Annotated in this window: 61 protein-coding genes (1 of these 61 cut by a window edge); 21 read left to right on the top strand and 40 right to left on the bottom strand. The window is 65.3% G+C overall.

From position 1 onward, the window contains the following. The 3 genes in view from MTX35_RS21275 to MTX35_RS21265 are tightly spaced (at most 8 nt apart) and all read left to right on the top strand, a layout consistent with a single transcriptional unit that may run on beyond the window. Positions 1 to 997, top strand: the 3' portion of a protein-coding gene (locus tag MTX35_RS21275; RefSeq protein WP_243596873.1) for an NAD(P)/FAD-dependent oxidoreductase. Its footprint begins 575 nt before the window's first position; only the last 997 of its 1,572 coding nucleotides appear in the window; the start codon falls outside the window, past its left edge; the stop codon is at positions 995 to 997. After that, the gene (locus MTX35_RS21270) at positions 994 to 1,827 is read left to right on the top strand and encodes an SDR family oxidoreductase (protein WP_068053168.1); all 834 of its coding nucleotides are present in this window, start codon (positions 994 to 996) and stop codon (positions 1,825 to 1,827) included. Before MTX35_RS21275 ends, MTX35_RS21270 begins: the two co-directional genes overlap by 4 nt. An 8-nt stretch (positions 1,828 to 1,835) precedes the next feature. Beyond that, complete coding sequence (locus tag MTX35_RS21265; RefSeq protein WP_243596872.1) at positions 1,836 to 2,792, top strand: alpha/beta hydrolase; 957 nt, start codon at positions 1,836 to 1,838, stop codon at positions 2,790 to 2,792. Here the strand turns inward: MTX35_RS21265 and MTX35_RS21260 are convergent. Beyond that, positions 2,748 to 3,641 carry a glycine betaine ABC transporter substrate-binding protein gene (locus MTX35_RS21260; protein ID WP_243596871.1) on the bottom strand — a complete coding sequence of 298 codons (894 nt, stop codon included), beginning with the start codon at positions 3,639 to 3,641 and terminating at the stop codon, positions 2,748 to 2,750. The genes MTX35_RS21265 and MTX35_RS21260 overlap by 45 nt on opposite strands. 207 nt (positions 3,642 to 3,848) lie before the next feature. On the opposite strand from MTX35_RS21260, the gene MTX35_RS21255 reads away from it, so the two are divergent. Genes MTX35_RS21255 through MTX35_RS21240 form a run of 4 tightly spaced genes read left to right on the top strand, consistent with a single transcriptional unit; the run spans position 3,849 to position 7,325 of the window. Then, the gene (locus MTX35_RS21255; RefSeq protein ID WP_243596870.1) at positions 3,849 to 4,823 is read left to right on the top strand and encodes an ABC transporter substrate-binding protein; all 975 of its coding nucleotides are present in this window, start codon (positions 3,849 to 3,851) and stop codon (positions 4,821 to 4,823) included. Continuing rightward, entirely contained in the window at positions 4,823 to 5,974 is a 1,152-nt protein-coding gene (locus MTX35_RS21250; protein ID WP_243596869.1) for an ABC transporter ATP-binding protein, read from the top strand. Before MTX35_RS21255 ends, MTX35_RS21250 begins: the two co-directional genes overlap by 1 nt. Further along, positions 5,971 to 6,636, top strand: coding sequence for an ABC transporter permease (locus MTX35_RS21245; RefSeq protein WP_243596868.1), 666 nt, complete (start codon positions 5,971 to 5,973; stop codon positions 6,634 to 6,636). The genes MTX35_RS21250 and MTX35_RS21245 overlap by 4 nt, the downstream gene beginning before the upstream one ends. Beyond that, entirely contained in the window at positions 6,633 to 7,325 is a 693-nt protein-coding gene (locus tag MTX35_RS21240) for an ABC transporter permease (protein ID WP_243596867.1), read from the top strand. Before MTX35_RS21245 ends, MTX35_RS21240 begins: the two co-directional genes overlap by 4 nt. A gap of 80 nt (positions 7,326 to 7,405) precedes the next feature. Here the strand turns inward: MTX35_RS21240 and MTX35_RS21235 are convergent, their stop codons facing one another. The 4 genes from MTX35_RS21235 to MTX35_RS21220 all read right to left on the bottom strand — a co-directional run bounded on the left by MTX35_RS21235 (position 7,406) and on the right by MTX35_RS21220 (position 10,577). Continuing rightward, positions 7,406 to 8,611: an NADP-dependent malic enzyme gene (locus MTX35_RS21235; RefSeq protein WP_243596866.1), complete on the bottom strand. Its 1,206-nt coding sequence runs from the start codon at positions 8,609 to 8,611 to the stop codon at positions 7,406 to 7,408. Positions 8,612 to 8,845: 234 nt separating this feature from the next. Beyond that, a complete protein-coding gene (locus MTX35_RS21230; RefSeq protein ID WP_243596865.1) occupies positions 8,846 to 9,133 on the bottom strand; it encodes a hypothetical protein in 288 nt (95 codons plus the stop codon). Continuing rightward, complete coding sequence (locus MTX35_RS21225; protein ID WP_243596864.1) at positions 9,130 to 9,744, bottom strand: MarC family protein; 615 nt, start codon at positions 9,742 to 9,744, stop codon at positions 9,130 to 9,132. Before MTX35_RS21225 ends, MTX35_RS21230 begins: the two co-directional genes overlap by 4 nt. Continuing rightward, the gene (locus MTX35_RS21220) at positions 9,741 to 10,577 is read right to left on the bottom strand and encodes a PHP domain-containing protein (RefSeq protein ID WP_243596863.1); all 837 of its coding nucleotides are present in this window, start codon (positions 10,575 to 10,577) and stop codon (positions 9,741 to 9,743) included. Before MTX35_RS21220 ends, MTX35_RS21225 begins: the two co-directional genes overlap by 4 nt. Before the next feature lie 57 nt (positions 10,578 to 10,634). Between MTX35_RS21220 and MTX35_RS21215 the strand changes: the two genes are divergently transcribed. After that, on the top strand, positions 10,635 to 11,723 hold the full coding sequence (locus MTX35_RS21215; protein WP_243596862.1) for a magnesium and cobalt transport protein CorA: 1,089 nt from the start codon (positions 10,635 to 10,637) through the stop codon (positions 11,721 to 11,723). Positions 11,724 to 11,861: 138 nt separating this feature from the next. Beyond that, positions 11,862 to 12,839 carry a lipase family protein gene (locus MTX35_RS21210; RefSeq protein ID WP_243596861.1) on the top strand — a complete coding sequence of 326 codons (978 nt, stop codon included), beginning with the start codon at positions 11,862 to 11,864 and terminating at the stop codon, positions 12,837 to 12,839. Between the two features lie 7 nt (positions 12,840 to 12,846). Here the strand turns inward: MTX35_RS21210 and MTX35_RS21205 are convergent, their stop codons facing one another. Continuing rightward, complete coding sequence (locus MTX35_RS21205) at positions 12,847 to 13,440, bottom strand: suppressor of fused domain protein (protein WP_243596860.1); 594 nt, start codon at positions 13,438 to 13,440, stop codon at positions 12,847 to 12,849. A 70-nt stretch (positions 13,441 to 13,510) separates the two neighbouring features. Between MTX35_RS21205 and MTX35_RS21200 the strand changes: the two genes are divergently transcribed. From MTX35_RS21200 to MTX35_RS21190, 3 genes are all read left to right on the top strand, one after another. Then, positions 13,511 to 14,227 (top strand): metallophosphoesterase, encoded by a 717-nt coding sequence (locus tag MTX35_RS21200; RefSeq protein ID WP_243596859.1) that lies wholly within the window; start codon positions 13,511 to 13,513, stop codon positions 14,225 to 14,227. Further along, positions 14,217 to 15,080 carry a chromosome partitioning protein ParB gene (locus tag MTX35_RS21195; protein ID WP_243596858.1) on the top strand — a complete coding sequence of 288 codons (864 nt, stop codon included), beginning with the start codon at positions 14,217 to 14,219 and terminating at the stop codon, positions 15,078 to 15,080. Before MTX35_RS21200 ends, MTX35_RS21195 begins: the two co-directional genes overlap by 11 nt. 132 nt (positions 15,081 to 15,212) lie before the next feature. Beyond that, positions 15,213 to 16,643, top strand: a complete 1,431-nt coding sequence (locus tag MTX35_RS21190) for an MFS transporter (RefSeq protein ID WP_243596857.1) — start codon at positions 15,213 to 15,215, stop codon at positions 16,641 to 16,643. A 38-nt stretch (positions 16,644 to 16,681) separates the two neighbouring features. Here MTX35_RS21190 and MTX35_RS21185 read toward each other — a convergent pair whose 3' ends face one another. From MTX35_RS21185 to MTX35_RS21160, 6 genes are all read right to left on the bottom strand, one after another. Then, positions 16,682 to 17,851 (bottom strand): ABC transporter ATP-binding protein, encoded by a 1,170-nt coding sequence (locus tag MTX35_RS21185; RefSeq protein WP_037191571.1) that lies wholly within the window; start codon positions 17,849 to 17,851, stop codon positions 16,682 to 16,684. Between the two features lie 5 nt (positions 17,852 to 17,856). Next, positions 17,857 to 18,690 carry a carbohydrate ABC transporter permease gene (locus tag MTX35_RS21180; protein ID WP_243596856.1) on the bottom strand — a complete coding sequence of 278 codons (834 nt, stop codon included), beginning with the start codon at positions 18,688 to 18,690 and terminating at the stop codon, positions 17,857 to 17,859. Then, positions 18,690 to 19,640 (bottom strand): carbohydrate ABC transporter permease, encoded by a 951-nt coding sequence (locus MTX35_RS21175; RefSeq protein ID WP_243596855.1) that lies wholly within the window; start codon positions 19,638 to 19,640, stop codon positions 18,690 to 18,692. The genes MTX35_RS21180 and MTX35_RS21175 overlap by 1 nt, the downstream gene beginning before the upstream one ends. Then, complete coding sequence (locus MTX35_RS21170; protein WP_308198157.1) at positions 19,637 to 20,959, bottom strand: extracellular solute-binding protein; 1,323 nt, start codon at positions 20,957 to 20,959, stop codon at positions 19,637 to 19,639. Before MTX35_RS21170 ends, MTX35_RS21175 begins: the two co-directional genes overlap by 4 nt. Positions 20,960 to 21,154: 195 nt before the next feature. Then, positions 21,155 to 21,643 carry a general stress protein gene (locus MTX35_RS21165; protein ID WP_008714301.1) on the bottom strand — a complete coding sequence of 163 codons (489 nt, stop codon included), beginning with the start codon at positions 21,641 to 21,643 and terminating at the stop codon, positions 21,155 to 21,157. Between the two features lie 69 nt (positions 21,644 to 21,712). Continuing rightward, complete coding sequence (locus tag MTX35_RS21160) at positions 21,713 to 22,654, bottom strand: CoA ester lyase (protein WP_243596930.1); 942 nt, start codon at positions 22,652 to 22,654, stop codon at positions 21,713 to 21,715. 74 nt (positions 22,655 to 22,728) lie between these two features. Here MTX35_RS21160 and MTX35_RS21155 point away from each other — a divergent pair, with 74 nt between their 5' ends. From MTX35_RS21155 to MTX35_RS21140, 4 genes are all read left to right on the top strand, one after another. Beyond that, positions 22,729 to 24,003 (top strand): magnesium transporter MgtE N-terminal domain-containing protein, encoded by a 1,275-nt coding sequence (locus tag MTX35_RS21155; protein ID WP_243596854.1) that lies wholly within the window; start codon positions 22,729 to 22,731, stop codon positions 24,001 to 24,003. Between the two features lie 20 nt (positions 24,004 to 24,023). Next, on the top strand, positions 24,024 to 24,554 hold the full coding sequence (locus MTX35_RS21150; RefSeq protein WP_243596929.1) for a DUF1003 domain-containing protein: 531 nt from the start codon (positions 24,024 to 24,026) through the stop codon (positions 24,552 to 24,554). 120 nt (positions 24,555 to 24,674) lie between these two features. Continuing rightward, positions 24,675 to 25,541 (top strand): lytic transglycosylase domain-containing protein, encoded by an 867-nt coding sequence (locus tag MTX35_RS21145; RefSeq protein WP_243596853.1) that lies wholly within the window; start codon positions 24,675 to 24,677, stop codon positions 25,539 to 25,541. A 59-nt stretch (positions 25,542 to 25,600) separates the two neighbouring features. Next, positions 25,601 to 26,737: an Mrp/NBP35 family ATP-binding protein gene (locus tag MTX35_RS21140; RefSeq protein WP_243596852.1), complete on the top strand. Its 1,137-nt coding sequence runs from the start codon at positions 25,601 to 25,603 to the stop codon at positions 26,735 to 26,737. A 180-nt stretch (positions 26,738 to 26,917) separates the two neighbouring features. Here the strand turns inward: MTX35_RS21140 and tatB are convergent, their stop codons facing one another. The 4 genes from tatB to sigE form a co-directional block, all read right to left on the bottom strand. Further along, the gene (gene tatB / locus MTX35_RS21135; RefSeq protein ID WP_243596851.1) at positions 26,918 to 27,382 is read right to left on the bottom strand and encodes a Sec-independent protein translocase protein TatB; all 465 of its coding nucleotides are present in this window, start codon (positions 27,380 to 27,382) and stop codon (positions 26,918 to 26,920) included. An 18-nt stretch (positions 27,383 to 27,400) separates the two neighbouring features. Then, the gene (locus tag MTX35_RS21130; protein WP_374230342.1) at positions 27,401 to 28,933 is read right to left on the bottom strand and encodes a S1C family serine protease; all 1,533 of its coding nucleotides are present in this window, start codon (positions 28,931 to 28,933) and stop codon (positions 27,401 to 27,403) included. Between the two features lie 84 nt (positions 28,934 to 29,017). After that, a complete protein-coding gene (locus MTX35_RS21125; RefSeq protein WP_243596850.1) occupies positions 29,018 to 29,344 on the bottom strand; it encodes an anti-sigma factor in 327 nt (108 codons plus the stop codon). Positions 29,345 to 29,360: 16 nt separating this feature from the next. Beyond that, positions 29,361 to 29,987 (bottom strand): RNA polymerase sigma factor SigE, encoded by a 627-nt coding sequence (gene sigE, locus MTX35_RS21120; RefSeq protein ID WP_243596927.1) that lies wholly within the window; start codon positions 29,985 to 29,987, stop codon positions 29,361 to 29,363. Positions 29,988 to 30,226: 239 nt separating this feature from the next. Between sigE and MTX35_RS21115 the strand changes: the two genes are divergently transcribed. Then, positions 30,227 to 30,838, top strand: coding sequence for an O-methyltransferase (locus MTX35_RS21115; RefSeq protein ID WP_032365496.1), 612 nt, complete (start codon positions 30,227 to 30,229; stop codon positions 30,836 to 30,838). 72 nt (positions 30,839 to 30,910) lie between these two features. Here MTX35_RS21115 and glgC read toward each other — a convergent pair whose 3' ends face one another. Then, entirely contained in the window at positions 30,911 to 32,125 is a 1,215-nt protein-coding gene (gene glgC, locus MTX35_RS21110; RefSeq protein WP_243596849.1) for a glucose-1-phosphate adenylyltransferase, read from the bottom strand. A gap of 76 nt (positions 32,126 to 32,201) precedes the next feature. Between glgC and glgA the strand changes: the two genes are divergently transcribed. Further along, positions 32,202 to 33,365 (top strand): glycogen synthase, encoded by a 1,164-nt coding sequence (glgA, locus tag MTX35_RS21105; RefSeq protein ID WP_243596848.1) that lies wholly within the window; start codon positions 32,202 to 32,204, stop codon positions 33,363 to 33,365. Here glgA and MTX35_RS21100 read toward each other — a convergent pair. The 12 genes from MTX35_RS21100 to MTX35_RS21045 form a co-directional block, all read right to left on the bottom strand. Further along, positions 33,335 to 34,213 carry a methyltransferase domain-containing protein gene (locus MTX35_RS21100; RefSeq protein ID WP_243596847.1) on the bottom strand — a complete coding sequence of 293 codons (879 nt, stop codon included), beginning with the start codon at positions 34,211 to 34,213 and terminating at the stop codon, positions 33,335 to 33,337. The two genes, glgA and MTX35_RS21100, sit on opposite strands and share 31 nt — an antisense overlap. Positions 34,214 to 34,319: 106 nt before the next feature. After that, complete coding sequence (locus MTX35_RS21095) at positions 34,320 to 34,487, bottom strand: DUF3117 domain-containing protein (RefSeq protein WP_008714277.1); 168 nt, start codon at positions 34,485 to 34,487, stop codon at positions 34,320 to 34,322. Positions 34,488 to 34,582: 95 nt separating this feature from the next. Beyond that, positions 34,583 to 35,191, bottom strand: a complete 609-nt coding sequence (locus MTX35_RS21090) for a DNA-3-methyladenine glycosylase I (protein ID WP_374230341.1) — start codon at positions 35,189 to 35,191, stop codon at positions 34,583 to 34,585. Continuing rightward, on the bottom strand, positions 35,188 to 35,523 hold the full coding sequence (locus MTX35_RS21085) for a DivIVA domain-containing protein (protein ID WP_243596846.1): 336 nt from the start codon (positions 35,521 to 35,523) through the stop codon (positions 35,188 to 35,190). The genes MTX35_RS21090 and MTX35_RS21085 overlap by 4 nt, the downstream gene beginning before the upstream one ends. A gap of 30 nt (positions 35,524 to 35,553) precedes the next feature. After that, positions 35,554 to 36,483, bottom strand: a complete 930-nt coding sequence (locus MTX35_RS21080; RefSeq protein WP_243596845.1) for a glucosyl-3-phosphoglycerate synthase — start codon at positions 36,481 to 36,483, stop codon at positions 35,554 to 35,556. Next, positions 36,480 to 37,340, bottom strand: coding sequence for a dihydropteroate synthase (gene folP, locus MTX35_RS21075; protein WP_243596844.1), 861 nt, complete (start codon positions 37,338 to 37,340; stop codon positions 36,480 to 36,482). Before folP ends, MTX35_RS21080 begins: the two co-directional genes overlap by 4 nt. Positions 37,341 to 37,361: 21 nt before the next feature. After that, the gene (locus MTX35_RS21070) at positions 37,362 to 39,137 is read right to left on the bottom strand and encodes a long-chain-acyl-CoA synthetase (protein ID WP_243596843.1); all 1,776 of its coding nucleotides are present in this window, start codon (positions 39,135 to 39,137) and stop codon (positions 37,362 to 37,364) included. A gap of 92 nt (positions 39,138 to 39,229) precedes the next feature. Continuing rightward, positions 39,230 to 39,793 carry a TIGR00730 family Rossman fold protein gene (locus MTX35_RS21065; protein ID WP_243596842.1) on the bottom strand — a complete coding sequence of 188 codons (564 nt, stop codon included), beginning with the start codon at positions 39,791 to 39,793 and terminating at the stop codon, positions 39,230 to 39,232. After that, positions 39,790 to 40,578, bottom strand: a complete 789-nt coding sequence (locus tag MTX35_RS21060) for a TIGR00730 family Rossman fold protein (protein WP_243596841.1) — start codon at positions 40,576 to 40,578, stop codon at positions 39,790 to 39,792. The genes MTX35_RS21065 and MTX35_RS21060 overlap by 4 nt, the downstream gene beginning before the upstream one ends. A 10-nt stretch (positions 40,579 to 40,588) precedes the next feature. Next, positions 40,589 to 41,674, bottom strand: a complete 1,086-nt coding sequence (gene dapE, locus MTX35_RS21055; RefSeq protein WP_243596840.1) for a succinyl-diaminopimelate desuccinylase — start codon at positions 41,672 to 41,674, stop codon at positions 40,589 to 40,591. A gap of 11 nt (positions 41,675 to 41,685) precedes the next feature. After that, on the bottom strand, positions 41,686 to 42,606 hold the full coding sequence (locus MTX35_RS21050; RefSeq protein WP_243596839.1) for an SMP-30/gluconolactonase/LRE family protein: 921 nt from the start codon (positions 42,604 to 42,606) through the stop codon (positions 41,686 to 41,688). 69 nt (positions 42,607 to 42,675) lie between these two features. Next, the gene (locus MTX35_RS21045; RefSeq protein ID WP_243596838.1) at positions 42,676 to 42,819 is read right to left on the bottom strand and encodes a hypothetical protein; all 144 of its coding nucleotides are present in this window, start codon (positions 42,817 to 42,819) and stop codon (positions 42,676 to 42,678) included. Between the two features lie 181 nt (positions 42,820 to 43,000). Between MTX35_RS21045 and dapD the strand changes: the two genes are divergently transcribed. Beyond that, complete coding sequence (gene dapD, locus MTX35_RS21040; RefSeq protein ID WP_243596837.1) at positions 43,001 to 43,954, top strand: 2,3,4,5-tetrahydropyridine-2,6-dicarboxylate N-succinyltransferase; 954 nt, start codon at positions 43,001 to 43,003, stop codon at positions 43,952 to 43,954. Positions 43,955 to 44,043: 89 nt separating this feature from the next. On the opposite strand, the gene MTX35_RS21035 is transcribed toward dapD, so the two are convergent. The 5 genes from MTX35_RS21035 to MTX35_RS21015 form a co-directional block, all read right to left on the bottom strand. Next, the gene (locus MTX35_RS21035) at positions 44,044 to 45,462 is read right to left on the bottom strand and encodes an HNH endonuclease signature motif containing protein (RefSeq protein ID WP_243596836.1); all 1,419 of its coding nucleotides are present in this window, start codon (positions 45,460 to 45,462) and stop codon (positions 44,044 to 44,046) included. A 214-nt stretch (positions 45,463 to 45,676) separates the two neighbouring features. Next, positions 45,677 to 46,132: a 6,7-dimethyl-8-ribityllumazine synthase gene (locus MTX35_RS21030; protein ID WP_243596835.1), complete on the bottom strand. Its 456-nt coding sequence runs from the start codon at positions 46,130 to 46,132 to the stop codon at positions 45,677 to 45,679. Positions 46,133 to 46,142: 10 nt separating this feature from the next. Beyond that, entirely contained in the window at positions 46,143 to 46,574 is a 432-nt protein-coding gene (locus MTX35_RS21025) for a DUF1810 domain-containing protein (RefSeq protein WP_243596834.1), read from the bottom strand. Positions 46,575 to 46,638: 64 nt separating this feature from the next. Beyond that, positions 46,639 to 47,439, bottom strand: a complete 801-nt coding sequence (locus tag MTX35_RS21020) for an alpha/beta fold hydrolase (RefSeq protein WP_243596833.1) — start codon at positions 47,437 to 47,439, stop codon at positions 46,639 to 46,641. Between the two features lie 335 nt (positions 47,440 to 47,774). Beyond that, the gene (locus tag MTX35_RS21015; RefSeq protein WP_243596832.1) at positions 47,775 to 48,359 is read right to left on the bottom strand and encodes a TetR/AcrR family transcriptional regulator; all 585 of its coding nucleotides are present in this window, start codon (positions 48,357 to 48,359) and stop codon (positions 47,775 to 47,777) included. Between the two features lie 61 nt (positions 48,360 to 48,420). Here MTX35_RS21015 and MTX35_RS21010 point away from each other — a divergent pair, with 61 nt between their 5' ends. After that, positions 48,421 to 49,182: an SDR family oxidoreductase gene (locus tag MTX35_RS21010; RefSeq protein ID WP_243596831.1), complete on the top strand. Its 762-nt coding sequence runs from the start codon at positions 48,421 to 48,423 to the stop codon at positions 49,180 to 49,182. Positions 49,183 to 49,186: 4 nt separating this feature from the next. Here MTX35_RS21010 and MTX35_RS21005 read toward each other — a convergent pair whose 3' ends face one another. From MTX35_RS21005 to MTX35_RS20980, 6 genes are all read right to left on the bottom strand, one after another. Next, positions 49,187 to 49,672 carry a CoA-binding protein gene (locus tag MTX35_RS21005; protein ID WP_243596830.1) on the bottom strand — a complete coding sequence of 162 codons (486 nt, stop codon included), beginning with the start codon at positions 49,670 to 49,672 and terminating at the stop codon, positions 49,187 to 49,189. Then, a complete protein-coding gene (locus MTX35_RS21000; protein WP_243596829.1) occupies positions 49,669 to 50,967 on the bottom strand; it encodes an O-acetylhomoserine aminocarboxypropyltransferase/cysteine synthase family protein in 1,299 nt (432 codons plus the stop codon). Before MTX35_RS21000 ends, MTX35_RS21005 begins: the two co-directional genes overlap by 4 nt. Before the next feature lie 4 nt (positions 50,968 to 50,971). Beyond that, positions 50,972 to 51,484, bottom strand: a complete 513-nt coding sequence (locus tag MTX35_RS20995) for an OsmC family protein (RefSeq protein WP_243596828.1) — start codon at positions 51,482 to 51,484, stop codon at positions 50,972 to 50,974. 190 nt (positions 51,485 to 51,674) lie between these two features. After that, on the bottom strand, positions 51,675 to 52,334 hold the full coding sequence (locus MTX35_RS20990; RefSeq protein ID WP_243596827.1) for an SDR family oxidoreductase: 660 nt from the start codon (positions 52,332 to 52,334) through the stop codon (positions 51,675 to 51,677). A 49-nt stretch (positions 52,335 to 52,383) separates the two neighbouring features. Further along, a complete protein-coding gene (locus tag MTX35_RS20985) occupies positions 52,384 to 53,430 on the bottom strand; it encodes an ABC transporter substrate-binding protein (protein WP_243596826.1) in 1,047 nt (348 codons plus the stop codon). A gap of 45 nt (positions 53,431 to 53,475) precedes the next feature. Next, positions 53,476 to 54,891, bottom strand: a complete 1,416-nt coding sequence (locus tag MTX35_RS20980; protein WP_243596825.1) for an acyl-CoA synthetase — start codon at positions 54,889 to 54,891, stop codon at positions 53,476 to 53,478. Positions 54,892 to 54,893: 2 nt separating this feature from the next. On the opposite strand from MTX35_RS20980, the gene MTX35_RS20975 reads away from it, so the two are divergent. Next, positions 54,894 to 55,319 (top strand): hypothetical protein, encoded by a 426-nt coding sequence (locus MTX35_RS20975; RefSeq protein ID WP_243596824.1) that lies wholly within the window; start codon positions 54,894 to 54,896, stop codon positions 55,317 to 55,319. Positions 55,320 to 55,495: the final 176 nt, after the last annotated feature.

Raw genomic sequence — 55,495 nt, 5'->3', positions numbered from 1 at the left:
GTCGGCGATTCAGATCGTGCCGGCCATCGCAGGCCAGGTACAGCATCTCGACGTGTACCAGCGCACCGCGCCGTGGATCCTTCCCCGCGCCGATCGGCCGTACACCAAGCTGGAGCGCTTCGCCTTCAAGCACGTTCCCGGATTCCAGCGTCTCTCTCGCGCCGGCATCTACGCGATGCGTGAGACCCAGGTCGTCGGTCTGGCCAAGGCTCCGGCCTTCATGAAGCCCCTGCAGTGGGCGTCGGAGAACCACTTGCGCACCCAGATCAAGGACAAGGCGCTGCGCGCCAAGGTGACGCCGAACTTCCGCATCGGCTGCAAGCGCATGTTGATCTCGAACGCGTACTACCCGGCACTCGCCCAGAGCAACGTCGACCTCGTCACCGACGGCATCGCAGAGGTGCGCGAGGGCTCGATCGTGACCAAGGACGGCACCGAGCGCCCGATCGACGCGCTCGTGGTCGCCACCGGCTTCCACGTCACCGACTCCCCCGCCTACCAGGGCATCACCGGTAAGGACGGTCGCACGTTGGCCGAAACCTTCGACGACGGTGGCCAGCAGGGCTACAAGGGCGCAGCGGTCGCCAATTTCCCCAACATGTTCTTCCTGGTGGGGCCCAACACCGGCCTCGGACACACCTCGATGGTCTTCATGATCGAGTCGCAGATCAACTACCTGGTCGACGCGTTGAACACCATCGACAAGCACGACATCGGCACCATCGAGGTGCGCAAGGACGTGCAGGACGAATACAACGTCACCCTGCAGGACCAGCTGTCCAAGAGTGTCTGGATGAACGGCGGGTGCGCCAGCTGGTACCTCGACAAGCACGGCAACAACACGACACTGTGGCCGGGCTTCACCTTCGAGTTCCGCAGAATGACCAAGAACTTCGATCTCGATGCGTACCGTAGCGTCGCTACCGCAGACCTGCCCTCCGGATCGTCGGCCAACACCTCCGCCGGCAACAACACAGACAAGGTGTCCGCACGATGAGCACATTCACAGGCAAGGTCGCCGTAGTCACCGGCGCGGGTTCGGGAATCGGCCGGGCTCTGGCCCTCGAGCTGGCCGGGCGGGGAGCGAAGTTGGCACTGTCCGACGTCGACACCGCAGGACTGGATGAGACGGTCCGACGCGTGGAGGCGTTGGGTGCCGAGGTCAAGTCGGATTTCTTGGATGTGTCCCAGCGCGAGACCGTACTGGACTACGCCGAGGCCGTCGTCGCGCACTTCGGCAAGGTCAACCAGATCTACAACAACGCCGGGATCGCGTACCACGGTGACGTCGACAAGTCCTCGTTCAAGGACATCGAGCGCATCGTCGACGTCGACTTCTGGGGAGTCGTCAACGGCACCAAGGCATTTCTGCCGCACATCCAGGCCTCCGGCGACGGCCACATCATCAACATCTCCAGCCTCTTCGGCCTGCTGGCCATGCCGTCGCAGTCCGCGTACAACGCTGCGAAGTTCGCCGTCCGCGGATTCAGCGAGTCGTTGCGGATGGAAATGCTGATCTCCAAGGCACCGGTCAAGGTGACCGTGGTGCATCCCGGCGGCATCAAGACCGCAATTGCCCGCAACGCCACGGTCGCCGAGAACTTCGATCAGGCCGACGTGGCCAAGTTCTTCGACAGCAAGCTCGCCAAGACCACCCCGATCGACGCGGCGAAGACCATTCTCAAGGGCGTCGAGAAGGGCAAGGGCCGCGTGCTCATCGGTTCCGACGCGATCGCCCTCGATCTGCTGCAGCGCATCACCGGTTCGCGATACCAGGGCCTGATCGCGGCGGTATCCAAGCGCGCGTTGCCGCGCACGAAGAAGTAGGCGCGCCCGTGAAGTCTTTCTACGTTCCCCTGCCGATCGTCGCGGCGGCACTGAAGCCGTTCTACCGCCTTGCGCTCAATCCGCGCCTGTCTTTCCGGGCGCAGCGGGCACTTCTCGAGGCCGCGGCTCCGGCGCAGACCCTTCCGCACGGAACGGTCTCGCAGAAGTTGACGCTCGCGGGACGCAAAGCCGAGCGTGTCACCGTCGGTGCGACCGAACGCGACACGGCAATCCTCTACCTGCACGGTGGCGCATACACGATCGGTTCGATCAACACGCACCGGTCGCTCGCGGCGCATCTGGCGCGGGAATCGGCCAGCGCGGTCTACGTGCTCGACTACCGGTTGGCCCCGGAGAACCCGTACCCGGCAGGTCTGGACGACGCCGTGGCGGCATTCCGCGAGCTGGTCCGATCCCACGGATTCACAGCCGAGCGCATCGCCATCGCAGGCGATTCGGCCGGTGGCGGTCTGACCGTCGCCACCGCCCGGCGGCTGGTGGACGACGGCACCAGCCCGGCGGCCCTCGGGCTGATCTCGCCCTGGGTCGATCCCGGTGCGCGCGACGCCGTCAAGGATCGCGATCTCGTGGTCAACACCGGATGGTCGTACAGCTCGGCCGATGCCTATCTGGGTGCAGGCGATCCACTGGACCAGGGCTTCGCCCCACTGCTGGGAAACCTGGACGGCCTGCCGCCGATCGTCATGCACGTCGGCACCGACGAGGTGCTGTACGCGCAGATCACCGCGTTCGCGGACAAGCTGCGACTGTCGGGCGTGGAACTCGAGCACGTGGAGTACAAGAAGCTCTGGCACGTGGCCCATCTACAGGCATCGATCCTGCGTGAGGCGGCTCAGGCCGTCCAGCACATGGGCTCGTACCTCGGCCGCAAGGTCAGAGCCACCCCAGCGGTCGGAGCGTCACAGGTTGCGCTCACCGAGCCAGCGACCGGCGACCTCGCCTGACGGAACACCACTGCGGACCTCGCCGATCATGTCGGCGAGGTCCGCTGTCGTCAGCTCCCCCGCCACCACCGAGAACGACTCGAGCGCACTCTCCTCGAGCACCCCGTTGGAATAGAGCGGCACCACGTTCTGCGCTGGGTAGACGCTGTCGTCGTCGGGCAGCGTTGTCAGGTCCTTCGCCAGCGGGCCGAACGACGCGGTGCGAATAGCAAGTGCGGCCACCGCCCCGGAATTCAGCTCGTCGACGGCGAACTGTGCGTCCGGATACACCATGAACTCCGAGAAGCCGGCCCCGGTGAAGCTCGGGCTGCCCACACCCTCTGTCCTGACGTCCATCGGATGTACCTCCCCCTCGACCGTCCCTACCGTCACGTCGGTACGACGCAGAAATTCGGCCACCGTCGTTCCGTCGTCCACCGCATTGCCCGACGCCACCGCGATGGCAAGCCGATCCTCTGCCGTCGCGTAGTCCCCCACCGACAACCCGGCGGGCAGTGATCGGTTCAGTTCGGTGTACACGTCCTCGGCCTCGGTTGCCGATGATGTGGCGTCGAAGGTGCGGAGCAGGTCCCCGGTCAGATCGGGAACCATCGTCACCTCACCGCGGTCCAGCGCCGCGAGGTAGTCGGCCCGATCTCCCAGGTCTTCCTTCACCTCGACGTCCGTTCCCGTCGACCGCAGCCCCCCGGCGTAGATCTGGGCGAGCAGCTGCGAGAGGTCGGTGCTGCCCGCTCCGACGACTATGGGCCCGGAAGCCGGGTCGGTCGACGCGCCCGCACTGCAACCGCCGAGCAGCCCGGCGATCGACATCGTCAGGGCGGCTACCAGAACCGACGAACGCACTGTCATTTTCTCCTGTTCACTGCCCGGATGGTTTACCGATCTCGGCCGCGGGGCACTAGTGCGAACGAGACGGTAGTCGAACCAACCTTATGGGCACGCCGAATTCGACTACCATCCCGAGCAGCCCGAGTCCTGGTTCCTTCGATACCCCCGCAGCGCGAGTGGGGTCGAAGGAGATGGGTAGGACTGTGCCCGAACCGATGGAAGGACATCATGACCACCTCCCGAATCACGCGCGCGTTCTCCGCTCCGAGGGCAGTGGCTGCCGTTGCCGCACTCGCTCTCTCGGTCACCGCACTGACCGCCTGCGGCGGAAATTCGGACCCACTGTCCAGCGGTGGCGGCGAGAGCAACAGCGACACGAACTCCATCATCATCGGCTCGGCAAACTTCCCCGAGTCCGAGACCGTGGCGAACATCTACGCCGAGGCGCTGCGCGCCAACGGCTTCGACGTGAGCACCAAGCTCAATATCGGCAGCCGCGAGGCGTACATCCCTGCGTTACGCGACGGGTCGATCGATCTGATCCCGGACTACACCGGAAACCTGCTGCAGTACTTGGACGAATCCGCCACCGCCACGTCCTCCGAGGACGTTCTGGCCGCATTACCCGACGCACTGGGTGACGAACTCACCGTGACGGCGCAGGCTCCCGGCGAGGACAAGGATGCCGTCGTCGTCACTCGTGAGACCGCCACCGAGCGCAACCTCACCACCATCGGCGACCTCGCTCCGTTCTCGTCCGAGGTGACCTTCGCCGGTACCCCGGAATTCCAGGAGCGCACCGGCGGTCTGCCCGGTCTGCGCGACAAGTACGGCCTGGACATCGCGCCCGGCAACTACATCCCGATCTCCGACGGCGGCGGCCCGGCCACGGTCGAGGCGCTGGTCTCCGGGCAGGTCGTCGCAGCGGACATCTTCACCACCGCGCCCTCGATCGCACAGAACGATCTCGTCGTCCTCGAGGACCCGGAGAACAACTTCGCCGCGCAGAACATCATTCCGGTGCTGCGCACGTCCAAGCAGTCGGACAAGCTCACCCAGGTGCTCGACGCCGTGTCGGCGCAGATCACCACCGAGGAGCTGATTGCGCTGAACACGCGAGTGTCCGGTGACGAGAAGGTCGAACCCGCGGCAGCAGCAGCGGATTGGGTCGCGGACAAGGGTCTGGACCAGCCGGTCAGCTGATGATCACCTTCGAGCAGATCAACAAGACGTACCCGGACGGCACCACGGCGGTCGACTCCCTGGACCTGGTGATCGAGCCACACTCGTTCACCGTGTTCGTGGGGCCGTCCGGGTGCGGCAAGACCACCTCCATGCGGATGATCAATCGCATGATCGCACCGACCTCGGGCGTGATCACGGTCGACGGTCGCAACATCGCGGACACCGACGCGGTGAAGTTGCGTCGCGGCATCGGGTACGTCATCCAGAGTGCCGGGCTGCTGCCCCACCGCACCGTCGTCGACAACGTCGCGACGGTGCCGGTGCTCAACGGCGAATCCCGTCGTGCCGCACGCAAGGCCGCGCTCGACGTCCTCGAGCGCGTCGGGCTCGACCCGGCGTTCGCCTCGCGATACCCGGCGCAGCTGTCCGGTGGGCAGCAACAGCGGGTGGGGGTGGCCCGCGCACTCGCCGCCGACCCGCCGATCCTGTTGATGGACGAGCCCTTCAGTGCGGTTGACCCGGTGGTTCGTGAGGAACTGCAGACCGAGATGCTGCGATTGCAGGCCGACCTGCAGAAGACCATCGTGTTCGTCACTCACGACATCGACGAGGCCGTCCGGCTCGGCGACAACATCGCCGTCTTCGGTCCGCAGGGCCGACTGCAGCAGTACGACAAGCCGGAGACCGTACTCGCTGCCCCCGCAACCTCGTTCGTGGCGTCGTTCGTCGGTCGAGATCGCGGATACCGGGGCCTGTCGTTCCGCTCGGCACAGTCGGTGACGATGCACCCGATCCACACGGCGACGCAGGACGAGATTCACGGTCTACGCCTCGATCAGGGACAGTGGGTCCTGGTGGTCGACGAGCAGCGTCGCCCGCTCGGGTGGATCGACGCGACCGGTGTCGAGAAGGTGCGCGACGGCCGAAGCATCGACGAGAGCACGGCGGCGGGAGGATCTCTGTTCCTCGAGGGCGGCGACCTGCGGCAGGCACTGGACTCGGCCATCTCCTCGCCGTCGGGAATCGGTGTTGCGGTCGATGCATCCGGCGCGGCCGTCGGTAGCGTCGACGGTGCCGAGATCCTCGAAAACCTTGCAGTCCAACGCAAGGCCGAGGACTCCGAGCGCAACCGGCACCACTTCCTCGCTACCGGGGACACCGAACAGTGACCTGGCTGTTCGACAATTTCGATGTCGTACTCGGCTACACGAAGACACACCTGTATCTCTCGCTCGTCCCGTTGTTCGTCGGGCTGGTCATCGCCATCCCACTGGGCACCGTCATTCGCAACACTCGCTGGGTTCGCCGAATCACGTTGACAGTGGCCAGTATCGCGTTCACCCTGCCGTCGCTCGCGCTGTTCGTCACCATCCCTGCAGTGGTCGGTCTACCGGTACTCGATCCGTTGAACGTCGTCATCGCTCTGACGGTGTACTCGACTGCCCTGTTGGTGCGGGCGGTGCCCGAGGCACTCGATTCGGTACCGTTCGCGGTGGTCGACTCCGCCCAGGCGATGGGCTACTCGTCGCTGCGACGAGCGGTGGCCGTCGAACTGCCACTGGCACTTCCGGTGTTGATCGCGAACATCAGAGTCGTGGCGGTCACCAACATCTCGCTGGTCTCGGTGGGCTCGGTGATCGGCATCGGCGGTCTCGGGCAGCTCTTCACCCAGGGCTACCAGCGCGATTATCCCGACCAGATCTTCGCCGGCATCATCTCGATCGTGTTCCTGGCGTTGGTGTTCGACGCAGCCCTGTACCTGCTGGGCCGTCGACTGACTCCGTGGACGCGGCTGAGCACGGGCTCATCGAAGAAGAAGGCACGCGCATGAATCTCTTCTCCGAGGCGTTCTCGTACATCCTCGACGGCGGAAACTGGGCCGGTCCCACGGGAATCGGCGCACGACTGATCGAGCACATGTGGTACAGCCTGCTGGCAGTGCTGCTCTCCGCGGCCGTCGCGGTTCCCGCCGGTCTGCTGATCGGTCACCTACGCCGCGGCGAGGCCGTCATCGTCGGACTCGTCAACGCGCTGCGGTCGCTGCCGACCCTCGGCATTCTCGTGTTTCTGGTTCTGGTGATCGGATTGGGTCTCGTCCCCCCGATCATCGCCTTGGTGCTGCTGGGCATTCCTCCGCTGTTGGCCGGCACGTACTCCGGCATCGCCAACGTCGACGCGAACGTCGTCGACGCCGCACGTGCGATGGGGATGACCGAAACCCAAGTGCTGTTTCGGGTGGAGATCCCCAACGCGCTGCCTCTGATCCTCGGCGGGTTGCGCAACACCACCCTGCAGATCATCGCCACCGCGACCATCGCGGCCTACGTCAACCTCGGTGGGCTCGGCCGCTACATCTTCGACGGGCTTGCGCTCTACGACTACGGCCGCGTTCTGGTCGGTGCCATTCTGGTGGCGCTGCTGACCTTGATCGTCGACGGCCTTCTCGCCCTTGCTGTCTGGTCGTCCGTTCCGGGAACCGGTCGTCTGCGGCGGATGCCGACCGGACTCGCGAAGGTCTGACTCGTCCGACGACGAAAAGACACCGGCGAACCACAGGCCCGGGTGGGGGCCGGGTTCGCCGGTGTTTTCTTTCCGTTTTCCTACGCGACGCCCTCGGCTCGCGCTGCTGCCGCAACTGCGTCCGCAACGGCCGGGGCGACACGAGGATCGAGTGGGCTGGGCACGATCTTGTCCGCAGCCAACTCGTCGCCGAGAACCGAGAGGATTGCCTCGGCAGCGGCGAGCTTCATGCCTTCGGTGATGCGGCGGGCACCCGCGTCGAGCGCGCCCTTGAACACACCGGGGAAGGCGAGAACATTGTTGATCTGGTTCGGGAAGTCGCTGCGTCCGGTCGCGACGATCGCGGCGTACTTCCGCGCCACCTCGGGGTGGATCTCCGGATCCGGGTTGGACAACGCGAACACGATGGAGTCCGGGGCCATCGATGCGATGTAGCTCTCGTCGACCTTGCCCGCGGACAGACCGAGGAACACATCGGCTCCGGCCAGGGCGTCGGCCGCTCCGCCGGACAGCGCACGGGGATTGGTGCGTGCCGCGAGATCGGTCTTGACGCTGGTGAGGTCGTGGCGGTCGGAGGAGACGATCCCCTTCGAGTCCAGCACCACCACGTCCCGGATGCCGGCCAGGAGCAGCATGTTCGCGCACGCGACGCCCGCTGCCCCGGCTCCGGAGATGACGACCTTCAGCTCGGAGGTACTGCGGCCCTGAATCTTCGCGGCCCCGTTGAGCGCGGCGAGGACCACGATCGCGGTGCCGTGTTGATCGTCGTGCATGACGGGGCAGTCGAGTGCCTCGATGACGCGCTTCTCGATCTCGAAACAGCGCGGTGCCGAGATGTCTTCGAGGTTGACGGCACCGAAGCTGTGCCGCAGGCGCACGATGGTCTCGACGATCTCGTCGACGTCGTTGGTGTCGAGCACGATCGGGATGGAGTCGAGACCGGCGAACTTCTTGAACAGCGCGGCCTTGCCTTCCATCACCGGCAGCGACGCGCGAGGACCGATGTCGCCCAAACCGAGCACTGCGGAGCCGTCGGAGATGACGGCGACGAGGCGATCGGTCCAGGTGTATCGCTTGGCCAACGCGGGATCGGCAGCGATGGCGCGGCTGACCTGGGCGACTCCGGGCGTGTACGCAATGGACAGATCGCGCTGGGTCTCGAGGGGTGCCGCCAACTCGACCGACAGCTTGCCGCCGAGGTGCCCGGCGAAGATCTCCTCGTCGGTGATCCCGGCGGGAAGGGCCGGTGTGGTGGGTGTTGCTGTGCTGTCTTCGACTGCCGTCACGGTGAAAGCTCCTCGCACTGTCGACCTCGACCAGCAAGGCGACGCATGTCAACGAAGTGATGATGATGGGGATGAGGGCGCTCGGAGTGCGCCAGTGCTGGCTGCAAACTGCCGAGAGCGTGTCTCGCATGTGAGGCGGGTACGCCTGCACGATCAGCGATGGGCTGTAGCCCTGTCGGTGCCCCAGTGTGCCACATCGTCGCCCTACCTGACCACAGAGTCAGGAACGGGTTCTCACTGCCACCATTGCGTCCACAGCACGAGGCCGGTAGCGACGAACACGACCATCGCCCCGAGAAACGCGGCAAATCCGCGACGGTGATCGGTGATGCGCTGGGCAATCACGGCCACGACCGCGGCGACGATATGCGCGGCGACCGAGAGACCACCCGGCCCCGGAAAACCGCGAGTGTGGCCGAGATACTGCGTGACGGCGACGGCGACGGCGAGCACCACGAGTCCCGCGGTGACGATGCCGCTGAGCCCGCGCAGGAATCGCAACCCGGCCCCTGCCCCGGTCATCCGCCGGCCACGAATCCGCGAACCGAGTCCGCGATCAACTGCACCGCGATGGCAGCGAGCAACAGTCCCGCGATGCGGGCCAACAGGGAGATACCGCCCTCTCCGAGCAGCCGGATGAGTGCCGTGGAGAATCGCAGTACGAGGAAGAACAGAACGTGAATGGTGATGATGCCCAAGGCAATTGCCAGCAACGATCCTGCGTCACCGTCGGCCTGGCTGACGTAGACGATCACGGCGGCGATGGCACCGGGGCCGGCCATCAGCGGAGTCCCGAGCGGCACGAGTGCGACGTTGACGTCCTCCGCGGCGGTGTCTCCGCCCGCGCCCTTTCCGGTCAGCAGCGACAAGGCGATGAGCAGCAACAGCAACCCGCCCGCACCCTGCAGTGCCGGAATACCGATGTGCAGATAGCTCAGGATTGCCTGGCCGCCGATCGCGAACACCGAGATGACGGTCAGCGACACCGTCGGTGCCTGCCACGCGGCCTTGTTGCGCGCTTCCTTGCTCTTGAGGCCCACCAGCGACAGGAACACCGGGATCGCGCCCGGGGGGTCCATGATGACGAAGAGGGTGATCAGCACCGTGAGGTAGAGCGTCACGTCGAATGTCATGGGCGGGCCGCCGCAACCAGTCGGTCGTAGTGCTCCGGGGCGGTGGTGTATTCGCCCAGCTTCACCGTCTTGTTGGTTCCGTGGTAATCCGAGGATCCGGTGACGATCAGATCCAGCTCCTCGGCGAGATCGGCCATCACCGCGGTGTCCTCCGGCGAGTGATCCATGTGGTGCACTTCCACTCCGCCGAGACCGCGAGCTGCCAGTTCGCGAATGTGATCCAGGTCGAGGATGCGGCCGCGGGCACGAGCTCTTGCGTGCGCGAGCACACTGACACCGCCCGCCGCGGCGATCATGTCCACCGCGACCTCGAGGGGGGTGTCGACCTTCTCGACGTAGTACTTGCCGCTGGTCGCCAACGGACCTGCGAACGCAGCGTCCATGTTCGGAACGTACCCGGCGTCGATCAGCGCACGGCCCAGGTGCGGTCGCCCGGCCGCCTCCCCGGCCGAGGCCAGCACCGCGTCGGGGTCGATGGGCAAACCGTCCGCCGCCATCTTCTCGGCAATGGCACGCAACCTCGTCACCCGCTCGCTCCGTAGACGAGCGCGCTCCCCGGCGAATGCCTCGTTCGCCCGGTCGAACAGGTACGCGAGCAGGTGCACCGGAACCGGCTCGCCGTCCTCGCCTCGTCCACTGCAGGAGAGTTCCATACCGCGCACGAGCGTCAGTCCGGACGGCAGCGCAGAGGCAGCCTCGTCCCAGCCCGCGGTGGTGTCGTGGTCGGTCAGAGCCACCACCGACAGTCCCGCTCCGGCTGCGGCGCGGACCAGCTCGGCCGGGCTGTCGGTGCCGTCGGACGCCGTCGAGTGGGTGTGGAGATCGATGAGCACCTGCACAGTGTTTCAGGCCCACTCTCTCGTCGTTTTGCTGGCGTACGATTGCCCGCCATGCCGTCCCTTCCACCTCGCCCGTCGCTGCCCTCACTGCATCGACGTACCGCCAAGGCAGATCACGAGCCGACACCGCGAATTCCGGTGCCCACGGCCCGCGCGATCGTCGACAGCGCGGTCTATGTCGACGGCGCCCGGCTGCCCGGCAGATTCACCCACACCTCGGCCATCGCAGAGGTGCGGGCCCGCGGCGAGGGATTCGTGTGGGTCGGTCTGCACGCGCCCGACGACCACCAGATGAGTGCCATCGCTCAGTGCTACGGGCTGCACGAGCTGATGGTCGAGGACACCGTGCACGCCCACCAGAGGCCAAAACTCGAGCGCTACGACGACGTCGCGTTCCTGGTGCTGCGCACGGTGAAGTACGTCGAGCACGAGTCGGTGACGACCGCCAACGAGATCGTCGAGAGCGGCGAGATCATGGTGATGGTCGGCCGTGACTTCGTCATCACCGTCCGGCACGGTGAGCATTCCGGGTTGGCCGGCGTGCGTCAGCGTCTCGAAGCGAACTCCGAACAACTCGCGCTCGGACCGTCGGCGGTGCTGCACGCGGTGGCAGACCACGTGGTCGACGAGTATCTCGCGGTGACCGAATCGATCGAGCGAGACGTCGACGGGATGGAGGAGGAGGTGTTCTCGCCGCACCACCACGTGCCCATCGAGAACATCTATCTCCTCAAGCGGGAGGTGGTGGAGCTTCGCCGGTCGGTGACACCGCTGTCGACGCCGCTGGCGCGGCTGGTGCAGGAGCCGAGCGTCCCCAAAGCCGTGCGGCGCTATCTGCGCGACGTACAGGACCATCACACGACGGTGGCCGAGCGCATCTCCGAGTACGACGAGGTGCTCAGCTCACTCGTCGACGCCGCGCTGGCGCGTGTGACCATGCAGCAGAACCTGGACATGCGCAAGATCTCGGCGTGGGTGGCGATCGCCGCTGTGCCGACGATGGTCGCGGGCATCTACGGGATGAACTTCGACAACATGCCCGAACTGCACTGGACGTACGGCTACCACCTGATGGTCGCAATCGTCCTGTGCGTGTGTCTCGGATTGTGGCGCACGTTCCACAAGAACGACTGGCTCTAGCAACGTTCGGAAATTGGACATCGTCCAACGTGCGGACGCGATTGTTGGCGATTCCCCCGAAGCTCCACGGGTGTTGAGCCCCCCGGCCCTCACCGGATGACACTGCACAAGACGTGCAGTTCATTTCGGAAGGTAACGATGAAGATCCGCGCTCTGGCGGTGGCCTCGGCCGTCGCCGCACTCTGCTCGTTCACCCCGGCGGCAGCATCGGCCGAGACCGGTTCCGAACCAGGGCAGGCGGCCGTCGGCCCGCCGCTGACCGTCGCGGCGGCCGAACTGGACAAGGCCCTCACGTGCACCACCGATCTGCGCGACGCCACCCGCGATCCGGTCCTGCTCACCCCGGCCTTCGCCACCGATCAGCAATCCTTCGGCTGGAACTATCTTCGATCACTGCCCGCTGCAGGGATACCGGTGTGCAGCCTCTCCTTCCCCGACGAGGGGTACGGCGACCTGCAGATCGCCGCCCAGTATGTAGTGCACGCCGTCCGCACGATGGCCGCCGACAGCGGTCGCCAGGTGGTCATGATGGGTCACCAGCACGGCCCACTGGACGAGCTGTGGGCGTTGACGTTCTGGCCGGACCTGCCTGCCCTGGTGTCGGATTTCATCTCGCTCGCCACCCCGTACAACGGCACCGACTCGGCACGGTCGGGATGTGACGACGCGCAGGAGTGCCCGCCGGCGAACTGGCAGATCGCCACCGGATCGAAGTTCCTCACCGCGCTGGCGGCGCGTCCGTTGCCGGACGGGCCGGGCTACACCTCGATCTACACGCAATTCGACGAGTTGATCTATCCGCAACCGCGCGCGAGCACCCTTGCCGGAGCGTCGAACATCGCCGTGCAGGACATCTGCCCACTACGACCGGTCGAACACTTCGGCATTCTCGGTGACAACGTCGCGTACAACATCGTGCTCGACGCACTCGACCACGACGGACCCGCTGCGCAGAAACGCATTTCGAAGAACCTGTGCTTCACCACGACGATGCCCCAGCTGCGCTACACGCTGGAATCGTCGATCACCGGATTCGCCTACGGCCTCGGCGTTCCCCAGCATTTCGAGAACGACTCGGTGGACGCCGAACCCGAGTTGGCGTCCTACGCGCAGTAGGGGCGGATCAGAGGCTGGCTGCGGACCGGTTGGGATCGCGCACGTCGATTCCCGCTTCCGTCCACGCCTCGCGCAGCGCGTCCGCGCCGCGCAACCGCACCCAGGCCGCCTCGGTGCCGGTGAGAGGCACGGCAGCCAGAAAGCGAACCGGATCGTAGGGCTCGGGCAGAGTCAGATCCGCGATATCACTGTCACCGAGCAGCACGGCAGTGAACGGCGCGTTGGTCCACAGCGGCTCACCCAGATCGAGCAGCGCATCCTCGACGAGCACGACGCCCTCCACCGCGGGTGACGCGGCGAGCACGGCCAAGGACTTGTGCACGCCCGACGCCACGCCTGCCCCACCGCGAAGAGTCAGCACCAGTTCTGCACGGGGGCCCCGCGAGGGATCGGCAACGAGTTCGTTGGGGTCGGCCATGGGGTGCCGAGAACAGCCGAGACTGGCGTACCGGACCACGTCGGAGTCCGCGCCGAATCTCAGGACGTCCAGCGACTCGAGGCCGAGGAACGTCACCGACGCCGACGACGGGTTGTCGTCGCCGATCTCGGTCACCAGATGTGCGCGTACCGCTGCAATGACACTGTCGCTCACCTGACCCATCCAACACCACCGATGCCCGAGAAGTCCGTTCGGAGGTGCCCCCGCACCGGAGGTGGGTACCGTCGTACCCGTGGTCTCCGTTCTCGCAGTTGCCGACGAAACGATCGAATCACTGTGGAGTCCGCAGGTGAAGTCGCTCGGAGTGGACCTGATCCTCGGCGCGGGCGACCTCCCCTTCGACTACCTCGAGTACCTCACCGACGCGTTGAACGCGCCGTGCGTCTTCGTCCCGGGCAACCACGACGCGGACCTCACCGGATACTCGGCCGGGCGCGCGGGGTGGATGCGCGCCGGGCTGCCCGCCACCTGGCCCGGACCGGTCGGTGCCGTCAACGTCGACCGTCGCATCGTCTCCGCGGCCGGTCTGCGGATCGCCGGTCTCGGCGGGTCCATCCGCTACAACGGTGGGCCCAATCAGTGGACCCAACGGCAGCAACGTCGGCGCTCACGCACCCTGACCCGAACGTTCGCGTGGCATCGCACCGTGCGCAAGGATCTTCGGCCCGTCGACATTCTGCTCACCCACAGTCCACCGCTCGGGGTCGGCGACGACACCGACCCCGCGCACATCGGTTTCGACTGCCTGAACGAGGTGACGCGTCGACTCTCCCCACAGTTGTTGTTGCACGGTCATATTCATCCGCACGGTCATACCCCGGACGATCTGACCCTGCACGACGCCGCGGTGATCAACACCGTCGGATACACCCTTCTCGAGATCGAACCGGGCGACAGCAGAACGGATTTCGAGGCACCGAAGATCGTGAGGCGCAGACATGGCACGTGACACCGGATTTCCGGCCGCGGATGCGGAGAACGACTTCACCCGCCAGCGCCGACGCGCCGACGTCGCCCGGCTGGTCGGGTGGCTCCGGCGTCAACCCGACGACGTCAACACCATTCTGCCGTTCGACGAGGTGGTCGCCGCCCTCGGCAAGGTGGGCGAGCGTCACCTCGGCCTGCAGGTCATCCGCGTCGACACCATCGTCGGAAGTGTCGATCGCACGCGCGATTTCGATCGATTCTTCCGGCCGACGTCAGCGCGTATCCGCGAACGCTGGCAGCGACTCGCGGCCGCTCAACGCCGAGGCGAGGCGATGCCGCCGATCCAGGTCTACCGCATCGGTGGGATGCACTTCGTCGTCGACGGTCATCACCGAGTCTCCATCGCCTTCGCGATGCACCGGACGTCGATCGATGCCGTCGTCACCGAGATCATCACGCGCATCTCACCCGAGGGCATCACTCGACGCGGCGACCTGCTGATCAAGGATCACCGGCGCATCTTCCTCAGTCGAGTGCCGTTGGTGGGCCGGGCCCGCGAGGCCGTACAGGTCACCGACCCCTTCGACTACGCCCAGCTGAGCGAATCGGTGGAGGCGTGGGGATTCCGGTTGATGCAGGAGGTCGGCGAATTCGTCGACCGCGGTACCGTCGCGCGGCGTTGGTTCGGTGAGGAGTACCTGCCGGTGGTGCGCATGGTGCGCGCGGCCGAAATTCTCGAGGATCGCACCGACGCGGAGGCGTACCTGTGGATGAGCCGGGAGCGTTACCGCCTGGTACGCGAACACGTCTGGAACGACGAAATCGTCAGCGAACTCCGGCAGAAAGCGCTGGGGAAGCCCAACCGGGGCCAATGACCCCGTCGAACCGGCCGTAGGACTACGCCCTCGCGAGCCCCACGGTCGAGCCGTAGCCGACAATTACTTAGATGCGTTCAACATTTGTGTTCGATTCGGTTCGTTTTTCACACGTAACGAGGTAGCTCCTCCATGTCCACCCGCCGCACGCTGCTGCCCGGACTCTGCTTCATCGTGATGACTCTCGCCGTCCTGCAGACGATGGTCGTGCCCATCGTGGGCACCATCGGTACCCAGCTCGGCGTCGGCACCACGGCAGCGGGCTGGGTACTGACGGCCAATCTCCTCGCCGCGGTCATCGCCACCCCCGTCATCGGCCGGCTCGCCGACCTGCACGGTAAACGACCCGTTCTCGTCGGCGTCCTGACTGTCGTGCTGGCCGGGTCGCTGTTGGCAGCGTTGACCGATTCACTCGTCTGGCTGCTGGTCGGCCGTATCCTGCAGGGCGTCTCGTACGCCCTGTTCCCCATCGCTCTTGCCGTGTTGCGCGACGAAATGCCACCCCGCGCACTCGTCGGCTCCATGTCGATCCTGTCCGGCACGCTCGGCGTGGGCGGCGGATTCGGACTGGTGCTGACGGGGCTGCTCACGGCCGACGGCGCCGACTACCACCGCGTGTTCTGGCTCACCGTCGCCATCGTCGTCGTCGCTCTCGCCATTGCCTGGTTCGGCGTGCCTGTACGACCACGACACGCCCGCGGATCCGTCGACTGGTGGGGTGCCGTGCTCCTGGCCGGCACTCTTCTGCTGCTGTTCCTCGCCCTCACCCAGGGCCGGACGTGGGGCTGGGGTTCGGTGGCCACCATCGGCTGCGCTGTCGCAGGCGCACTGTTGGGAACGGTCTGGTGGATCTTCGAGAAGCGCATCGATGCACCGCTCGTCGCGCCCCGCATGCTCACTCACGGTCCACTGTTGGCCACCAACGTCGCCACGCTCTTCGTCGGCATCGGCATGTTCGTCAATTTTCTCGCCTGCTCGTACTTCGTGCAGACCCCACGCGCCGTCGCCGGTTACGGCTTCACCGCCAACGTTCTCGAAGCGAGCGTCGTGTACCTGCTACCCGGTGCTGCGGTGGGAGTGGTTGCCGCGGTGATCAGCGGTCGACTCATCCGATCGTTCGGGCCCCGCCGAGTGCTGATCGCAGGAGCGGTGATCGGGCTGATCGGGTTCGCCTTCGTGGCACTGGCCCACGATCACACCTGGCAGCTGATCACCGCAGGCATCGTCATCAACATGTTCGTCAGCCTCGCCTTCGCGGCGCTGCCCAACCTGCTGATGGCCGAAGTCAGCGCCGCCGACACCGGCGTGGCGAACAGCGTCAATTCGATCGTCAGGACAGTCGGCACCTCGATCGCGAGCGCCACGTTGACCACCGTCCTCGCCATGTTCACCATCGAGGGGACGGTCGTTGCCCGCGAGAGCGTCTACACCGCAGCCTTCGCCGCAGGCGCGGTGGCCTGCCTCGTGGTCGCGTTCGTGGCGATGGCCATCAAGAGCACTCCGGCGGCTCACGAGTCGGTCGTGGTCGGTGCAGGCAGCGAGCATGTGAACGAAACTTCGTAGTCCACTACGATGTTTCGTTCACATGCGGCGCAGCCGCTCTACAGCGTCAGGTTGGCACCCGAGGCCTGGTCGAACACCGAGATCTTCGCCGGGTCGAACCACAGTTCCACCTGACCACCCTCGGCGGCCTTGGACTCGGCGGCCAGACGCGCAACCACCTGTGCGCCACCGAGATCGGCGATGCCCGCATCGGCCGCGAGTTCCTGCAGTTCGCTGGATTCGACGCGCGCACCCTTCAGGGTGAAGTAGACGTACTTGTCGCTGCCCATCGACTCGAGCACATCGACGGTGGCGGTGAAGGTGGCACCGCTCATCTTCTGATAGCCGTCGATCAGGGCCGCGTCCTCGAAGTGCTCGGGGCGGATGCCGACGACCACCTCGCGGCCGGGGTTCTTGGCCTTGATCGCATCCATCCGTTCGAGCGGGATGTCGATATCGCCCAACGCGGTCGAGACACCGTTCGAGGTGAGCTGTCCGGGAACGAAGTTCATCGAGGGCGATCCGATGAAGCCGCCCACGAACAGGTTTCGCGGCTTGTCGTAGAGCTCCTGCGGAGAACCGATCTGCTGCACCAACCCGCCGCGCAGCACCACGACGCGATCGCCGAGGGTCATGGCCTCGGTCTGGTCGTGGGTGACGTACACGGTGGTGGTGCCGAGCCGCTTCTGCAGACGCGAGATCTCGGCGCGGGTCTGCACGCGCAGCTTCGCGTCGAGGTTGGACAGCGGCTCGTCCATCAGGAACGCCTTGGGTGTACGAACGATGGCGCGGCCCATGGCAACTCGCTGACGCTGACCACCGGAGAGATTCGCCGGCTTGCGGTCGAGATGCTGGCTCAGATCGAGGATCTTGGCTGCCTCCTCGACCTTGCTGTTGATTTCCGACTTCGAGAGCTTGGCGAGCGTCAGCGGGAAGGCGATGTTCTGCCGCACCGTCATGTGCGGGTACAGCGCGTACGACTGGAACACCATCGCGATGTCGCGATCCTTCGGTGCCTTCTCGTTGACGCGCTCCCCCGCGATGCGCAGCTCGCCGGACGAGATGTCCTCGAGACCGGCGATCATGTTGAGGGTGGTGGACTTTCCGCAACCGGACGGCCCGACGAGGATGATGAACTCGCCGTCGGCGATGGTGATGTCGACGTCGCTCACCGCCGCTGCGCCGTCGGGGTAGAGCTTGGTGACTTTGTCGAGAACGATTTCGGCCATGACGGTTATCCCTTCACTGCGCCGGACGTCAAGCCCGCCACGATACGTCGTTGGAAGAAGAGCACAAAAATGATGATCGGGATCGTGATGACGACGGCGGCCGCCGCGATCGATCCCGTGGGCTCCTCGAACTGAGAGCTACCGGTGAACTGCGAGATGGCCGCCGGGACGGTGACCGAACGTTCCGTCGCCGTCAGCGAGATGGCGAGCAGCAGGTCGTTCCAGGCGAAGATGAACACCAGGATGGCGGCGGTGACGATGCCGGGTGCGGCCAGCGGGGCGATGACCTTGCGGAACGCCTGTGCGGGCGTCGCGCCGTCCATCTTCGCTGCCTTCTCCAGCTCCCACGGAATCTCGCGGAAGAACGCCGACAGGGTGTAGATCGCCAACGGCAACGCGAAGGTGATGTACGGGATGATCAGTCCCGGCCAGGTGTCGAACAGTCCCAGCGAGCGGGAGATGTCGAACAGCGGTGTCACCAGGGAGATCTGGGGGAACATCGCGATCAGCAGTGCCGCACCGACGAGTGCCTTCTTGCCCGGAAAGTCCAGGCGAGCAACGGCGTACGCGGCCATCGTGCCGATCACCACGGCGATCACCGTGGTGATCAGACCGATGCCGATGGAGTTCACCAGGGCCGAGGTGAACTGGTTCGTCTGGAAGATGCCCTTGTAGTTGTCGAAGGTGATCGAAGTAGGGATGAACTTGCCGTCCGCGATGGTCGCCGTCGACTTGAACGAGAGACTGATGATCCACAGCAGCGGAACGAGTGCGTAGATCAGGACGAGGACGTTGACGACCGTCCAACCGACCTTCTTGCGAGGCGTAACAGTGGTCATTACTTGCGGCCTCCGTCGTCGGATCCCGGTGCCGAGGCACCGAACAACTTGATGAACACGAACGCGATGATCGCGACGCAGAAGAAGATCAGGATGCTGATCGCCGACCCGAGTCCGAGGTTGAACGCACCGAACAGATTGTTGTAACCGAGGATCGAGACCGATCCGGTTTCGTTGCTACCTCGGGTCAGGACGTAGATGTTGTCGAAGATGCGGAACGCGTCGAGGGTGCGGAAGAGCACCGCGACGAGAATCGCCGGCTTCATCAACGGGATCGTGATGCGCATCAACCTGGTCCACGCGCCTGCCCCGTCGACCTCGGCTGCCTTGAGCAGATCGTCGGGCACCAGCGCCAGCCCTGCCAAGAGCAGCAGCGCCATGAACGGCGTCGTCTTCCACACCTCGGCCAGCACGACGATGGCCAGGGATGGGAACTGCTCGGTGAGTGGGGCACTGCCGTCGGGCAGCAGATTCGCGAGGTAGCCGGTGCCCGGGGTCCAGGCGTAGTACCAGCTGTACGCCGCGGCGACGGTCACGATGCCGTACGGAATGAGCACCACGGTGCGTACCAGTCCACGGCCGAAGATGGTGCGGTGCATGACCAGAGCCACCGCGAGGCCGAGGATGAACTCGATGATCACCGAGATGATCGTGATGCCGGCCGTGACGCTGAAGGCCGTCCACCAGTAACCGTCGGAGAGCACCGTCACGTAGTTGGAGACACCGACGAATTCACGATCCTCGGGAAACGCGAGGTTGTACTTCTGCAGGCTGAGCCAGAACGCGTAGATGATCGGATATCCGGTCACCGCGATCATCAGCAGGGCGGCGGGTGCGATGAGCAACAGCCCCAGCCGACGTTCGGCCTTCTTGCCGTCGGAGACGTTCTTCAGGGCAGCCTGCTTGTCGGCGGGCTGCGACTGAGGCTGCGACTCGGTAGGAGCACTCATGGAATCAACCCTTCGGAATTGACGGCCTTGGTGACCAGATCTGCGAGCTTGTCCACGTCGGCCACCGGGTCGATGTCCTGCGGCGGGTTGAGCGCATCGGTCAGCAGAATCGAGATGCTCTGGTACGCAGGCGAAACGGGCCGCACGGCTGCCGACTCGATGGAGCCGAGAACCCCTTCCCACGCGGGATAGACGGCCTGGAACTCCGGATCGTCGTACAGGCGTGCAAGCACCGGCGGCACACCACCGTTGACGGCGTTGTTGCGCTGGTTCTCCTCGTTGGTGAGGCACTCGACGGCCTCCCATGCGAGGTCCTCGTATTGGGTGGTCTTCGCGACGCCTATGTTGAACCCACCGATGGTGACCTTCGCGGGCTCACCGGGATTCACCTCCGGGTACGGAGCGCTACGGAACACCTCGGCGATCCGCGCGTCCTGCTGATCGGCAGGCACACCGGACAGATCGAGGAACGACACCGCGCCCGCCGCGGCGTTCTCCTTCAGGCCGGGCAACACGAAGGGGTAGTTGACCTGGAAGGCCATCCGTCCCGCTTCCATGCCGAGCCGGGCGGTTCCCTCGTCGCTCTGCGAGACCGATGGATCGCGGCCGTCGGCGGTGGCGACCCGCTTGATGATCTCGAGGGCTTTCTCGGTGGCGGCGCGGTGCTCGGGAGTGTCGTTCAGGGTCACCGTCGTTCCGTCTTCACCGACGACCGACCCGCCCGCGCTCTCGAGCAGCGAGTTGAACCAGACCATGAAGCCCTCGTACTGCTTGGCCTGGACGCCGATCTCCGACGGCTGACCGGCGGCCGCGTTGGCCTCGGCTATGTCGATCATCTGGTCCCAGGTCTGCGGAGGGGCACCGTCGGGAACCACGTCCGGTCGGTACCACAGCAACTGGGTGTTGGAGTTGAGCGGAACCGCGTACAGCTGGTCCTGCCATTCCGCCGTGGCGAGGGGGCCTTCGAGTGTGGAGCCGTCGCGTAGCTTCGCAGACAGGTCCTCGGGAACGGGCAATGCCCATCCGGCTTCGGCGAATTCGGCCGTCCACACCACGTCGAGCGTCATCAGATCCAGCGTCTTGTCGTTTCCGGCGAGACGCCGTGCGAGTTGGAGTCGCTGATCGTTCGCGCTCTTGGGCAGAGTTCTCTGCTCCACGCGGTATCGACCGTTCGAGGCGTCCGAACACAGCTGAGCCGCAGCGGCGTACTGCTCTGCGCCGTCTGCGGCAGTGTAGAAACTCAGAACCGGAACCGAACTGTCGGACGAACCACACGCTGCGAGCAACGGACTCGTCACCAGAGCCGCTGCCGCCAACACCCCTATCCTCGTTGCTTTTCCACGCCTACGACCACGATGTCTCGGCACTTTCCGCCTCCGTACGTTCAGTTACTCGCGCAGCACACTGGGTGAGACTGCCGTGCACGAAAGAAACGTAACCGAACTCACTGGCATCGAGGGCGATTTGGGGCTATTCCGTTACCTGTCGGTTGCCTGGTCGTCCACCAGGTGTGATCAGATCGACAGTTTGGCGAGCAGGTCGCGTGCTTTCTCCGCGGTTCGGGGCTCACAGAGGACGTCGTACCGGCCCGCGACCAACTGCATGCTCGACGCGAAATCTCGCTGCCCCTTGGTGGCCGCATACGGAATGGACGCCGAGATCAAACCGAAGATGATGCCACCGCCGACGCCGATGAGCAGGGCTCCGAAGATGTTCTCGCTGAAGATTCCGAGCACCAGACCGAGGAACACACCGAGCCATGCGCCCGAAACAATGCCTCCACCAATCACTTTGGGCCACGTGAGGCGTCCGAGAACGCGTTCGACCTGCATCAGATCGACGCCGACGATCGTCACGTCCTGTACCGAGAACTCTTCGTCGGACAGATAGTCGACGGCACGCTGGGCCTCGGCGTAGGTGGGATACGAGCCGATGGGCCAACCGGAAGGCGGCGTCGGCAGGCCCTGCCCGGGGCGGCCGGACTGCGAGAGGGGATTGGTCATGACTCCATTGTGCCCCGAAACGGACACCCGGCACACCCGTTGTGCCGGTTCACAGCGCGGGCGGCTCGATCAGGACGAGGGCGCGACGAAGGCCGTCGTGCGCGTCATTCGGGCCGCTCGCCCCTTCGCCGAGACCACGAGCGCCATCTTGCGACTCGCCTCGTCGATCATCTCGTCGTCGAGCATCACCGCGCCGCGACCACCGCCTGCCGCGGACGTATGGAACTCGTACGCGTCGAGAATCATCTCGGCCTTGTCGTAATCGGCCTGACGCGGCGCGAAGATCTCGTTGGCCGCCTCGATCTGCGTCGGGTGCAGCACCCACTTGCCGTCGAAACCGAGACCGGCCGTGCGGCCCGCTGCCCGTCGGAAGGCGTCGAGATCGCGAATCTGCAGGTAGGGCCCGTCGATCGCCTGCAAGCCGTGCGTCCGGGCCGCGAGCAGAATGGTCATCAGAATGTGGTGGTAGGCGTCGCCGGTGTCGTATCCGACCGGCTGCTCACCGACGACAAGGGTGCGCATGTTCACGCTGGCCATCAGATCCGCGGGACCGAACACCAGGGTTTGCACCCGGGGGCTCGCGGTCGCGATCTCGTCGATGTTGCGCAGACTGCGCGCGCTCTCGATCTGCGGCTCGATTCCGATGGCGCCGACGTCGAGTCCGTGCTCCCTCTCGATCTGAGTGAGCAGTAGGTCCAGCGCCTGCACATGCGCGGCGCACTCGACCTTGGGCAGCAGGATGGCGTCGAGAGTGCGTCCGGCACCGGAGACGACATCGATGACGTCGCCGTACGTCCACTGGGTCGTCCAGTCGTTGACGCGTACGACCTTGAGCTGATCGCCCCAGCCGTCGGAGTTCAGGGCGTCGACGATGCGCGCCCGTGCCTCGACCTTCGCAATCGGCGCGACGGCGTCTTCGAGATCGAGAAAGATCGCGTCGGCAGGAAGACCCTTGGCCTTGGCGATCATCTTGTCCGAACTGCCCGGAACGGCCAGTACCGACCGCCGCATGCCCGAAGCACTCACGAAAGCACAACCCCTGTCTGATTCACCCTCTGTATTGCGAAGCCTCTAACCTTGCCATCATGGCAGCACTGAGCAAGGTATTCGCGGCCAGGCTCGCCGGCCTGGGCGTCCTGGGGCCCGACGGCGAATCGATCGGCCGGGTCCGCGACGTGGTCATCTCGATGCGCGTCGGTAGAGCGCAACCGCGAGTCCTCGGCCTCGTGGTCGAATTGGCAACTCGGCGAAGAATTTTCGTACCGATGCTCAGAGTCACCAGTATCGAGCCCAACTCGGTCCAGCTCACGACCGGAAACGTCAGTCTGCGTCGATTCACGCAGCGCGCGAACGAGATTCTTGTGTTCGCGCAGATCCTCGACTCCAAGGTGCGCGTCGACGACCCCGAGCTCGACGAGTTGCACGACGTCGATTCGATCGTCGTCGACCTGGGGGTCGAGCTCACCCGAACGCGGGATTGGGTGGTGGCCAGGGTCGCCGTACGCAAACAGCGGCAACGGCTGGCGCGACGCGGTGCGATCCACGTCGTGGACTGGCAGCACGTGCAGGGGCTCACGCAGAACGAGCTGTCGATGCCCGATCAGGGTGTGGCGCAGCTGCTCATGCAGTTCGAGGACCTGCGCGCGGCCGACGTGGCCAACGCGATGCGCGAGCTGCCCGTCAAGCGCCGTATGGAAGTCGCTCGGGCACTCGACGACGAGCGCCTCGCCGACGTCGTCCAGGAACTGCCCGACGACGATCAGGTGGAGCTGATGCACTACCTCGGCGTCGACCGTGGTGCCGACGTGCTCGAGGCCATGGACCCCGACGACGCTGCCGATCTGCTGGGCGAGCTGCCCGAGACCGAGGCGGAATCGCTTCTGCGCCTGATGGATCCGGAGGATTCCGCACCCGTCCGTCGCCTGCTCGAACACTCCCCCGACACCGCCGGTGGCCTGATGACCCCCGAGCCCGTCATCCTCACCGCGTCGACCACGGTGGCCGAGGCGCTCGCCCGGGTACGTAACCCCGACCTGACACCCGCGCTGGCGTCACTGGTGTTCGTGGTCCGGCCCCCGACCGCAACACCGACCGGGCCGTACCTCGGCTGCGTCCATCTGCAACAGCTGCTGCGAGAACCCCCGGCGAGCCTGGTCGGCGGAGTTGTGGACAGCGCTCTGCCGCGCTTGTCCCCCGACGACAGCCTCACCGCCGTGACGCGATACTTCGCGACGTACAACCTCGTCTGCGGCCCTGTGGTCGACGACGAGGACCACCTGGTCGGGGCCGTGACCGTGGACGACGTCCTCGATCACCTGCTGCCCGAGGACTGGCGAGATCAGGAAGTGGCCGGACAGTGAAAGAAACAGCACGCCAGAGAATGGACACCCCGCGTGGATCGCGGTTGTTCAACGTCAGCCTCGACGTCGACCTGGGCAAGTCGGGCGAGAAGGCCGCGAGGTTCCTCGGTACCGGTCGTTACCTGGCAATCCAGACCGCCATCGTGATCGTCTGGATCTTCCTCAACGTCGTCGCCATCAACCTGCAGTGGGATCCGTATCCCTTCATCCTGCTCAACCTCGCGTTCTCGACCCAGGCCGCGTACGCGGCTCCGCTGATCCTGCTGGCCCAGAATCGGCAGGACGACCGCGACCGCGTCTCGCTCGAGGAGGACCGATCTCGCGCGCAACAGACGAAAGCCGACACCGAGTTCCTCGCCCGCGAACTCGCAGCACTGCGCATCGCCGTCGGAGAGGTCGCAACCCGCGATTACCTGCGTCGCGAACTCGACGAGATCAAGGCGCTACTCGAGCAGGCGACCGGGCAGCCCGTGGCGATTCCGAAGAAAGCACGGAAGAAGGCAGCAGCACGCGTGGCCGACGACGCGTCGGGCGACACCGATCTGCACTAGACGGGCCTCCGCGCCTGGTAACGGCCCGATAACGGAACAGTCTCGAATCAGGTACCCTCGATCCCGGTCATCAGGTCGGGCCCCGGTTGTCATCCGGGGAAATCAGGAGGTACAGCACGCGTGGGTCGTCACAGAAAAGCATCGAATTCCAAGGTCCGACGGAACTCGGTGATTGCTCTGGCAGGACTCGTCCCCGCAGGACTCGTCACCGCCGCCACCAGCGCCGGAGCCACCGAATACATTCCGTTCGTCAGCACCGAGACGGCTCCGGCCGCGCAGGAATCGAACTCGGTCGTCGAGACTCCGCAGCCCATCGCCCTGGACCAGCAGGCGCAGCCGGTGGCTCAGGCCGAGTTGCCGGTGCCCGCTCCGGTCCCAGCACCGGCCCCGGTGACCCCGCCCACACCCGAGCTCCCCACCAACCTCGCGGTGAGCCCCATCGCGATTCCGGTGGTCAACGTCTCCGCCTACAAGAACGCCGAGCAAATCCTGGCCCAGCAGCAACCCGGCTGCGGCATCAGCTGGACCGTCATCGCCGGAATCGGCCGCGTCGAGTCCACCCATGCCAACAACGGAAAGGTCGACGACTCGGGCGAGCTGCACGAGCCCATCCTCGGCCCGCGCCTGAACGGCACCCTGGCCGGAAACCAGGTGATTCGTGACACCGACGGCGGCGCACTCGACGGTGACGCCGAATACGACCGCGCAGTCGGACCGATGCAGTTCCTGCCCTCGACGTGGAACCTCTACCACGCAGACGGCAACGGCGACGGCGTCTCCGACCCGCAGAACCTCTACGACGCTGCGCTGGCCACCGGCATGTATCTCTGCGACAACGGGACCGATATGCGCGACCTCGGATCGACCACCAAGGCGATCCTGCGCTACAACAACTCGATGGCCTACGTGGCGAACGTGCTCGCATGGTCGGCCGGATACGCCACCGGCATCATCCCGACCTCGGACCAGCTACCACGCATTCACTGATCAGGTGTCCGGCTGCCCTGCTGTCCATCGACGCAGTGCCCACCGCCTAGCATGAAGTAATGGCTGTACTGACCGAATCCGACGTTCGGACCGCGCTCACGAAGGTGATCGATCCCGAGATCCGCAAACCCATCACCGATCTGGGGATGGTCAAGAGCATCGACATCGCCGACGACGGAGCCGTCGGGGTCGGGATCTACCTCACAACGTCCGGCTGCCCGATGAAGACCGAGATCAGCGACCGCGTCAAGAACGCGGTCGCCGACGTCGCGGGCGTCGGCACGGTGACGGTCGAACTCGACGTGATGAACGACGAGCAGCGCACCGAACTCCGCAAGTCGCTGCGCGGCGACTCCGCAGAGCCGATCATTCCCTTCGCGCAACCCGGATCCCTGACGCGCGTGTACGCGGTGGCGTCGGGCAAGGGGGGCGTGGGCAAGTCCAGCGTGACGGTCAATCTGGCCGCATCACTGACCGCTCGTGGACTGTCGGTCGGCGTGCTCGACGCCGACATCTACGGTCACTCCGTGCCCCGGATGCTCGGCAACGACGCCAAGCCAACGCAGGTCGAGAAGATGATCATGCCGCCCCAGGCACACGGCGTGAAGTTCATCTCCATCGCCCAGTTCACACAGGGAAACACCCCGGTCGTGTGGCGCGGGCCGATGCTGCACCGCGCGTTGCAGCAGTTCCTCGCCGATGTCTTCTGGGGCGACCTGGACGTACTGCTGCTCGACCTTCCGCCGGGCACCGGCGACGTGGCAATCTCTGTCGCACAGCTCATTCCGAGTGCTGAGATCCTCGTGGTCACCACGCCACAGCAAGCTGCGGCAGAGGTGGCCGAACGCGCGGGGGCAATTGCCCTGCAGACTCGGCAGCGCGTGGCAGGCGTCGTGGAGAACATGTCGTGGCTCGAGCTGCCCGACGGCACCCGCATGGACATCTTCGGATCCGGCGGCGGTCAGGACGTATCGGATCGACTGACCAAGGCCGTGGGTGCGAGCGTTCCTCTGCTGGGGCAGATCCCCCTCGACACCGCCGTCCGAGAAGGCGGTGACGCCGGAACTCCCATCGTGCTGAGCAATCCGGAATCGCCCGCGGCTCAGGCACTGGAGGCCGTGGCTGCGAAACTGGCAGTACGAGAGCGCGGTCTGGTCGGAATGTCACTCGGCATCGACTCGGCGCGCAAACTCTAGGCGGGCGGCGTCGCCCGCTTCCCCTGCCGCGTCAATGGACCATTGCACCGATCAGACGTGTGCAGTGGTCCATTCACGTCGGACCCATGACTGCGTGAATGGACCGTTGCACCGCTCAGACGTGTGCAGTGGTCCATTGACGAGAACCAGGGGCGGGATGCGGCGCAGGACGAAGACCGGCTACGTCGCGTCCGCGTCGATCGGCGGAGTATCGCCCGCCGACAACTTCGGCTCGTTCTCGCGCATCGACACGGTGTTGCCGGACGCACCGCCCGAGGACACGCCGTTCTGAGGCGTCGGGCCGCCTGAATTCTTCGGCTTGGCGTCGAAGGGCTTGCCCTTGAAGGTGTCGTCGAGGGGATTCTTGAAGACCGAGTCGTCGCCGTCGAGCAGGTGTTTGGTGATCACTGCCCGCGGGGTCATGCCTCGGAGTTGGTTGAGGTCCGCGAGCGGCTTGCGCAAGTCCTCGAAATCGGTGCCGAGCTCGTCCTTGAGCTGCTGGCTGGCACCGTTGGCGTAATCCTTGACCTGCCGAATCGACTTGGACACCCAGCTGATCGCGCCAGGGAGGCGATCCGGGCCGAGGATGACGAGAGCTGCTACGAGGAGAATGACGAGCTCTCCCCAACCGATGTTGCCGAACACGTCTGTCAGCCTACGTCGTCAGTCCGAAACCGGCGTGACGGAGAGGTCCACCAGCCGTCCCGAGCGGACGAGCTGCACCGGAACCGACTCACCGATCGTGGTGGCCTGCACGGCAACGACCAACTCGTCGGCGTCGCCCACCGTGCGATCGCCGACCTTGGTGATGACGTCGCCTTCCACGATTCCGGCCCGCTGGGCAGGCCCGTCGGCGCGGACGTTCGCGACCTCCGCGCCGGCGGAGGTGTCGTTGATGACCGAGCGAGCGTTGATGCCGATATCCGGGTGCCGCATGACGCCGTCTCGGATCAACGACTGCGTCACCTCGAAGACCTCGTCGACCGGGATCGCGAAGCCAAGGCCCACCGATCCGCCGCTCTCGCTGCGGATCGCCGAGTTGATGCCGATCACCCGGCCCTCGAAGTCGATGAGCGGGCCACCGGAGTTGCCGGGGTTGATGGCAGCGTCGGTCTGCACGGCGTCGATGACGGCGTCGGTGTCGGTGCCTTCACCCGACAGGGCGACGGGTCGGTCGAGCGCGCTGACGATGCCGGAGGTGACGGTCTTGTTCAATCCCAGCGGTGAGCCGACGGCGATCACGTCCTGCCCGACGCGAACGTCCTCGGAACGACCGAGTTCGGCGACGGTCAGGTTGCCGACATCGGTCTTGAGGACCGCGAGGTCGGTCTTGGTGTCGCGGCCGACGATGTCGGCCGGCACCTTGGTGCCGTCGGAGAACGTCACTTCCAACGTCGAGTTCTCCGGGTCGGATGCGGCCAGCGAGATCACGTGATTGTTCGTCACGATGTAACCCTCACCTGCGATGACGACGCCCGAGCCGGTGCCGCCGGTCTCGCCGAGCGTCACCTGGATCGACACCACGGACGGCAGGACGGCGTCGGCGACGTTGCTGATCTGCCCGCGCGGGATGTCGTCGCCACTGGACTGGGTCAGTGTCACTTTCTGGCTGGTCAACGCGCCGGTCACCTCGGCGGTGAGGCGCCCGAAGAGGCCGCCGACCAACCCGATGACGAGAGCGAGAACACCGAGCACGACGAGGGCTCGAACGGACACCGATCGGCCGAACAGCACATCGCGCACACCGAGCTTGGTGCCCGGCGGGAGAACGGGCGGGGGCGGCGTGTCGAGCGCCGCGCTGCCGAGGGACACCCGAGCGGTGGGGTCGCGCCACGGATCGGCCGGAGCCGACGGGGCGGTATCGCTGTCGGTCTCGGCGTTCGGATCACGTTGCAGCGATTCCTCGGTGTCGTCCGGACGTCCGAATGCCTCGGCGAGAATGGGATCGGGTGGCCGCACCGAGACGCGCGACGGCAGTTCCTCGCCGGGCCTGCGCTCGGAGAACGAACCGTCGACGTTGTCGGGGCGTCCGAACACCGATGCCGACACCGGATCGACGGAGGGTCGATACACCGGACGCGGTGGCAACCGTGGACCTTCCGGACCCATACCGTCGGGCTCGGTCGCCGACGGGTCGGTGCCGGTCGTCTCGGTGCTGGTCGAATTCGATGTCACGCGTCCGGTTACCCCTCGCATACGTCGGTGTGAGAGTTCAGTATCACTCGAGCGGTCGGCTCGGCTCGATGCAGGTGAGAAGTCGTCGCGTGGATCGCGATGCAGTCAGCGTCGGCGACGACGGACGTCGGCGACAGCCGACATGAACGATCGCTTCGTGTGGGCCGGCCGGTCCTCGCCTGCACAGGATGGAATCTGACTGAGCAACCCGAGCAGCGAGTGTGGCATGGACAGCTCACCCGCCCCGCGCAACGCTTTGCGGGCCTGCTGCTGGGCTTCGACCTCGGCGGCGCATTCCGGGCACTCGGACAGGTGTTGAGCAGCACGGAGGTAGGCGGGCATCCGCAGTTCACCGTCCACGTACGCCGCGACGGCCTCACTGGCCAGATGTTCGGTGGAGCTGAATTGCCGTCGCTTGCGCGCCTGCGTCATCCAACCCTCCTCGTAGCTAGTGGACACTTGCGTGACCTGAGTCGACCTTCCCGTGCACTCGAAGGTACTCGCGTAGCGCCTGGCGTCCACGGTGAATGCGGCTGCGAACCGTTCCGAGCTTGACGCCCAGTGTCGCACCGATCTCTTCGTAGGACAGTCCTTCGATGTCGCACAGCACGATTGCGGCACGGAACTCCGGTGCCAGCGAGTCGAGTGCGGACTGCAGATCGGGGTCGAGGCGCGCGTCGTGGTAGATCTGCTCGGGGTTGGGCCGGTCGGAGGGGACGCGGTCGTAGTCCTCGGGGAGGGCTTCCATCCGGATGCGGCTGCGGCGACGAACCATGTCCAGGAACAAGTTGGTGGTGATGCGGTGCAACCAGCCCTCGAAGGTGCCGGGCTGGTAGTTGGAGAGGGAGCGGAACACCCTGATGAAGGTGTCCTGCGTCAGGTCCTCGGCATCCTGGGCGTTGCCGGACAGCCGGTAAGCCAGTCGGTAGACTCGGTCGCCGTGTTCGCGAACCAATTCGTCCCAGGACGGCATGGTGGAGTCCTCGCCGGTCGCATCGAACACTGCGGTGCCGCTGAGATCGTCGGGCGTGGGTACGGACTCGGGTAGACGCGCGGTGTCGCGATCGCCGTTGATCTTGTAAATAGTTGGATCCTCCTGCTCAGGACTGCGTACGTCCTTCTGATTCAACCGACGACTACCCTCGGATGTTCCAGCTCACACTTCGCAATCGAGACGGACCTTCGATTCCTCCACAGCCTGACGGACCCGCGTGTGGGTCCGGTATGAATCACCTGAGGCGCACCTGAGAATGTGTGCGTGAGATTGTGCCCGGGGCACGATAGCCTCGGGTCGTGCCGACCAACGCCGAGAAGATGCTCGCCTACGCCGAAGACTCCGCTCAGGAGGACGAGGTTCTCATCGCAGCCAGAGAGCGAGCCGTCGACCTCGGTGCCGCCCCGGTTCCACCGTCGGTCGGCGCAATTCTGTCCATTTTCACCCAGATGCTCGGTGCGAAGACGGTCGTCGAAATCGGCACCGGCGCAGGGATCAGCGGTCTGTGGTTGCTCGACGGGATGCGCGCGGACGGCGTTCTCACCACCATCGACACCGAGCCGGAGCATCAGCGCGCGGCCCGAGAGGCGTTCCGCGCGGGGGGAATTGCGCCTTCGCGTACCCGGCTGATCAACGGCTGGGCCCTCGACGTGCTCCCCCGACTGGCCGATGACACCTACGACTTGGTGTTCATCGATGCCAGCCCTGCCGACCATCCGCACTTCGTCGCCGAGAGTGTTCGACTCCTGCGCCCCGGCGGAGTTCTGGTGCTGCACAACGCGTTACTGGGTGGACGCGTGGCCGACCCGACTCAGCGCGACGCGACCGCAGTGGCCGTTCGATCCGCAGCCAGGGCCATCGCCGAGGACGAGCGCCTGACGACGGTACTGCTGCCTCTGGGTGACGGGTTGATCTGCGCGTCGAGAGCGTGAGCGGCTGCGCCGCATGTGCGCGGTAATTCGTAGCCTGCTACGAAGTACCGCTCACATGCCGCAGGCTCTGCTCTAGATCCAGACGCCCTTGCCGACGGAGACGACTCCCCCGGCGCTGACGTTGAAGCGCTCGCGATCGCGTTCGTGGTCGACGCCGACGATCTCGCCGTCACCGACGACGACGTTCTTGTCGAGAATCGCATGCCGAACGACGGCACCCTTGCCGATCCGGACGCCGGGCATCAGGACGCTGCCCTCGACAGTCGCGCCACTGTCGATCATGACGTTGGAGCTGAGCACCGAGTTGCGGACAGTGGCAGCCGACAGGATGCAGCCGGCACCGACCACCGATTCCTGAGCCAAGCCGCCCTGGACGAACTTGGCGGGCGGCAGGTTCTCGGCCGATCCACGAATGGGCCAGCGGCGGTTGTAGAGGTTGAAGATGGGGTGCACCGACACCAGATCCATGTGGGCGTCGTAGAAGGCGTCGATGGTGCCCACGTCTCGCCAGTAGCCGCGGTCGCGTTCGGTGGCACCGGGAACGACGTTGTCGTTGAAGTCGTACACCGAGGCGACGCCGGCCTCGACGAGTGCCGGAATGATGTCGCCGCCCATGTCGTGGTCGGAGTCGACGTTCTCGGAATCGGCCTTGATGGCGTCGACGAGCACCTTGGTGGTGAATACGTAGTTGCCCATCGAGGCGTACGTGACGTCGGGGTCGTCGGGGGTGCCGGGCGGTTGAGCCGGCTTCTCGAGGAACTGGGTGATTTTGCCGTCGGAGTCGGAGTCGATGCACCCGAACGCAAATGCCTCGCTGCGCGGAACGCGGATCCCGGCCACGGTGACGCCCGCACCGGAGTCGATGTGCTGCTGCACCATCTGCTCCGGATCCATCCGGTACACGTGGTCGGCTCCGAAGACCACGATGTACTCGGGGTCCTCGTCGTACACCAGGTTCAGCGACTGGAAGATGGCGTCGGCGCTGCCGGTGTACCACCGAGGCCCGAGACGTTGCTGTGCCGGGACCGGAGTGATGTACTCCCCGGCGAATCCGGACAGTCGCCACGTCTGCGAGATGTGGCGATCCAGTGAATGGGACTTGTACTGGGTGAGCACGCAGAGCCGGAGGTAACCGGCGTTGACGAGATTGCTCAGCACGAAGTCGATGAGTCGGTAGGCGCCCCCGAAGGGAACGGCTGGCTTGGCTCGGTCCGCGGTCATCGGGTAAAGGCGCTTACCCTCTCCGCCGGCAAGCACAATCCCTAGTACGTGCGGTTGTGTCCTCACCCACTCAACCTATCCGCACCGAGAGAACCTTGCTACCAGTACACGCACAACTGCCGGGGAATGTAGGTTCGTTCACGTGCGAGTAGCGATGATGACCAAGGAATACCCGCCGGAGATCTACGGTGGCGCAGGAGTTCATGTCACGGAGTTGACCGCGCAGCTGAAGTCGCTGTGCGACGTCGACATCCACTGCATGGGAGCCCCGCGCGACACCGCACAGGTCCACGACCCCGATCCTGCACTCGCCGGTGCCAACGCTGCCCTGACGACACTGTCGGCCGAGCTGCGGATGGCCAACGCGGCAGCGGGGGCGGACGTGGTGCATTCGCACACCTGGTACACCGGCCTCGCCGGCCACCTCGCGGCAGAACTGTACGGAGTTCCGCACATCCTCACCGCGCACTCGCTCGAACCGCGACGGCCGTGGAAGGCCGAGCAACTCGGCGGCGGCTACCGCATCTCGTCGTGGTCGGAAAAGAATGCAGTGGAGTACGCCGACGCCGTCATCGCCGTCAGCGAGGGCATGGCCAAGGACGTGCTCGACGCCTATCCGCGCCTCGACCCGAGTCGAGTCCACGTGGTGCGCAACGGGATCGACACCGAGCGGTGGTTCGCAGATCACGGCACTGCGACTCTGGACGAGATCGGGGTGGATCCGAACAAGCCGATCGTCGCGTTCGTCGGCCGCATCACCCGGCAGAAGGGTGTGGGTCACCTGATTGCTGCCGCCCACCACTTCGATCCGTCGATCCAGCTCGTACTGTGCGCGGGCGCACCCGACACTCCGGAGATCGCCGCGGAAACCGAGCGAGCGGTGGCGTTGCTGGCCCAGCAGCGCAGCGGCGTGTTCTGGGTCAAGGACATGCTGCCCACCGACAAGATTCGCGAGATTCTCTCTGCCGCAGCTGTGTTCGTCTGCCCATCGGTGTACGAGCCACTCGGCATCGTCAATCTCGAGGCGATGGCCTGCGAAACCGCGGTCGTGGCGTCGGATGTCGGCGGCATCCCCGAGGTCGTCGACGAGGGCCGCACCGGACGCCTGGTGCATTACAACTCCTACGAACCCGATGCCTTCGAGCGGAACCTGGCGGACACCGTCAACGAGGTAGCCCTCGACCCCGCACTCGCGGAAGCGATGGGCAAGGCCGGCCGCGAGCGAGCGGTCGCCGAATTCTCCTGGGCATCGATCGCGAAGCAGACTCTCGCCGTCTACAACGACGCGCTGGCGCGGCGCGGCTGATTCGTCGCTCGATAGATCGACACCGTCACCGACGCGGTGACTTCGGTGGTGTCGGGAAACTGCGCCAGCGCAGCTGCCCGAGCAACGGGGTCGCCGTGCCGCGCCGAGGGCCCCATGCCGATCAGCGCGTCGATATCGTTGCGCGAGAGCATCATCGAGTACTCGAGCGGGGATTCGGCCACCGGCTCGAACAGACCGGACAGCGATTCGCCGAGGCGGCGTGTCTTGTCTTCCTCGACGCCGATGAGACCCAGCGGTCCACGCAACTCACGCTGGTGTCGCGACGTGGGTGTGACGACCACCAACACGCCGTCGTCGACGAGGACTCGATTCAGTTCACCGGCGTTGCGCGGCGCGAACACGCACGTCACCGCGGACAGTGCGCCCGACCGCACAGGTAGGCCACTCCAGATGTCCGCGACCACGGACCCCAGCCGCGGATGGGACCGTGCGGCACGCCTGGCCGCGAACTTCGACACGTCGACGCCTATCCCCCGCGCATCGGCGTGGGCGTTGAGCACAGCCGCGAGGTAGTGACCGGTGCCGACCCCGACGTCGAGCACGACGTCACTGCCCTCCGGGACACCCGCCGAGACCGCTGCCGCGATCGGATCGAAATGCCCCTCCCCCAGGAACACCTCACGCGCCGCGATCATCTCGGCCGAGTCGCCGCTGAACTTGCCACCGTCGCCGGTGAGCAAACTGACGTAGCCCTGCCGGGCGACATCGAACGAATGCCCTCGATCGCACCACAGCGTTCGATCGGTGTCGCCCACACCGAGCCCCGAGTCGAGCTCGCGTGCTCGACACTGCGGGCACACCAACGCGTCGACGACGTCGGTCAGCATCGAACACCCCTCTCGCATCGAAAGCACCCACACTCTTCGAGACAACACAAAGCCCCGCTTGCCGTGACGGCGAGCGGGGCTGAGCGATGATCGATCGACAGAGCTATCAGCCGGTGACACCCTTCAATTCGTCACCGAGTGCCGCGGCCTCGTCAGGGGTCAATTCGACGACCAAGCGGCCGCCCCCCTCGAGCGGGACACGCATGACGATTCCTCGTCCCTCTTTGGTTGCTTCGAGGGGACCGTCCCCGGTCCGGGGCTTCATCGCCGCCATCCTCTGCTCCCTCCAGATCTGCGCCCACCAGCTCGGCGCCTAGGCCTAAAAGATAAATTCGTCGCGGGGCGACGGGTGTTGACACCTATTCTTCCCTATCGCCGTCGATACCGGGAAACGGAGTCGGTATTCGCGACCTGCACCCAGCACCCCGACAGGTGATCGTCGACCATTCCGGTGGCCTGCATCAAGGCGTAAGCGGTTGTCGGACCGACGAACCGCAGGCCCCGCCGCTTCAGTTCCTTGGCCAGAGCCGTCGATTCCGGGGTCGAGCCGGGCACATCGGAGAACTCCGTCAGGCGAGCCGACCTGGGTTGGGGCGCGAAAGACCACAGCAAGGAGTCGAGGTCCGTGTCCTCGAGATCGACGATGGCGCGCGCGTTGCTCACCGCTGCGTCGATCTTGAGCCGATTGCGCACGATGGACGCGTCGTTCATCAGTCGTTCGACATCGGCCTCGTCGAACCGGGCCACCAGCTCCGGATCGAAACCGGCGAAGGCGGTGCGGAAACTGTCACGCTTGCGCAGGATCGTGATCCACGACAGGCCCGACTGGAACGCTTCGAGACAGAGCCGCTCGTAAAGCTCGTTGCGGCCGTGCAGCGGCTGCCCCCATTCGACGTCGTGATAGTTGCGATACACGTCGTCGTCGGTGGCACCCCAGGGGCAGCGCAGACGACCGTCCGGTCCGGCGACCGCGCTCACCGCTCGTCCGGTCCTGCCTCGACCGGGGACGGGGTGATGGTGTCCTGCGACTGCTGTGCCGCGGACAGTCGCGACCGCAGCATGTCTATCTCGCCGCCGAGTCGCTCGAGCGCCCAATCGACCTCACTGGGCTTGTATCCCCGCAGGGTCTGCTGGAACTTCAGCGAGTTCACGTCGGCTCCGGTGACGCCCTCGGCGGGGAGCACGGTCGCGGTGGTTCCCTCGGGCAACGGGCCCAGTTCCTCACCGCGACCGAACACCACCGATGCCACGAAGAACAGTGCAGCGGCGACGACGGCGATGACGACGACGTAGATCAGCAGCGTCAACATGCCACGATCTTGTCACGGCCGTCCGACACGCTAGGTCAGCGAGTTCATCGCCGGTCGGTCCTGCAGCGACACCTCGGTCGAGAACGGCTCGAACGAGTCACCGTCGACGCGGAACTGCATCAGACCGGCCCCGGAGTCGACCATCCCGCACCGATTGAGCATGGTCCCGACGATCTGCCTGCTCATTGCCCCGAGTTCGACCAGCGGGCGATTGCGGTGCTTGCGTACACCCAGATTGACCTGGCCTATCGCCCGCAGCCCGAGCCTGTCGTAGGTATCGAGCAGCAGCCCGATCTCCACTCCGTAGCCGGGTGCGAACGGCACCGCGGACAGAAGCTCGCGGGTACCGGCGTACTCGCCGCCGAGGGGCTGAATGACACCGGTCAACTCCGGTCGCAGCGCAGCGAGCAGCGGCCTGGCCACGAGCTCGGTGACACGTCCACCGCCGTTGGCGTCCTCGGTTCCACTGGTCCGCAGCGGACGGCGATAGTAGCCCTTGACCAGATGGATGCCGTCGCCCATCAGCAGTGGGCCCAGCAATTTGGGCACGAAGGCCGGATCGGGGTTGATCAGGTCGGAGTCGACGAACGCGATGAGATCACCGGTCGACGCGGCGACGGATCGCCACAGTACTTCGCCCTTGCCCGGTACCGGGTCGACGCCGGGTACAGCTTCTTCACGGCTGATGACCCGCGCGCCGGCCGCCGTCGCCCGCACAGCTGTCTCGTCCGTGGAACCGGAGTCGAGCACGATCAGCTCGTCGACGAGGCCACCGAGCAGCGGGTGGATCGTGTCGATGACGGCAGCAACAGTCTGTTCCTCGTTGAGTGCCGGGAGTACCACCGAGACCGTGCGGCCCGCCTTCGCGGCTTCGAGCTCGGCGATGGTCCATTGCGGGGTGTCCCAGCTGTTGGTCTCGGACCACGCCCGGGTCACGTCCGTTCGATCCGCGAGTGTCATGCCAGACCCCTGACCGTCCGCGCCGGGGTTCTCAGCCCCTGGATCGCTGCCACCATGTCGACGACTCTTCTGGTCGACGCCACCTCGTGCACCCGGAACATTCGGGCTCCGCCTGCTGCGGCCAATGCTGTCGCTGCCAATGTTCCCTCCAACCGGTCGGCGAGTTCTACCCCTAGAGTCTCGCCTACGAAGTCCTTGTTGCTCAGCGCCATGAGCACAGGCCACCCGGTGTTTACAAGATCGTCCACGCGACGCAACAACTCGAGCCCGTGATAGGTGTTTTTCCCGAAATCGTGTGTCGGATCGATGAGAATCGAATCCTTTTTCACCCCCTCCGCGACTGCGTTCTCGGCGGCGGCGGTGACTTCGGCGATGACGTCGGCCACCACATCGGCGTACCGAACCCGAAACGGGCGCGTGCGAGGTACCGCTCCGCCGGTGTGCGAGCAGACGATGCCGACGCCCTCGGCGGCAGCGACGCGCACCAGTTCGGGGTCGGCCCCGGCCCACGTGTCGTTGATCAGATCCGCTCCGACGCCGCAGGCCAGGCGAGCGACCTCGCTGCGCCAGGTGTCCACACTGATCAGCAGCTCCGGATAGGCGTCGCGAATCGCCTCGACGAACGGAACGACACGGCGAATCTCTTCCGCGGCATCGACGACGTCGCCGGGACCGGCCTTCACTCCGCCGATGTCGACCATGTCGGCACCCTCTGCGACAGCCCGGTGAACCGAAGCCATCGCCGCGTCGTCGGTGAAGTTCGCACCCCCGTCGTAGAACGAATCGGGGGTGCGATTGACGATCGCCATGACCAATGCGCGATCGTCGGCGACCGGTTTGCCGCAGAGGGTGCTCATGAAATCAATAGTGGCACGGGCCTAGCCCTTGGGTGCCTTACCTGCGGCGACCTCGTCGACGTAGCCGTCGTACGCCTTCTCGTAGCCACCGGACTTGCCGCGCAGCACGTACAGGTCGCTGTCATTGTCTTCCTCGTAGCCGAGTTTGCGCAGGGCCACCTTCTGGCTCTTGAACGTCGACGTCTGCTCGAGGGTGTCGACGATCCTGACGAAGAGCGGCACCGCGTACGTCGGCAGCTTGTCGTACAGGTGCTCGGCCACGGACTTGCCGTCGAAGGTCTCGCCCTCGCGCAGAGTCACCGCAGCCATGCCGGCCTTGCCGTCGGTTCCGTCGATGTCGACGCCGTACACGACAGCACCGTCGACCGAAGAGTGCCCACCGAGGGCACCCTCGACCTGCGTGGTGGCCACGTTCTCACCCTTCCAGCGGAAGGTGTCACCGAGGCGGTCGACGAACGCGACGTGCATCCAGCCCTGCTTGCGAACCAGGTCGCCGGTGTCGAACCACGCGTCGCCGTCCTTGAATCCGTCGCGCACCATCTTCTTCTCGGTGGCATTGTCGTCGGAGTAGCCGTCGAACGGTGCCCGGTCGGTGATCTTGGACAGCAGCAGTCCCACCTCGCCGTTGCCGACCTTGCGCAGCTTGCCGTCGTGACCGCGCTTGGCCTTGCCGGATTCCTCGTCGTACTGGACGACGGCGTAGGGCAGTGGGCAGATACCAGCGGTCTTCTTCATGTTGAGGGCGTTGATGAACGCGATGTTGCACTCGCTGGCACCGTAGAACTCGGCGACGCGGGAAATGCCGAACCGCTCGGTGAACTCCTCCCAGATCTCCGGGCGCAGTCCGTTGCCGACGATCAGCTTGACCGAATTGTCACGGTCGGAGGGCTTTTCCGGCTGCGTCAGCAGGTAACGGCACAGTTCACCGATGTACGTGAACGCAGTGGCCTTGTTGACGCGGACGTCGTCCCAGAAATTGCTGACCGAGAACTGCTTGCCGATGGCCATCGTCGCGCCGCCTGCGAGGACCGAGGACAGCGTCACCGTCAGTGCGTTGTTGTGGTACAGCGGCAGGCAGCAGTAGATGACGTCGTTACTGCGCAGCCGGACGCCCATGTTGCCGAGACCGGACATCGACTTGAGCCAGCGGAAATGGCTCATCAGGCTGGCCTTCGGCATACCGGTGGTGCCCGAGGTGAAGATGTAGAACGCCTTCTCCTTGGCCTGGATCTCCGCGGTCACCTTCGGGTTGGCCGTGGACGCCGTCGCCGCGAGTTCGGCCAGCTTCTTCAGTGGCAGAACCGCTCCCACCTTCGGCTCGGCGTCCAGCGAATCGAGGGCTTCCTGCGTGTTCTCGTCCAGTACGAGAACCTTGGCGTCGAGAATCCCGAGGCTGTGCTCGAGCACGTCGCCGCGCTGGTTGTAGTTCAGCATGCCTGCGGTGGCACCGAGCTTGACGGCGGCGAGCGCGGCGAACAGCGCCTCCGGACGGTTCTTGCTGAGGATGCCGACGACGTCGCCGCGCTTCACTCCGTGGTCGGCGAACACTGCTGCGTACTGGTTGACGAGCTCGTTCGCGTCCCGGTAGGTGATCGACTCGCCCTCGAACCGCACGAACGGACGGTCGCTGTTCTTCGCGGCGGCGTCCTGGAAGATCTGACCGATCGACGCTTTGTGGTCGGGCTTGCGGGTGAATCCCGCCAGGCCCTTGAGCAGACTAGGCACCTCCGTCACCATTTTCGGCAACGCGACCGCGAGGTCGGTCACTCCGATTTTCTGACGGGCATCGACAGCCATGAACTCCCCTTTGAAGACGATGTGAGATTCCTTACCCTACTTGAGAGTAACAACTTTGAGCACCTCACTCCGTGGCCGAGCTTGGTGACCTGTCACAACGTTGCGCAGGCGTCCAGAGCTGCTGCGACAGTCGTGGTCCTGACCAGGGCGTCCAGTGCGCGCTGCTGCACGAATCCCGTCTCACGCAATCCGTCTATCCACTGCATCATGCCGTCGAAATGTCCGAATGGGTCGAGCATCACCATCGGCTTGCTGTGCATGCCCAGGTAGCCCGCAGTCCATGTCTCGAACAGTTCCTCCAACGTCCCGATCCCACCCGGCAAGGTGATGAACGCGTCGGCGCGGTCCTCCATGATCTTCTTCCGCTCACGCATGGTGTCGGTCACGATCAGCTCGTCGGCGTCGACATCGGCGACCTCGCGGTGCACGAGCGCTTTCGGAATCACGCCGACCGTGTTGCCGCCCGCTGCTCGCGTCGCCGCCGCGACCGCGCCCATCATCGAGACGTTGCCGCCGCCCGAGACCAGCTGCCAGCCTCGTCGACCGATCTCGGTGCCGACCTCGCCGGCCAGGTCGATGAACGAGGCGTCGACGGGACCCGACGCGCAGTAGACGCAGACACTGAGCAAGCCTTCGGTCGTGCCGCGATCGCTCACTGCTGGGCCTCGCGGACGATCCGGACAGCCTCGTCGACGCTGTCGGTGCAGTGGATCAGTTCGAGGTCCTTCTCGGACACCTTGCCTTCTTTCACGAGAGTCGTCTTTATCCAGTCGAGCAGTCCTGACCAGAAGTCCTTGCCCAACAACACGATCGGGAACCTGGTGACCTTCGCTGTCTGCACCAGGGTCAGCGCCTCGAAGAGTTCGTCGAGGGTACCGAAGCCGCCGGGAAGGCACACGAATGCCTGCGAGTACTTCACGAACATGGTCTTGCGGACGAAGAAATATCTGAAATTGACGCCCAGATCGACCCACTCGTTGAGGCCCTGCTCGAACGGTAGCTCGATCCCGAGGCCGATCGAGTACCCGTCGGCCTCGCTCGCGCCTCGGTTGGCCCCTTCCATCACGCCGGGTCCGCCGCCGGTGATGACGGCGAAGCCCTCCTTCGCGAGCGCGGCTCCGAGCTGCCGGGCTCGGGCGTACTCGGGATGGTCGACGGGGGTGCGCGCCGAACCGAACACCGTCACGGCCTTCGGGACCTCGGCGAGCGCACCGAATCCCTCGACGAATTCGCTCTGTATACGCAGTACGCGCCAGGTGTCGGAGTGAATCCAGTTCCCTGGTCCTCGCTCGTCGAGCAGTCGTTGATCCGAGGTGGACGTCTCGGTGTTCCGGCCACGACGCAGTACGACGGATCCCTTGTGCTTGGCCGACTTCTCGGTGCTGTGGCCGTCGGAACTGCCGAATTCATCGAAACTATCTGGCCCCTGGTCGCTGTTCATGGCGTTCAGGCTATCCGGCAGAGAGATAGCTCCGGAGAACCTGTGTGACGTGAGTGATCTGCTCGACGGGTACGCGTTCGTCGCGCTTGTGAGCGAGATTGGGGTCGCCGGGTCCGTAGTTGACCGCCGGGATCCCGAGCGCCGAGAACCGGGAGACATCCGTCCAGCCGTACTTGGCCCGGACCTGTCCGCCCGCGGCCTCGATGAGAGCGGCTGCTGCAGGTCGGTTCAAACCCGGAAGCGCTCCGGGCGACGAGTCGGTGACCTCGAAGCCGAGATCCAGTCCCTCGACCACCTCACGAACGTGTTCGACGGCGTCGTCGACGTTGCGGTCAGGCGCAAAGCGAAAGTTGACATCGAGTTCGGCCGCATCGGGGACGACGTTGCCCGCGACCCCACCGGAGATCCGGACTGCTTGCAGCCCTTCCCGATACACGCAGCCGTCGATATCGACGGTGCGTGCGCGATACGCCGCGAGTCGGTTCAGGACCGCACCGAACTTGTGAATTGCATTGTCTCCCAGCCAGGAACGAGCACTGTGCGCCCGTGTTCCCGACGCCGTCAGTCGAACCCGCAGCGTCCCTTGGCACCCGGCCTCGATGAACCCGCCGGACGGTTCGCCGAGGATCGCGACGTCGGCAGCGAGCCAGTCGGGAAGTTCGCGTTCGATGCGGCCCAGTCCGTTGCGAGCGGCGGCGATCTCCTCGCAGTCGTAGAACACCAGAGTCAGATCGTGCGCAGGATTGTCGATCGTCGCGGCGAGGTGCAGGAACACCGCGTCGCCCGACTTCATGTCGACGGTTCCGCACCCGTGCAGGATGTCGCCCTCGGCGCTGTCGTGCTCACGCCTCGACGGCACGTTGTCCGCGATGGGAACCGTGTCGAGATGCCCGGCGAGCATCACCCGCGACCCGAGTCCTCGATTGGTTCGGGCCAGAACTGCGTTGCCGCTGCGGATGATCTCGAAGCCCGTGGTCTGCTCGCGGAGCGCCTGCTCCACCTCGTCGGCGATGCGCGATTCGTCCTCACTGACACTGGGGATGTCCACCAGTGCCGCGGTGAGGTCTATCGGGTCGGCATGCAGTTCGAGCGTCACGGGAGAAAACTCTAGGCCGTGGATCCCGGAATCTCGCGGACCACGCCGTCGAAGCCGGCACCGAACAATCTTCCGCTCGAGAATCCCTGGTCGGAGCGTCCGTACGTTACGACGCTGGTCAACCGTGTACCGGTGCCGATGACACACGTCGCCCCCGGCGCATCGATGCGGACGACGGAGCCGCCTGCGTTGAGCGGCACCACCGGGCGTCCGGCATCGTCGAGGGTCAGCCCGTCCGGGGCCGCGAAGCTGTCGAGACCCGACAGGTCGAGCACGCTTTCCGGTGCCGAGGGGTTGGCGATCGGAATTCGGCTGACCCCTGGGTTCACGAATGTTCGCGAGACGTACAGGTACCGATCGGCGGCGTCGAGCACTGCGCCGTTGGCGCTGGGGAAGCGCGCCCATGCTGGGTCGACCGCGCCGTCGGGGCCGATCCGGCCGATGAGCGAGCCGAAGTCGTTGGTGGCGTACACCGTTCCGTCGGCGGCGACGGCAAGTCCGTTCGCCGCACTGAGACCCTTCGCGAAGGGAGTGACGGCAAGGGTGTCAACGTCGAGTCGAACGATCCCCGCGGACTTGACGACGTCGCCGACGAAGACGCGAGGGTCGGCTCCGTAGCCGACCAGCAGGGTGCCGTCGGGCATCCATGCCAGAGCTCCGCCGCCGCCGCTGGGGACCTTGGCGATGGGGTACGCGGGCCGGCCCGGCGCGTCGATGCGGTACACCCGGCCGGACACGATGTCGGTGACGTAGGCGCGACCCGACGCGTCGACGGCAAGGCCCTCCAGTGCAGCCCCCGGAATTCTTGCGACCACTGCCGACTTCCCGCCGACTCCGACGCAGTTGGGTGCGGCAGCTGCGGCACCGGAACCGGCAACCACGCCGGTCACCGTCAGAAGTGATGCAGCGATCACCGAAATTATCGAACGCATGGCTATTGACCTGCTCGAACTCATGACATCCCCCGCCTACGGCGACCCCCTGTCAGCCGATGGGCATGTCTACCACGCCTCGGCGACAACCAAACCGAAAGCGACTCCGAGGATGATCGTCGCGGCCAGCGTCGTCACCAATCCGGTGAAGGAGACGCCGTCCATCATCACTGCTGCGGCTCCTCGGCTGCGCGAGCCGGTACGGGTGATCACCGGTGAAACTCTGTCAGCTCCCCCGCCCCCTACCCGTCCACCGGCATCCCGATGCGATCACACTCGGCAGTCGAATCGGTAACGAACCGACGCGGCATCAGGATCGGAATCCGGAAACAGTCCGAGTACCCGCGATGACGGGTGAACCCGCGCGCGAAACCCACCGCGTATTCTTCCTGCCGTGAGCGCACAGGGAGCATCAGCAGTAGGAATTGCCAACATCACGACGTCGGGTGTCGTTCTGGACACCTGGTTTCCGAGCCCTGAGCTCGGGTCGGGCTTCGAGGCCGGCACCACCCGACTCGAGGGTTCGGATGTCCCCGAGGAGCTGGCCGCTCTCGTCGGACCGGACGAGGCGCGCGGCGTCGAGGTAGTCGCAGTGCGCACCAGCATCGCCTCGCTCGACGACGCCCCGATCGACGCGCACGATGCATATCTGCGACTGCATCTGCTCTCGCACCGGCTGGTTCAGCCGCATGGGCAGAACCTCGACGGAGTGTTCGGCCTCCTCGCCAATGTCGTATGGACCAACTTCGGCCCCGCGGCGGTCGACGGCTTCGAAACGGTGCGCGCGAAGCTGCGCGTCCGCGGTCCGGTGACCGTGTACGGAGTCGACAAGTTCCCGCGTCTGGTCGACTACGTCGTTCCCACCGGCGTTCGTATCGCCGACGCCGACCGCGTTCGTCTCGGTGCTCATCTGGCCAGTGGAACGACGGTCATGCACGAGGGCTTCGTCAACTTCAATGCCGGCACGCTCGGCAACTCGATGGTGGAGGGCCGCATCTCGGCGGGCGTCGTGGTGGGCGACGGTTCCGACGTCGGCGGCGGTGCGTCGATCATGGGCACGCTCTCCGGTGGCGGCAAGAACGTCATCTCCGTCGGAAAGAGCTGCTTGCTGGGCGCGAACTCCGGGCTCGGCATTTCGCTCGGTGACGACTGCGTCGTCGAGGCGGGGCTGTACATCACCGCCGGAACGAAGGTCAGTGGTCCGGATGGAACTGTGGTGAAGGCGGCGACACTGTCCGGCAAGTCCAACCTGCTGTTCCGTCGCAACTCGCTGTCGGGTGCTGTCGAGGTGGTGCCGTGGAAGGGCACCGGCGTCGAACTGAACGCGGCATTGCACGCCAACGACTGAGAGTCCGATTCACTCGAATCATTCTGTTGAACAACCTCTTCCAGCCCCGCACCGTGTTCTCGGTGCGGGGCTGGAGCTTTTCTTGGGGGTCAGGCGATGTGGGGTCCGGCTCGGGCGTGGGATTGTCTGGGTTGTCGGTAAGGGTCGACGGTGGCGGGTGGTACGAACCATGGGTGGTTGTCGGTGCCGATGAACACTTCCCAGTCGGAGTGGTGCATGAGTCGGTGGTGGAATCCGCACAGTAGGACCAGGTTGTTCATGTCGGTGGGGCCGCCGTCGGCCCAGTGCCAGATGTGATGTCCTTCGGTCCAGGCGGCGGGTTTTCCGCAGCCGGGGAAGGCGCAGCCGTGATCGCGGGCGGTGAGGGCTTTTCGTTGTTTTGCGGTGACGGTGCGGGCGGTGCGGGCGAGGTTGAGTGGGTTGCCGTGTTCGTCCAGGACGATGGCGGTGAGAACGCAGTCGCAGGCGAGTTGGCGGGAGGTGTTGCGGGAGAGTGGTCCCATCAAGGGGAGCCAGCCGACTGACGTGCCGTCGCCGAACAGGTCCCTGTAAGCGCCGCGATCCGGGGCAGCGTCGCTTCCGCAGCTACTGTCTGTGTCGTCATCCGACGTTTCTTCAGCATCGGGGTGGATGGGGTGTCCGGTGTTGATGTCGACCGGATCGACGGTGTCGGATTCGGTTGCTGCGCGTGCGGTTTCGTCGTCGGCAATGTCATCTTCGATGTCGTCGGCGGTGTCGGCGCTGTCGCGGAGGTCGGTGAGGTCGCGCAGGTTGATGTGCAGGTTCAGGTGGGGGCGTTCGCCGCCTTCGATGGGCCGGCTGCTCGAGGCGAGGTATTGGTCGAGGATGTGCCCGAAGGCGTCGGCGCGCCGTTTGGCGGGGGTGCGGTCGTCTGGGGTGCCGTCTGCGGCGGGTCGGGGTTCGGTCAGGGGTGAGAGTGCGGTGAGGAGTTTTTCTCCGGTGACAGCGTCGACATCCATCTTCGCCACCAGACGTCCGTTCAGGGTTGTCGACGCGAACAGTTCGTTGCGGTCGGTGTTCTCCGGTGGTGGTGTCTTGCCGCCGAACTCGTCCTCGAGTTTGGTGATCGCTGCGCGGATCCGGCCGGTGCGTGCTTCGGGCCCGGTGGCGGCGGCGATCATCGCGGTGCGGGCCATGACGCGGCCCTCTTCCGGGAGGTCCTTCGGTGGGGTTTCGGCGAAGGTGAGGATCAGCGCGGCGTGATCGACGGACATCACGCCGGTGTTCACGGCGTCGGCGATATCGGGAAACGCAGCCATACCGCGGGCGAGGGCGACGATCTTGGTGGCCTTGGACGGTGACAGCAGGGTAGTGGACGTCAGCCAGCCGGCGGGTCCGGGGAATCCCAGTTTCTCACGGGAGACGCGGGTGTCGATCTCTGCGACGAGAGCGATCCGCCGGGCCTCCAACAACTGAATCTCATGGGAGACCGTAGCGGCGTCGGCGAGCAGTTCACTCTCGCTCAGTTGCCAGATCTCCGTGGTCATGGACGCAAGTGTATCGAACGTGCGTTCGACTGGCAAGCATGATTGAATCGAAAACTGTTGTCCTGCTTAACTATTGGCTATCCAGAACCTGTCGGTAGGGTGTGATAACGACCGACGTCGTAGACCTCCCAGCGCTAGAAGCACTGTCGCGAGTAACGCCGAGCCGACGACATAAGGCGCGACGTCGAACTTCGATCACCCGCACCCCGACGCGTCAGCCGATGGTTCCCAGCGAAGCAAGAGTCTTGACAACCGCCCGCGCCGCCTCGGCACCCTTCGTCTCCAGGTGCGCGGTGAAGAAGGCCTTGTGGTCAGCGTGTTCGTGGAAGTGGTGTGGCGTCAGCACCACCGAGAACACCGGCACGTCGGTGTCCAGCTGCACTCGCATCAGGCCGTCGATGACCGCCGTTTCGACGAAGTCGTGTCGATAGATTCCGCCGTCCACCACCAGCGCGGCGGCAACGATCGCCGAGTACTTTCCGGTCTTGGCGAGCCGCTGTGCGTGCAGCGGGATCTCGAATGCCCCGGGCACCTCGAACACGTCGATGGGCGTCTCGCCCCGACCGAGCTCCTTCAGCTCGACGGCGAATCCCACTCGCGCGCGATCGACGATGTCCAGGTGCCAGCTGGCGTGGACGAAGGCAATGGATCCGGCGAGTGGAGTGGTCATGGGTGCGATGCTAGCGGTATCGCTCGTCGAGCAAGTCGAGTGTCGGGCCATCGAATTCACCGGCGAAGTACTTCTGCAACACTTCGCCGAATACGGACGGACCCTCGGTAGCTTCGGCGAACAGCGTCATCGACGAATGCAGCTTCAGGTTGTCGGGATAGCCGAAGATCTCTTCGACCGTGCGCCCTTCGACAGCCACCACCAGCCGTGCCGCCTTCTTCAGGCGCGGCCCAAGCACTTCGTGCGAGAGGTACAGTTCCGCCTCGGTCAGATCCGCGATGCCGAAGTGCTGAGCAGTCGCGCTGCGCCCCAAACCGGCCAACTGCGGGAACACGAACCACATCCAGTGCGTCTGTTTCCGTCCCGCTTTCAGCTCCCGCGTCACCACAGTCCAGACGGGATCCTGAGCGTCGACGAAGCGTTGCAGGTCGTATTCGGTCATGCCGTTCAACCTAGCGGTCCATTGCCGCTTCGGATTTCAGCTCGCGGCAATCAGACGACAGGTTTCAGCCCAGGGCACTCAGCAGCACGGCATCGAGTTCCCCGGCCGGCAGCATCGGCAACATGTGATGGCTGCTGCCGGCCAGGATGACGGTGTGTGCGTTCGGGAGAACCGTCTCGACAGCGTCGGCAACACGAGAACTGTTGTGCACCTTACTGTCACCGGCAAAGACGACGGTGACGTCCGCGGCCAGCGTCGCCCATCGATTTCCTTTGGGGCGGCGCGGAACCACTGGTTTCGCCGACGGGAAGTCGGTGCCTCGCTCTGTGAGATCGAGCCAGTCGGCGTCGAGCGGAGCCTTCTGCGTTTCCCACCGGATCAGAGAACGCATACGTTGGCGAGTCGGTCGCACCAGAAGTGGCACCGCGTGCAGCAGGTACGCGAGGCGCATGCCAGCGAAACACGAAGGGGGATCCAGCAGGACGAGAGCGCGGACGCGCTCTGGCCGGTGCAGTGCGTACGCGAGCGCCATCATCGCCCCGTACCCATGTCCGACCATCGAAGTCCGCGTGACCTCGAGGGTTTCGAGAACCTGATCGAACCAGCACATCAGGTCATCGACAGTGCGGATCGGTTTCTGACCGACAATGCTTCGTCCGGGCTCACCCATCGGGTCGATTGCGAAGACCCGGTAGCCCAGGGCCAGGGCGGCGACATTGGCGAACCAGACGGTCGAGGTTGCTCCGCCGCCGGGCAGTAGCACCACCGGAGTTCCATCGAGGGGGCCTACGGCGTTGACTCGAGTTGTGCCGTAGCCGGATTCGACGTCGATGGTGTCGATGGGCAGCGGCCACTTCGACAGCACGCGTTCGTAGGCCGTAAAGAATCCGTCAGCTGCGGAGCTATCCCTGAACCGACTCACTGAACCTCCCAAATATCTCGATAATCAAGATACTAGATCATCGTGATAGTTCTGGGCAGTGCTTTTCATCGACGCTGATTCCTTGGACGAAGAACTGCGCGATGCTCCATCGGCCGTGCACCGACTACGTCCGCTCGCAGTGAATATCGATCTGCGGGGACAGGGGTTCGGTCGCGCGACTTCATCCAGTGAGGGCGACGTCCCGCGCGAAACGATCTACAATTTCGACACCAGGAACGTTCTCAGGCACCACCGCACTCACATTCAGGACACACAACCTAGGTGAACCCGCGCAGCAGTGTGTCGACGGTGGCGTCGAGCAGATCCTCGGTCGGGACGCCGTCGAGCAGGTCGCCGGTGGCCAGCATCGCGAGTCCGTGCACGCTCGCGAATGCCACTCGCGCAAGGATCTCCGGTGGAGCCTCGGTGATCACACCGGCTGCTATGGCTTCGCCGAGCAATGCCTCGGTAGCGGTCATACTCTCGTGCGCAACAATTTTCAGCTTCTCACTGGCGTCGGGATGATGCTTGGTGCTGTACATGACGTCCAGCAGCTCCGGGTGTTCGACGGCGAATCCCACGTAGGCGCGGGCAACTCCACGGAACCGAGCCATCAGCTCACCGGGCCCCGTTGCCGCTGTGACCATCCGGCGGTTCAGTTCCTCGAAACCGTGCAGCGCCAGCGCATCCAAGAGCGCTTGCTTGTCGCGGAAGTGGCGCGCCGGGGCACCGTGACTGACGCCGACATCTCTGGCCAGCTGCCGAAGCGACAACGCCTCGACTCCGCCGTGCGCGATGCTCCGTTCGGCCTCGCCGAGCAACACCGCGCGCAGGTCGCCGTGGTGGTAGCGCTGCGTTGCCATGCATTCACCCTAGGCGATGTTGGCGTTGACAACAATGCTGACACTGCCTACATTGGCTGCCATGACTTCCACAGCGCTCATCACCGGAGCAAGCTCGGGCCTCGGCGAGGAATTTGCCACCCGCTTCGCCGCACGCGGCGAGAACGTCGTCCTCGTGGCACGACGCGCCGATCGGTTGAACACCCTGGCGCGGCGCATCGAAACCGAGCACGGCGTGACGGCCACCGTCGTGGTCATGGACCTGGGCGCGCCCGGTGTCGGCGCAGCCCTGCGAACCACGCTGGTGGACAAGGGAATCACCCCCACAACCCTCGTCAACAATGCAGGCTTCGGGACGCACGGAAAGTTCACCGACGAGGATCCTGCGCGCATCGCCGCCGAGATCGCACTGAACGTGAGCGCCTTGGTCGACCTGACGCACGCATTTCTGCCGAACCTCACCGGCGCGTTGATCAACATCGCGAGTACTGCTGCGTACCAACCCACCCCCAACATGGCCGTCTACGGTGCCACGAAGGCCTTCGTCCTCAACTTCACCGAAGCGCTGGCCTTCGAGCACCGTACCTCGTCGCTGAAGATTCTCGCGCTCTCCCCCGGCCCCACCCGCACCGAGTTCTTCGACGTCGTCGGAACCGGCGACGCCGCGGTGGGTAACTACCAGACCTCCGAGCAGGTGGTCTCGACGGCTATGCGCGCGTTGGATTCTCGCCGCACCCCCGCCAGCGTCGTATCCGGCCTGTCCAACAAGATCAGCGCCGGCGGTGTGCGTTTGGCCCCACGTTCACTGGCCGCGAAGATCAGCGGTCGCCTGCTGAAGGCCTGAACCGCTAACCGCGCGTACGACGCGAATCGATCACTCCCGTATCGAATCCGGCCAGATGCAGTCCTCCGTGGAATCGGGCGTGTTCGATCTTGAGGCACCGATCCAGGACAACGTTCAGTCCCGCTGCCTCGGCGTCGCGTGCCACCTGCTCGTGCCACAACCCGAGCTGAAGCCAGATCGTCTTCGCCTGCGCTGCAATCGCTTCGGACAGAACGTCGGGCAAGTCGTCGTACTTGCGGAACACGTCCACCATGTCCGGTCGCTTCGGGAGATCGGCGAGCGTCGGGTACACGGGCGTGCCCTCGATGTCGGCAACCGTCGGATTCACGAGAAATATCTCGTAGTTGCTCGTCGACGACAGATACCGGTTGACGAAGTAGCTTGCCCGCGAGGGATTCTTGGACGCACCGACGATCGCGACGGTCTTCGTCTCACTCAGGATGCGTTGCCGCTGCGGCGCGGACGGGCCCTGCCAGGTGCGTTCGCTCATGACCGCGCCTTTCCTGTTGCCAGTGTCAGGGCCTGATCCAGGTCCCACAGAATGTCCTCGGCATCTTCGAGTCCGACGCTGATGCGTATCAACTCGGGACCGACACCTGCTCCGCGCAGCTGCTCGTCGGTCAATTGTCGATGCGTCGTGCTGCCAGGGTGGATCACCAGCGTGCGCACGTCACCGATATTGGCCACATGGCTGGCGACCTGAACGCTCTCGACGAACGCCTGACCGGCCTCGCGGCCACCGTCGATTCCGAAAGCGAATACCGCACCAGGGCCGGCGGGGAGGTACTTCGCTGCGCGGTCGTGATGCGGATGCCCCTCCAGCCCAGCCCATCTCACGTACTCGATCCGGGAATCTGCTTCGAGCCATTCGGCGACCACTCGGGCATTGCCGACATGCGCGTCCATACGCTGCGGCAACGTTTCCACCCCCTGGATCAAGGTGAACGCCGATTGCGGTGCCAACGCGCCCCCGATGTCGCGCAGTTGCTCACTGCGCAGTTTGGTCAGAAAGCCGTACTCCCCGAAGTTTCCCCACCACGACAGCCCGCCGTAGGAGGCCACCGGTTCTGTCATCTGCGGGAATTTGCCTGAGCCCCAGTCGAATCGACCGGACTCGACCACCACTCCCCCGAGCGTCGAACCGTGCCCGCCGAGAAACTTCGTCGCCGAGTGAATCACGATGTCGGCACCGAATTCGATAGGCCGGCTGAGCCACGGCGTCGCCATCGTCGCGTCGATCACCAGCGGAATTCCGTGATCGTGGGCGACGGCGGCGAGACCGTCTATGTCGGCGATCTCCCCCGACGGGTTACCGATGACCTCGGCGTAGATCAGCTTGGTCGAATCCGTCACCGCTGCTGCGTAATCCGACGGATCGGTACCGGGAACGAACGTGGTTTCGACGCCGAAGCGGCGCAGCGTCACGTCCAGCTGGGTCACCGTGCCGCCGTACAGCCCGGCCGCGGCGACGATGTGGTCTCCGGTGCCGGCAAGCGCAGCGAACACTGCGAACTCGGCCGCCAACCCACTGGCGAACGCAACCGCTCCGATGCCGCCTTCGAGGCTCGCAATGCGCTCCTCGAAGGCGGCGACGGTGGGGTTACCGATACGACTGTAGACATTGCCGTACTTCTGCAGAGCGAACAGATCGCCTGCGTCCGCGGAATTCTCGAACACGTAGCTCGCCGTCTGGTAGATCGGCACCGCACGCGAACCGGTGGAAGGATCTGGCCTCGCTCCGGCGTGAATTGCTCTGGTACGCAGGCCGAATGTCCGTTCGCTCATGACGTCAGGCCGTTTCGAGAACGGTGTGGATCGGAGTGGGATTGCGCGTCAGATCCAGCACGGGGCAGTGATCGTCGACGGCCTTCTGCAGCTCCTCGTACCGCTCCCGTGACTCGGGACCGGAGACGGTCACGACGACGCGCACCTCACCGAACCCGGGACGAACGTCGTCGTCGAAACCGAAGAAGCCGCGAACGTCGAGGTCACCCTCGGCCTTGGCCTTGATGTCGTCGACGACGATCCCGAGCTTCTCCGCCCAGACGCGGTAGGTGACCACCTGGCAGGACAGCAGCGACGCCAAGTAGTACTCGACCGGGTTGGCGGCGTTGTTCTCACCGCCGAGGGCAGGGGGCTCGTCGACCTCGACGGTGTACTTGCCCAAGGTGACGGTGCTGGCGACAGCATCGTGCGCGGTGACCGAAGCCCGGAAGACTGCCTGCGCGTTCTTCGGATCGGCCTGCACGGCATCGTCGGTGGCAGCGATGACGCCGCCGAGATGAGACACAGATGTGGTCATGGGAAATTCCTGTTCGATTCGAGGGTTGCCGGAACGACCCGAGGAGCGCGAAATGCTCGTCGGGGATGGGTTCGATCGACAGTTACGAACAGGAAGAAGTGCAGATGAGACCGAAGTCGATGGTGCGACGACGCACGAGCCTTCTGGCTGCGTCGATCACGTGTGTCTCGGTCACGATGCCGACAATAGCCTACGAGAACTGATCCGCGCCGACGTCCGTCTCATCGTCGACGATCGCCGCGACGATACGTGCGGCCACCGCATCCGGCGTCAGACCCTGCGGTAGTTTCGGTGCCTGCCCGGCGATCGGCCGTGTCGCCAGTCCCGTCTCGGTGTGCGGCGGACGCACGTCCACTATTCTGATCTTCGACTTACGTGCCTCTGTACGAACGCTTTTCAGCAATGCGCTCACCGCGGCCTTGGTCGCCGAGTAGGCACCCATGTTCGGCATCGGCTTGTCGGCCACGACGGCGCTGATGTTGAGCACGAACCCGCCCTGATCCAGGGTGGTCAGCGCTTCGCGAAGTACCCGCAGCGGCGCGAGATAGTTGAGCAGCAGCAGTTCGTCGACAGTGTCGTCGTCCACTTCGGTCACCGGACCGAACGCCACGACACCTGCGGCGATGACGATCCCGTCCAGTCCACCGTGGTGTTCGACGGCCTCAGCGACCACCGAGCGAGCCGAATCCGGCAGCGTCAGATCGGCATCGACCGTGTGATGGTCCGACTCGATGCTCCGGCCGCTCACGGTCAACCGAGCACCGGCCTGCGCGAGCTGCTCGACGATCGGGCCGCCGAGACCGCCACTGGCACCGAATACGAGAATGCGTGCACCGTCGAGTGTCGTCATACTTTCGAGGCTAACGGCCACCTCACACCCCCGCTGACGACGGCGTTCATCAGAGCAGTTCGGCTGCGCGGCGGACCACATCGATGCAGATGTCGAGATTGAGCGGGCTCAACGTCGAGAAGCCTTGAGCCACTTCGCCTTGCTCGAGCACCACCACCCGGCCCGCCGCGACGCTCGGCAACGAGGTGAACAGTCCGGTATCGACGATCCCGGCCGAGCCGAAGTCGAACACGACGAGTACGTCGGCATCGGCGAGAACGTCGGCGTTCTCAGTGGAGAACTCGGGGCGCGGGGCGTCCGCGGTCGCTCCGTCGGACAGAGCGGCGACCGTCGTGAACCCGGCTCGTCGGAACAGATCCACGGCGGGGATGGACTCGTGCCCCAGCCCGTAGAACATCGACGTGTCGTAGGCGGCGATCAAACCGACCGTGGCACCGCCGACGTCGAGCCCGTCGAGCGCGGCGGACATTCGCGCCTCGGTGTCCGCGATGAGTTCGTCGGCGCGATCTCGCCGATCGAGTGCGTCGCCGATCATCTCGAGGTTGCGCCGCCAGTCGAACGACGCGATCTGGACAACGGGGGCGAGCGATTCGAGCTGAGAACGAGAATCGGCCACCCCGTCGTCTCCGATGATGAGATCCGGTTCGGCTGCGGCGATGCGCTCGGTGTCGATCGACTCGCCGAGGGAGATCCGCTCACTCGACCCGCCGAGTTCGATGAGGGCGTTCTCGTGCCACTCCCAGGACCTGTTCGGTGCGCCGATCATCTCGGCGAAGCCCTCGCGCACCCCGAACTGCACGGGAACGACGCCCAGCGCGAGCACCGTGTCGAGATCCCACAGGTTGGCCACACACGCCACCCGCGGCGGCCGACGGTCGATCACGACGGACTCACCGGCATCGTCGACGATCGTACGGGGATAGCCGTCCCCTGCAGTCCCGTCGCCCGACGGCTGCTCCTCACCGCTCCCGCATCCGGCCAGCAAGGCCGCAAGCGCGACGCTGCCGATGAGGAACTCACGACGCGTCGCCGCCTCGATCGTGTTTGTCTCGAACTGGGTTTCCCCGATAGCGAATGCAGGCGCAGGTGCGGTCATGACCCGGAATAGTAGGCATGCCTAACCTAGGTCGTCAAGAGGATGTCAGCCGAGCAGCTTCTTCTGAACTTTGCCCATGGCATTGCGCGGGAGGGAGTCGACCACTCGAATCTCGCGGGGCCGCTTGTGAATCGACAGCTCGGTGGCCACCAGATCGATCAGCACCCGATCCTCCACATCGGTACCGACGACAAACGCCACGATGCGCTGACCGAGATCGGCGTCGGGCATACCGACCACGGCCACCTCGTCGACGCTCGGGTGGCCCAGCAACACGGTCTCGATCTCCCCCGCGCCGACGCGATAGCCGCCGGATTTGATCAGGTCCGTCGACGCTCGCCCGACGATGCGGTGGAAGCCGTCCGGCTCGATGAGGGCGACGTCTCCGGTATCGAACCAGCCGTCCTCGGTGAAGGTCTTCGCTGTCGCGTCGGGGTTGTTCAGGTAACCGTCGAACAGCATGGGGCAGCGGATCTGCAGCGCGCCGATGGATTCGCCGTCGTGCGGCAGGATTTCGCCCTTCTCACCGCGCAACCGTGTCTCGACGCCCGCGACCGGCAGTCCCACCGAGCCAGCGCGCCGCTCCCCGTCGGCGCGGGTGCTGATGGTGATGAGGGTTTCGCTCATGCCGTATCGCTCGATCGGCGCCTGCCCGGTGAGTTCACGCAGCTTCTCGAACACCGGAACCGGGAGCGGCGCACTGCCGGACACCAGCAGTCGGGCGTGGGCCAGGGCGCGGGCGGACGTCTCGTCCGCGGCGATGCGCGACCACACGGTCGGCACTCCGAAGTACAAGGATCCACGCGCGGCCGCGTAGAGCTCCGGCGTCGGCTTACCGGTGTGGATCAGCGGGCTGCCCACACGCAGTGGGCCGAGGACACCGAGGATGAGACCGTGGACGTGGAACAACGGAAGTCCGTGCACCACAGTGTCTCTCGAAGTCCATGCCCACGCCTGCGCCAACGCGTCCAGGCCGGCGGCGATGGCACTGCGCGAGATCAGTACGCCTTTGGGTGGGCCGGTGGTACCGGAGGTGTAGAGGACGAACGCGACCGAGGACGGCTGCGGTTCGGCGTAGCTGTGCCACGAGCGTGCGTGCTGACGCACCGGCAGGACCTCCAGCCCGGAGGTGTCCGACGGTGCCTCACCGAGCCATGCCTGGGCACCCGAGTCGCGAAGGATGTGCTCGCGTTCGGCGATCCCTGCGTCCGGCGGAACCGGCACCACGGTGACTCCGGCGATCAGCGCGCCCACGACCGCGAGCACCGTCTTGACCGACGGCGTCGCGTAGATCGCGAGGCGGTCGGCTCGCGAGATGCGTTCGGCAACCGAGGTCGCCGCACCCAGGATGTCGGCACGGGAAAGCGAGACACCGTCGATGGTGATGGCGTCGGGAATATCGTCTCCCCGCGCAACGGCGAGTGGGTTCAGTGAACGAAGCAGCACATGGCTACCGTACATACATGGACGTGGACGGAATCGACACCGGCGACTACGCCGAGTACATGACGGTCGCCGCCGGTGACCTGCAGGCGGGCGTCTATCTGATCGGGACCGACGCCGAGCAGGACGCCGATTCCGAGGACGAACTCGATCTGGACCTCGACGACGAGGACTCCGAGGACGACGACATCGACATCGCACACGTTACCGACGGCGCACCGCGGCTCGTCTACTCGGTGCAATCCGACGACTTCTGGACCCGAGTGGAACTGGCCGATCTTCGAGCCACTCAGCTCTACGAGGAAGCTCATGCCCGTAACCCCGAGGTCAATACGGAGCCGAAACGCTTCACCACGGTCGAAGCATTCGGCAGCAACGAACTGGTCTACATCCTGCGCATCCGACGCGGCGGCTGGGACGTCGGCGAGCCGGACCTCGAGCCCTGATCCACGCGGCCCCTCAGTCCTCGCAAACGCGCGCGCATTTGCTGAACGCCCCTCTTTGCCAAGCTTCTCGTGAGTCATTCGAGAAGCTATGGAGGGTTACCGCATGTTGAGTGCTGAATTCACAGGGGAGCAGATTCGGGAGATGGTGTTCGAGTACTGCCGGTTGCCGTATGGGA

The organism is Rhodococcus sp. ARC_M12, from assembly GCF_022810385.1.
Taxonomy (GTDB): Bacteria; Actinomycetota; Actinomycetes; order Mycobacteriales; family Mycobacteriaceae; genus Rhodococcoides; species Rhodococcoides navarretei.
The sequence above is the reverse complement of the archived record's forward strand: the minus strand, read 5'-3'. Positions and strand labels throughout refer to the sequence as shown.

Coding starts and splice junctions, on each gene's coding strand:
- MTX35_RS21270 (WP_068053168.1), top strand. CDS start 994: ATGAGCACATTCACAGGCAAGGTCGCCGTAGTCACCGGCGCGGGTTCG.
- MTX35_RS21260 (WP_243596871.1), bottom strand. CDS start 3,641: ATGACAGTGCGTTCGTCGGTTCTGGTAGCCGCCCTGACGATGTCGATC.
- MTX35_RS21255 (WP_243596870.1), top strand. CDS start 3,849: ATGACCACCTCCCGAATCACGCGCGCGTTCTCCGCTCCGAGGGCAGTG.
- MTX35_RS21250 (WP_243596869.1), top strand. CDS start 4,823: ATGATCACCTTCGAGCAGATCAACAAGACGTACCCGGACGGCACCACG.
- MTX35_RS21240 (WP_243596867.1), top strand. CDS start 6,633: ATGAATCTCTTCTCCGAGGCGTTCTCGTACATCCTCGACGGCGGAAAC.
- MTX35_RS21230 (WP_243596865.1), bottom strand. CDS start 9,133: ATGACCGGGGCAGGGGCCGGGTTGCGATTCCTGCGCGGGCTCAGCGGC.
- MTX35_RS21225 (WP_243596864.1), bottom strand. CDS start 9,744: ATGACATTCGACGTGACGCTCTACCTCACGGTGCTGATCACCCTCTTC.
- MTX35_RS21215 (WP_243596862.1), top strand. CDS start 10,635: ATGCCGTCCCTTCCACCTCGCCCGTCGCTGCCCTCACTGCATCGACGT.
- MTX35_RS21210 (WP_243596861.1), top strand. CDS start 11,862: ATGAAGATCCGCGCTCTGGCGGTGGCCTCGGCCGTCGCCGCACTCTGC.
- MTX35_RS21205 (WP_243596860.1), bottom strand. CDS start 13,440: ATGGGTCAGGTGAGCGACAGTGTCATTGCAGCGGTACGCGCACATCTG.
- MTX35_RS21195 (WP_243596858.1), top strand. CDS start 14,217: ATGGCACGTGACACCGGATTTCCGGCCGCGGATGCGGAGAACGACTTC.
- MTX35_RS21190 (WP_243596857.1), top strand. CDS start 15,213: ATGTCCACCCGCCGCACGCTGCTGCCCGGACTCTGCTTCATCGTGATG.
- MTX35_RS21185 (WP_037191571.1), bottom strand. CDS start 17,851: ATGGCCGAAATCGTTCTCGACAAAGTCACCAAGCTCTACCCCGACGGC.
- MTX35_RS21180 (WP_243596856.1), bottom strand. CDS start 18,690: ATGACCACTGTTACGCCTCGCAAGAAGGTCGGTTGGACGGTCGTCAAC.
- MTX35_RS21175 (WP_243596855.1), bottom strand. CDS start 19,640: ATGAGTGCTCCTACCGAGTCGCAGCCTCAGTCGCAGCCCGCCGACAAG.
- MTX35_RS21165 (WP_008714301.1), bottom strand. CDS start 21,643: ATGACCAATCCCCTCTCGCAGTCCGGCCGCCCCGGGCAGGGCCTGCCG.
- MTX35_RS21160 (WP_243596930.1), bottom strand. CDS start 22,654: ATGCGGCGGTCGGTACTGGCCGTTCCGGGCAGTTCGGACAAGATGATC.
- MTX35_RS21155 (WP_243596854.1), top strand. CDS start 22,729: ATGGCAGCACTGAGCAAGGTATTCGCGGCCAGGCTCGCCGGCCTGGGC.
- MTX35_RS21150 (WP_243596929.1), top strand. CDS start 24,024: ATGGACACCCCGCGTGGATCGCGGTTGTTCAACGTCAGCCTCGACGTC.
- MTX35_RS21140 (WP_243596852.1), top strand. CDS start 25,601: ATGGCTGTACTGACCGAATCCGACGTTCGGACCGCGCTCACGAAGGTG.
- MTX35_RS21130 (WP_374230342.1), bottom strand. CDS start 28,933: ATGCGAGGGGTAACCGGACGCGTGACATCGAATTCGACCAGCACCGAG.
- MTX35_RS21125 (WP_243596850.1), bottom strand. CDS start 29,344: ATGACGCAGGCGCGCAAGCGACGGCAATTCAGCTCCACCGAACATCTG.
- MTX35_RS21115 (WP_032365496.1), top strand. CDS start 30,227: ATGCTCGCCTACGCCGAAGACTCCGCTCAGGAGGACGAGGTTCTCATC.
- MTX35_RS21100 (WP_243596847.1), bottom strand. CDS start 34,213: ATGCTGACCGACGTCGTCGACGCGTTGGTGTGCCCGCAGTGTCGAGCA.
- MTX35_RS21095 (WP_008714277.1), bottom strand. CDS start 34,487: ATGGCGGCGATGAAGCCCCGGACCGGGGACGGTCCCCTCGAAGCAACC.
- MTX35_RS21085 (WP_243596846.1), bottom strand. CDS start 35,523: ATGTTGACGCTGCTGATCTACGTCGTCGTCATCGCCGTCGTCGCCGCT.
- MTX35_RS21080 (WP_243596845.1), bottom strand. CDS start 36,483: ATGACACTCGCGGATCGAACGGACGTGACCCGGGCGTGGTCCGAGACC.
- folP (WP_243596844.1), bottom strand. CDS start 37,340: ATGAGCACCCTCTGCGGCAAACCGGTCGCCGACGATCGCGCATTGGTC.
- MTX35_RS21070 (WP_243596843.1), bottom strand. CDS start 39,137: ATGGCTGTCGATGCCCGTCAGAAAATCGGAGTGACCGACCTCGCGGTC.
- MTX35_RS21060 (WP_243596841.1), bottom strand. CDS start 40,578: ATGAACAGCGACCAGGGGCCAGATAGTTTCGATGAATTCGGCAGTTCC.
- MTX35_RS21050 (WP_243596839.1), bottom strand. CDS start 42,606: ATGCGTTCGATAATTTCGGTGATCGCTGCATCACTTCTGACGGTGACC.
- MTX35_RS21035 (WP_243596836.1), bottom strand. CDS start 45,462: ATGACCACGGAGATCTGGCAACTGAGCGAGAGTGAACTGCTCGCCGAC.
- MTX35_RS21030 (WP_243596835.1), bottom strand. CDS start 46,132: ATGACCACTCCACTCGCCGGATCCATTGCCTTCGTCCACGCCAGCTGG.
- MTX35_RS21025 (WP_243596834.1), bottom strand. CDS start 46,574: ATGACCGAATACGACCTGCAACGCTTCGTCGACGCTCAGGATCCCGTC.
- MTX35_RS21015 (WP_243596832.1), bottom strand. CDS start 48,359: ATGGCAACGCAGCGCTACCACCACGGCGACCTGCGCGCGGTGTTGCTC.
- MTX35_RS21010 (WP_243596831.1), top strand. CDS start 48,421: ATGACTTCCACAGCGCTCATCACCGGAGCAAGCTCGGGCCTCGGCGAG.
- MTX35_RS21005 (WP_243596830.1), bottom strand. CDS start 49,672: ATGAGCGAACGCACCTGGCAGGGCCCGTCCGCGCCGCAGCGGCAACGC.
- MTX35_RS21000 (WP_243596829.1), bottom strand. CDS start 50,967: ATGAGCGAACGGACATTCGGCCTGCGTACCAGAGCAATTCACGCCGGA.
- MTX35_RS20995 (WP_243596828.1), bottom strand. CDS start 51,484: ATGACCACATCTGTGTCTCATCTCGGCGGCGTCATCGCTGCCACCGAC.
- MTX35_RS20990 (WP_243596827.1), bottom strand. CDS start 52,334: ATGACGACACTCGACGGTGCACGCATTCTCGTATTCGGTGCCAGTGGC.
- MTX35_RS20985 (WP_243596826.1), bottom strand. CDS start 53,430: ATGACCGCACCTGCGCCTGCATTCGCTATCGGGGAAACCCAGTTCGAG.
- MTX35_RS20980 (WP_243596825.1), bottom strand. CDS start 54,891: ATGTACGGTAGCCATGTGCTGCTTCGTTCACTGAACCCACTCGCCGTT.
- MTX35_RS20975 (WP_243596824.1), top strand. CDS start 54,894: ATGGACGTGGACGGAATCGACACCGGCGACTACGCCGAGTACATGACG.